This is a genomic window from Pantoea hericii (genome assembly GCF_014155795.1).
In the GTDB taxonomy this organism is placed as follows: domain Bacteria; phylum Pseudomonadota; class Gammaproteobacteria; order Enterobacterales; family Enterobacteriaceae; genus Pantoea; species Pantoea eucalypti.
Genome location: NZ_SCKV01000005.1, coordinates 1 through 57173, shown reverse-complemented (window position 1 = coordinate 57173; position 57173 = coordinate 1). Strand labels below are relative to the sequence as shown.

General features: G+C 55.3%; 53 protein-coding genes, 4 tRNA genes and 2 pseudogenes (1 of these 59 running past the window's edge). 42 read left to right on the top strand and 17 right to left on the bottom strand.

Annotation, left to right across the window (positions count from 1 at the left end; genetic code table 11):
- Window positions 1–323, bottom strand: the 5' portion of a protein-coding gene (gene queD, locus H7K52_RS12145; RefSeq protein ID WP_004571212.1) for a 6-carboxytetrahydropterin synthase QueD. The gene continues 37 nt to the left of window position 1, outside the view; only the first 323 of its 360 coding nucleotides appear in the window; the start codon lies at window positions 321–323; its stop codon lies off the left edge, out of view.
- A gap of 298 nt (window positions 324–621) precedes the next feature.
- On the opposite strand from queD, the gene cysJ reads away from it, so the two are divergent.
- From cysJ to H7K52_RS12130, 3 genes are read left to right on the top strand one after another with little or no spacing between them, the layout of a single operon-like run.
- Window positions 622–2427, top strand: coding sequence for an NADPH-dependent assimilatory sulfite reductase flavoprotein subunit (gene cysJ / locus H7K52_RS12140; RefSeq protein WP_182630091.1), 1806 nt, complete (start codon window positions 622–624; stop codon window positions 2425–2427).
- The gene (gene cysI, locus H7K52_RS12135; protein ID WP_182630090.1) at window positions 2427–4148 is read left to right on the top strand and encodes an assimilatory sulfite reductase (NADPH) hemoprotein subunit; all 1722 of its coding nucleotides are present in this window, start codon (window positions 2427–2429) and stop codon (window positions 4146–4148) included. The genes cysJ and cysI overlap by 1 nt, the downstream gene beginning before the upstream one ends.
- Complete coding sequence (locus tag H7K52_RS12130) at window positions 4145–4879, top strand: phosphoadenylyl-sulfate reductase (RefSeq protein WP_004571209.1); 735 nt, start codon at window positions 4145–4147, stop codon at window positions 4877–4879. Before cysI ends, H7K52_RS12130 begins: the two co-directional genes overlap by 4 nt.
- 60 nt (window positions 4880–4939) lie before the next feature.
- On the opposite strand, the gene H7K52_RS12125 is transcribed toward H7K52_RS12130, so the two are convergent.
- Entirely contained in the window at window positions 4940–5224 is a 285-nt protein-coding gene (locus H7K52_RS12125; protein WP_182630089.1) for a YciI family protein, read from the bottom strand.
- A gap of 9 nt (window positions 5225–5233) precedes the next feature.
- A complete protein-coding gene (locus H7K52_RS12120; protein ID WP_033761585.1) occupies window positions 5234–6247 on the bottom strand; it encodes an aminopeptidase in 1014 nt (337 codons plus the stop codon).
- Window positions 6248–6611: 364 nt separating this feature from the next.
- Between H7K52_RS12120 and cysG the strand changes: the two genes are divergently transcribed.
- From cysG to rpoS, 13 genes and pseudogenes are all read left to right on the top strand, one after another.
- Complete coding sequence (cysG, locus tag H7K52_RS12115) at window positions 6612–8027, top strand: siroheme synthase CysG (protein WP_039660773.1); 1416 nt, start codon at window positions 6612–6614, stop codon at window positions 8025–8027.
- A gap of 9 nt (window positions 8028–8036) precedes the next feature.
- Window positions 8037–8945: a sulfate adenylyltransferase subunit CysD gene (cysD, locus tag H7K52_RS12110; RefSeq protein WP_004571204.1), complete on the top strand. Its 909-nt coding sequence runs from the start codon at window positions 8037–8039 to the stop codon at window positions 8943–8945.
- 11 nt (window positions 8946–8956) lie between these two features.
- Complete coding sequence (gene cysN, locus H7K52_RS12105) at window positions 8957–10384, top strand: sulfate adenylyltransferase subunit CysN (protein ID WP_004571203.1); 1428 nt, start codon at window positions 8957–8959, stop codon at window positions 10382–10384.
- Window positions 10384–10989 carry an adenylyl-sulfate kinase gene (cysC, locus tag H7K52_RS12100; protein WP_004571202.1) on the top strand — a complete coding sequence of 202 codons (606 nt, stop codon included), beginning with the start codon at window positions 10384–10386 and terminating at the stop codon, window positions 10987–10989. Before cysN ends, cysC begins: the two co-directional genes overlap by 1 nt.
- A 54-nt stretch (window positions 10990–11043) precedes the next feature.
- On the top strand, window positions 11044–11364 hold the full coding sequence (locus H7K52_RS12095) for a DUF3561 family protein (RefSeq protein ID WP_140916649.1): 321 nt from the start codon (window positions 11044–11046) through the stop codon (window positions 11362–11364).
- Window positions 11365–11533: 169 nt separating this feature from the next.
- Window positions 11534–11851, top strand: a complete 318-nt coding sequence (gene ftsB, locus H7K52_RS12090) for a cell division protein FtsB (RefSeq protein ID WP_003849108.1) — start codon at window positions 11534–11536, stop codon at window positions 11849–11851.
- 3 nt (window positions 11852–11854) lie between these two features.
- A complete protein-coding gene (gene ispD, locus H7K52_RS12085) occupies window positions 11855–12571 on the top strand; it encodes a 2-C-methyl-D-erythritol 4-phosphate cytidylyltransferase (protein WP_003849105.1) in 717 nt (238 codons plus the stop codon).
- Window positions 12571–13053, top strand: coding sequence for a 2-C-methyl-D-erythritol 2,4-cyclodiphosphate synthase (gene ispF, locus H7K52_RS12080; protein WP_008927107.1), 483 nt, complete (start codon window positions 12571–12573; stop codon window positions 13051–13053). The genes ispD and ispF overlap by 1 nt, the downstream gene beginning before the upstream one ends.
- Window positions 13050–14090, top strand: a complete 1041-nt coding sequence (gene truD / locus H7K52_RS12075) for a tRNA pseudouridine(13) synthase TruD (protein ID WP_008927106.1) — start codon at window positions 13050–13052, stop codon at window positions 14088–14090. The genes ispF and truD overlap by 4 nt, the downstream gene beginning before the upstream one ends.
- A gap of 191 nt (window positions 14091–14281) precedes the next feature.
- Window positions 14282–15043 carry a 5'/3'-nucleotidase SurE gene (gene surE, locus H7K52_RS12070; RefSeq protein WP_182630088.1) on the top strand — a complete coding sequence of 254 codons (762 nt, stop codon included), beginning with the start codon at window positions 14282–14284 and terminating at the stop codon, window positions 15041–15043.
- Window positions 15037–15663: a protein-L-isoaspartate(D-aspartate) O-methyltransferase gene (locus H7K52_RS12065; protein ID WP_003849097.1), complete on the top strand. Its 627-nt coding sequence runs from the start codon at window positions 15037–15039 to the stop codon at window positions 15661–15663. Before surE ends, H7K52_RS12065 begins: the two co-directional genes overlap by 7 nt.
- Window positions 15664–15825: 162 nt before the next feature.
- Entirely contained in the window at window positions 15826–16926 is a 1101-nt protein-coding gene (gene nlpD / locus H7K52_RS12060) for a murein hydrolase activator NlpD (RefSeq protein WP_033743626.1), read from the top strand.
- Between the two features lie 57 nt (window positions 16927–16983).
- Window positions 16984–17976: pseudogene (gene rpoS / locus H7K52_RS12055) on the top strand (RNA polymerase sigma factor RpoS).
- A 128-nt stretch (window positions 17977–18104) separates the two neighbouring features.
- On the opposite strand, the gene mutS reads toward rpoS, so the two are convergent.
- Both mutS and narL read right to left on the bottom strand, forming a co-directional pair.
- The gene (gene mutS, locus H7K52_RS12050) at window positions 18105–20666 is read right to left on the bottom strand and encodes a DNA mismatch repair protein MutS (protein ID WP_182630087.1); all 2562 of its coding nucleotides are present in this window, start codon (window positions 20664–20666) and stop codon (window positions 18105–18107) included.
- 304 nt (window positions 20667–20970) lie between these two features.
- Window positions 20971–21639, bottom strand: coding sequence for a two-component system response regulator NarL (gene narL / locus H7K52_RS12045; protein WP_182630086.1), 669 nt, complete (start codon window positions 21637–21639; stop codon window positions 20971–20973).
- A 295-nt stretch (window positions 21640–21934) separates the two neighbouring features.
- On the opposite strand from narL, the gene H7K52_RS12040 reads away from it, so the two are divergent.
- The 7 genes and pseudogenes from H7K52_RS12040 to H7K52_RS12010 all read left to right on the top strand — a co-directional run bounded on the left by H7K52_RS12040 (window position 21935) and on the right by H7K52_RS12010 (window position 31784).
- Window positions 21935–23332, top strand: a complete 1398-nt coding sequence (locus H7K52_RS12040; protein ID WP_182630085.1) for a NarK family nitrate/nitrite MFS transporter — start codon at window positions 21935–21937, stop codon at window positions 23330–23332.
- 101 nt (window positions 23333–23433) lie between these two features.
- Window positions 23434–27195: pseudogene (locus H7K52_RS12035) on the top strand (nitrate reductase subunit alpha).
- Window positions 27192–28736 carry a nitrate reductase subunit beta gene (narH, locus tag H7K52_RS12030; protein WP_039660777.1) on the top strand — a complete coding sequence of 515 codons (1545 nt, stop codon included), beginning with the start codon at window positions 27192–27194 and terminating at the stop codon, window positions 28734–28736. Before H7K52_RS12035 ends, narH begins: the two are co-directional and overlap by 4 nt.
- Entirely contained in the window at window positions 28733–29461 is a 729-nt protein-coding gene (gene narJ / locus H7K52_RS12025) for a nitrate reductase molybdenum cofactor assembly chaperone (RefSeq protein WP_039660779.1), read from the top strand. The genes narH and narJ overlap by 4 nt, the downstream gene beginning before the upstream one ends.
- Complete coding sequence (gene narI, locus H7K52_RS12020; RefSeq protein ID WP_008927097.1) at window positions 29458–30135, top strand: respiratory nitrate reductase subunit gamma; 678 nt, start codon at window positions 29458–29460, stop codon at window positions 30133–30135. Before narJ ends, narI begins: the two co-directional genes overlap by 4 nt.
- A 150-nt stretch (window positions 30136–30285) precedes the next feature.
- The gene (gene mltB, locus H7K52_RS12015; protein WP_182630084.1) at window positions 30286–31368 is read left to right on the top strand and encodes a lytic murein transglycosylase B; all 1083 of its coding nucleotides are present in this window, start codon (window positions 30286–30288) and stop codon (window positions 31366–31368) included.
- Window positions 31369–31448: 80 nt separating this feature from the next.
- Complete coding sequence (locus H7K52_RS12010) at window positions 31449–31784, top strand: zinc ribbon domain-containing protein YjdM (protein WP_003849071.1); 336 nt, start codon at window positions 31449–31451, stop codon at window positions 31782–31784.
- Window positions 31785–31817: 33 nt separating this feature from the next.
- On the opposite strand, the gene H7K52_RS12005 is transcribed toward H7K52_RS12010, so the two are convergent.
- Entirely contained in the window at window positions 31818–32705 is an 888-nt protein-coding gene (locus tag H7K52_RS12005) for a dihydrodipicolinate synthase family protein (RefSeq protein ID WP_078804911.1), read from the bottom strand.
- A 166-nt stretch (window positions 32706–32871) separates the two neighbouring features.
- On the opposite strand from H7K52_RS12005, the gene tam reads away from it, so the two are divergent.
- The 14 genes from tam to luxS all read left to right on the top strand — a co-directional run bounded on the left by tam (window position 32872) and on the right by luxS (window position 43774).
- The gene (gene tam / locus H7K52_RS12000) at window positions 32872–33648 is read left to right on the top strand and encodes a trans-aconitate 2-methyltransferase (RefSeq protein WP_110411057.1); all 777 of its coding nucleotides are present in this window, start codon (window positions 32872–32874) and stop codon (window positions 33646–33648) included.
- Between the two features lie 105 nt (window positions 33649–33753).
- Window positions 33754–34248, top strand: a complete 495-nt coding sequence (pncC, locus tag H7K52_RS11995) for a nicotinamide-nucleotide amidase (RefSeq protein WP_182630147.1) — start codon at window positions 33754–33756, stop codon at window positions 34246–34248.
- A 95-nt stretch (window positions 34249–34343) separates the two neighbouring features.
- Window positions 34344–35414 carry a recombinase RecA gene (gene recA / locus H7K52_RS11990; RefSeq protein WP_003849064.1) on the top strand — a complete coding sequence of 357 codons (1071 nt, stop codon included), beginning with the start codon at window positions 34344–34346 and terminating at the stop codon, window positions 35412–35414.
- Between the two features lie 124 nt (window positions 35415–35538).
- A complete protein-coding gene (locus H7K52_RS11985) occupies window positions 35539–36057 on the top strand; it encodes a regulatory protein RecX (RefSeq protein ID WP_182630083.1) in 519 nt (172 codons plus the stop codon).
- Between the two features lie 133 nt (window positions 36058–36190).
- A complete protein-coding gene (gene alaS, locus H7K52_RS11980) occupies window positions 36191–38818 on the top strand; it encodes an alanine--tRNA ligase (protein ID WP_105099838.1) in 2628 nt (875 codons plus the stop codon).
- A gap of 249 nt (window positions 38819–39067) precedes the next feature.
- Complete coding sequence (csrA, locus tag H7K52_RS11975; protein WP_008927091.1) at window positions 39068–39253, top strand: carbon storage regulator CsrA; 186 nt, start codon at window positions 39068–39070, stop codon at window positions 39251–39253.
- 282 nt (window positions 39254–39535) lie between these two features.
- Window positions 39536–39628, top strand: a tRNA-Ser gene (locus H7K52_RS11970).
- A gap of 8 nt (window positions 39629–39636) precedes the next feature.
- Window positions 39637–39713, top strand: a tRNA-Arg gene (locus H7K52_RS11965).
- 84 nt (window positions 39714–39797) lie between these two features.
- Window positions 39798–39874 (top strand) — tRNA-Arg (locus H7K52_RS11960).
- 71 nt (window positions 39875–39945) lie between these two features.
- Window positions 39946–40022 (top strand) — tRNA-Arg (locus H7K52_RS11955).
- A gap of 452 nt (window positions 40023–40474) precedes the next feature.
- On the top strand, window positions 40475–41041 hold the full coding sequence (gene yqaB, locus H7K52_RS11950; protein ID WP_003849054.1) for a fructose-1-phosphate/6-phosphogluconate phosphatase: 567 nt from the start codon (window positions 40475–40477) through the stop codon (window positions 41039–41041).
- Entirely contained in the window at window positions 41038–41466 is a 429-nt protein-coding gene (locus tag H7K52_RS11945) for a YqaA family protein (protein WP_182630082.1), read from the top strand. Before yqaB ends, H7K52_RS11945 begins: the two co-directional genes overlap by 4 nt.
- Window positions 41467–41497: 31 nt before the next feature.
- The gene (gene gshA / locus H7K52_RS11940; protein WP_003849050.1) at window positions 41498–43105 is read left to right on the top strand and encodes a glutamate--cysteine ligase; all 1608 of its coding nucleotides are present in this window, start codon (window positions 41498–41500) and stop codon (window positions 43103–43105) included.
- A gap of 153 nt (window positions 43106–43258) precedes the next feature.
- A complete protein-coding gene (luxS, locus tag H7K52_RS11935; RefSeq protein ID WP_003849049.1) occupies window positions 43259–43774 on the top strand; it encodes an S-ribosylhomocysteine lyase in 516 nt (171 codons plus the stop codon).
- 61 nt (window positions 43775–43835) lie between these two features.
- On the opposite strand, the gene H7K52_RS11930 is transcribed toward luxS, so the two are convergent.
- Both H7K52_RS11930 and H7K52_RS11925 read right to left on the bottom strand, forming a co-directional pair.
- Window positions 43836–45122, bottom strand: coding sequence for an HlyC/CorC family transporter (locus H7K52_RS11930; RefSeq protein ID WP_003849047.1), 1287 nt, complete (start codon window positions 45120–45122; stop codon window positions 43836–43838).
- A gap of 15 nt (window positions 45123–45137) precedes the next feature.
- Complete coding sequence (locus H7K52_RS11925; RefSeq protein WP_003849045.1) at window positions 45138–45938, bottom strand: cytochrome C assembly family protein; 801 nt, start codon at window positions 45936–45938, stop codon at window positions 45138–45140.
- Window positions 45939–46105: 167 nt separating this feature from the next.
- On the opposite strand from H7K52_RS11925, the gene ffh reads away from it, so the two are divergent.
- From ffh to rplS, 5 genes are all read left to right on the top strand, one after another.
- Window positions 46106–47467 (top strand): signal recognition particle protein, encoded by a 1362-nt coding sequence (gene ffh / locus H7K52_RS11920; protein ID WP_003849043.1) that lies wholly within the window; start codon window positions 46106–46108, stop codon window positions 47465–47467.
- Between the two features lie 142 nt (window positions 47468–47609).
- Window positions 47610–47858 (top strand): 30S ribosomal protein S16, encoded by a 249-nt coding sequence (rpsP, locus tag H7K52_RS11915; protein ID WP_003849041.1) that lies wholly within the window; start codon window positions 47610–47612, stop codon window positions 47856–47858.
- Between the two features lie 18 nt (window positions 47859–47876).
- Window positions 47877–48425 (top strand): ribosome maturation factor RimM, encoded by a 549-nt coding sequence (rimM, locus tag H7K52_RS11910; RefSeq protein ID WP_003849039.1) that lies wholly within the window; start codon window positions 47877–47879, stop codon window positions 48423–48425.
- Window positions 48426–48460: 35 nt separating this feature from the next.
- Window positions 48461–49225 carry a tRNA (guanosine(37)-N1)-methyltransferase TrmD gene (gene trmD, locus H7K52_RS11905; RefSeq protein ID WP_003849037.1) on the top strand — a complete coding sequence of 255 codons (765 nt, stop codon included), beginning with the start codon at window positions 48461–48463 and terminating at the stop codon, window positions 49223–49225.
- 44 nt (window positions 49226–49269) lie between these two features.
- On the top strand, window positions 49270–49617 hold the full coding sequence (gene rplS, locus H7K52_RS11900) for a 50S ribosomal protein L19 (protein WP_003849035.1): 348 nt from the start codon (window positions 49270–49272) through the stop codon (window positions 49615–49617).
- A 159-nt stretch (window positions 49618–49776) separates the two neighbouring features.
- Here the strand turns inward: rplS and H7K52_RS11895 are convergent, their stop codons facing one another.
- From H7K52_RS11895 to H7K52_RS11855, 9 genes are all read right to left on the bottom strand, one after another.
- On the bottom strand, window positions 49777–49995 hold the full coding sequence (locus tag H7K52_RS11895) for an ogr/Delta-like zinc finger family protein (protein ID WP_163640339.1): 219 nt from the start codon (window positions 49993–49995) through the stop codon (window positions 49777–49779).
- 93 nt (window positions 49996–50088) lie between these two features.
- Window positions 50089–51267: a phage late control D family protein gene (locus tag H7K52_RS11890; RefSeq protein ID WP_182630081.1), complete on the bottom strand. Its 1179-nt coding sequence runs from the start codon at window positions 51265–51267 to the stop codon at window positions 50089–50091.
- Window positions 51264–51791, bottom strand: coding sequence for a phage tail protein (locus tag H7K52_RS11885; RefSeq protein WP_182630080.1), 528 nt, complete (start codon window positions 51789–51791; stop codon window positions 51264–51266). The genes H7K52_RS11890 and H7K52_RS11885 overlap by 4 nt, the downstream gene beginning before the upstream one ends.
- Before the next feature lie 3 nt (window positions 51792–51794).
- On the bottom strand, window positions 51795–54257 hold the full coding sequence (locus tag H7K52_RS11880) for a phage tail tape measure protein (RefSeq protein ID WP_182630079.1): 2463 nt from the start codon (window positions 54255–54257) through the stop codon (window positions 51795–51797).
- Window positions 54247–54372, bottom strand: a complete 126-nt coding sequence (locus H7K52_RS11875) for a GpE family phage tail protein (RefSeq protein ID WP_111207766.1) — start codon at window positions 54370–54372, stop codon at window positions 54247–54249. The genes H7K52_RS11880 and H7K52_RS11875 overlap by 11 nt, the downstream gene beginning before the upstream one ends.
- Window positions 54373–54404: 32 nt before the next feature.
- A complete protein-coding gene (locus H7K52_RS11870) occupies window positions 54405–54683 on the bottom strand; it encodes a phage tail assembly protein (protein ID WP_182630078.1) in 279 nt (92 codons plus the stop codon).
- A gap of 58 nt (window positions 54684–54741) precedes the next feature.
- Window positions 54742–55251: a phage major tail tube protein gene (locus H7K52_RS11865; protein WP_182630077.1), complete on the bottom strand. Its 510-nt coding sequence runs from the start codon at window positions 55249–55251 to the stop codon at window positions 54742–54744.
- A gap of 12 nt (window positions 55252–55263) precedes the next feature.
- Entirely contained in the window at window positions 55264–56433 is a 1170-nt protein-coding gene (locus tag H7K52_RS11860; protein WP_182630076.1) for a phage tail sheath protein, read from the bottom strand.
- An 80-nt stretch (window positions 56434–56513) separates the two neighbouring features.
- Window positions 56514–57092, bottom strand: coding sequence for a recombinase family protein (locus tag H7K52_RS11855; protein ID WP_031594562.1), 579 nt, complete (start codon window positions 57090–57092; stop codon window positions 56514–56516).
- Between the last annotated feature and the right edge of the window lie 81 nt (window positions 57093–57173).

Sequence of the window (57173 nt, the reverse complement as noted above, 5' to 3'; positions counted from 1 at the left end):
TTGATCATCACCGCGCTTAACAGCGGCAGTTCTGGCTTCATCTGATCCCAGATCCATTTTGCCAGCACTTCGCTGGTGGGATTTTCCAGGCCAGGAATATCATTCAGATAGTAGTGATCCAGCCGATTATAGAGGGGCTTAAACGCCGCCTTCAGTTCAGCAAAATCCATAACCCAGCCGGTATGCGCATCCACTTCGCCGGTAATCTCCAGACGAACCAGGAACGAATGACCGTGCAGACGGCCACATTTGTGTCCGGCCGGCACATTCGGTAGATGGTGCGCGGCTTCGAACTGGAACTCTTTAAACAAGGTGGTAGACATAGTGGTTCTCAGACATTAAAAAACCGCTGAATTCTACCTGATTACCGCTTTTTTCGCACCCGCACCGCACAAACCGATACGTTTCCCGCGGCGTTAATTCCCGGTAACCAGCTAATCAACTGATATATCACCGCTTTGCTTACCACTTTTAACGATTATGCCTACCTGGAAAACCCTTTAGTCATTTTGGTTATTTGATATGTCGAAGGTGTATTTAATCGTTAATATACAGACCGGTAACCTACGCACTCTTCCGCCATTTACGGTCCGGACTTCTGATACTGGAATTTTTAACGCGATGACGACTCAGGCACCTGGTTCTATGCTTCCGCTCTCACCGGAACAACTCGCCCGCTTACAGGCGGCGACGACAGATTATTCCCCGACTCAACTGGCGTGGCTGTCCGGCTATTTCTGGGGTCGGGTAGAACAGACGCCAGGTAGCGCCGTCGCAGGCAGTACACCCGCTTCGGTAGACGTGCCCGCCATTACGCTGCTTTCTGCCTCCCAGACTGGCAATGCCCGTCGTCTGGCTGAGCAGTTGCGTGATGACCTGCTGGCCGCGAAGCTCAACGTAAACCTGGTGAACGCCGGTGATTACAAGTTCAAACAGATTGGCCAGGAAAAAATGCTGGTCGTGGTGACCTCCACCCAGGGCGAAGGTGAGCCGCCGGAAGAGGCGGTGGCACTGCATAAATTCCTGATGTCGAAAAAGGCACCGAAAATGGCCGGTGCAGCCTTTGCGGTGTTTGGCCTGGGCGACACCTCGTACGAATTTTTCAGTCAGGCGGGCAAAGATTTTGACAACCGTCTGGCAGAGCTGGGTGGCGAGCGTCTGCTGGATCGCGTCGATGCGGATGTTGAGTATGCTGAGCAGGCTTCCGCCTGGCGCAGTGCGCTGACGGAAATTCTGAAAAAGCGCGTGCCGACCGAATCCCCGGCGCAGGCTGCGGCGACAGCGGCAGGCAGCGTCAACGAAGTCACCACCAGTCCCTACAGCAAAGAGTCTCCGCTCAGCGCCAGTCTGGCGGTAAATCAGAAAATCACCGGACGTGACTCAGACAAAGATGTGCGCCATATCGAAATCGATCTGGGCGACTCGGGTCTCCGCTACCAGCCTGGCGATGCGCTGGGCGTCTGGTATGAAAATGACGCGGCGCTGGTCAGCGAGCTGCTGGAGCTGGTCTGGCTGAAAGGCGATGAGTCAGTAGAGGTTCAGGGCAAAACCCTGCCGCTGGCGGAGGCGCTGCAGAAACATTTCGAGCTGACGGTGAATACTGCGCAGATCGTGGCGCAGTATGCCCAGCTGTCCCGCAACGCCGAGCTGCTGTCACTGGTGGATGATAAAGCCAGGCTGCAGCAGTATGCGCAGCACTATCCGATTGTGGATATGGTGCGTCTGGCCCCGGCTGAACTCACCGCAGAACAGCTGACCGGCCTGCTGCGACCGCTGACGCCGCGACTCTACTCTATTGCCTCCTCGCAGGCCGAAACCGAGTCCGAAGTACACATCACCGTAGGTGCGGTGCGCTTTGATATTGAAGGTCGCCAGCGCGGCGGCGGGGCTTCGACCTGGCTGGCCGATCGCATCGAAGAAGAGGGCGAGGTCCGGGTCTTCATCGAACACAACGACAATTTCCGCCTGCCGGCTAATCCGGACGCACCTGTGATCATGATTGGTCCGGGCACCGGCATCGCGCCGTTCCGCGCCTTTATGCAGCAGCGCGACAACGACGGTGCCAGCGGTAAAAACTGGCTATTCTTTGGTAATCCGCACTTCACCGACGATTTCCTCTACCAGGTGGAGTGGCAGAAATATGTGAAGGATGGCCTGCTGACGAATATCGACCTCGCCTGGTCACGCGATCAGGCAGAGAAGATTTACGTACAGGATAAGATCCGTGCGAAAGGGGCCGAAGTCTGGCGCTGGATTGAAGAGGGCGCGCATCTTTATGTCTGTGGCGATGCGAACCGTATGGCAAAAGACGTCGAGCAGGCACTGCTGGATGTGGTGGTCGAACACGGCGGAATGGATCGTGAAACGGCCGACGAATTTTTAAGTGAGCTGCGCATTGAGCGCCGTTATCAGCGAGACGTTTACTAATGAGCGATAAACACCCTGGACCGCTGGTTGTCGAAGGCAAATTAACAGACGCTGAGCGTCTGAAGAAGCAGAGCAACTATCTGCGCGGCACCATCAAAGAAGATCTGGAAGAAGGTCTGACCGGCGGTTTCACCGGCGACAACTTCCTGCTGATCCGCTTTCACGGCATGTACCAGCAGGATGACCGCGACATTCGCGCCGAACGTGCCGAGCAGAAGCTGGAGCCGCGTCACGCAATGATGCTGCGCTGCCGACTGCCAGGCGGCATCATTACGCCGACCCAGTGGCTGGCTATCGACAAATTTGCTACCGATAAAACCATTTACGGCAGCATCCGTCTGACCAACCGTCAGACCTTCCAGTTTCACGGCATTCTGAAGAAGAACGTCAAGCCAACGCATCAGATGCTGCATGAAGTGGGACTGGATGCGCTGGCGACCGCCAACGACGTAAACCGTAACGTGCTCTGTACCTCGAACCCGGTAGAGTCTGAGCTGCATCAGGAAGCCTATGAGTGGGCGAAGAAGCTCTCTGAGCATCTGCTGCCGCGCACCCGTGCCTATGCAGAGATCTGGTGGGATAAAGAAAAAGTCGCAACCACTGATGAAGAGCCGATTCTCGGTGAAACCTATCTGCCGCGTAAATTCAAAACCACAGTCGTGATTCCGCCGCACAACGATGTGGATCTGCACGCCAACGATCTGAACTTTGTTGCGGTCGCTGAGAATGGCAAGCTGGTGGGCTTCAACCTGCTGGTGGGCGGCGGCCTGTCGATCGAGCACGGTAACAAAGCGACTTACGCGCGCACCGCCAGCGAGTTTGGGTACTTCCCGGTAGAGAAGATCCTTGATGTGGCCGAGGCGGTTGTGACGACTCAGCGCGACTGGGGCAACCGTACCGATCGTAAAAACGCCAAAACCAAGTACACCCTGGAACGCGTTGGCGTCGAGACGTTTAAAGCGGAAGTTGAAAAACGTGCTGGTGTGACGTTTGAGCCGATCCGTCCGTATGAGTTCACCACCCGTGGCGATCGTATTGGCTGGATCAAAGGCATCGACAACAAATGGCACCTGACGCTGTTTATTGAAAATGGCCGTCTGCTCGATTATCCGGGCCGACCGCTGAAAAGCGGCATCGCTGAAATTGCGAAAATTCATCAGGGTGATTTCCGTCTGACCGCTAACCAGAATCTGATTGTGGCAGGCGTGCCGGAAAGTGAGAAAGCGCAGATCGAAGCGATCGCCCGTGAGCATGGTCTGATGGATCAGGTTACGCCTCAGCGCGAAAACTCGATGGCCTGCGTCGCGTTCCCGACCTGTCCGCTGGCGATGGCAGAAGCCGAACGTTTCCTGCCAGCGTTTGTGACCAAAGTAGAAGGCATCATGCACGCGCATGGCGTCGGCGATGAGCACATAGTGTTACGCGTTACCGGTTGTCCGAACGGTTGCGGCCGTGCCATGCTGGCTGAGCTGGGTCTGGTGGGTAAAGCGCCAGGCCGCTACAACCTGCATCTGGGCGGAAACCGCAGCGGAACGCGTATTCCCCGTATGTACCGTGAAAACATTAACGAAAGCGAAATTCTCGCCATGATTGATGAGCTGGTGGGACGCTGGGCCACCGAGCGCCAGGCCGCAGAAGGCTTTGGTGACTTCACCATCCGCGCGGGCATTGTTGCGCCGGTGCTGGACCCGGCACGCGATTTTTGGGAGGAAGCAAAATGAGTCAGCCCGACCTCGCAGCACTGAATGAGATGTCCAAAGTCCAGCGTGCTATGGCGCTGGCCGCGACCAATGCGCAGCTGGAGAAGTCTTCAGCGGAAGAGCGGGTCAGCTGGGCGCTGGAGAATCTGCCGGGTGCTTATGTGCTCTCCTCCAGTTTCGGTATTCAGGCCGCGGTGTCGCTGCACCTGGTGACGCGCCAGCAGCCCGATATTCCGGTGATCCTGACCGACACCGGCTATCTGTTCCCGGAGACCTATCGTTTTATTGATGAGCTGGCGGACCAGCTCAATCTCAACCTCAAAGTGTTTCGCGCCGAGACCTCACCGGCCTGGCAGGAAGCGCGTTACGGCAAACTGTGGGAGCAGGGCGTCGAGGGGATTGAGAAATATAACGAGATTAACAAAGTCGAGCCGATGAACCGCGCCATCGAAACCCTGGGCGCGCAGACCTGGTTTGCTGGCCTCCGCCGCGACCAGTCAGGCAGCCGGGCGAATCTGCCGGTGCTGGGTGTACAGCGTGGCGTCTTTAAGCTGCTGCCGATTATCGACTGGGATAACCGCCAGATTCATCAGTACCTGGAGCAGCACAAGCTTAAGTACCATCCGCTGTGGGATGAAGGCTATCTTTCAGTGGGCGATACCCACACCACCCGCAAGTGGGAGCCAGGTATGGCAGAAGAAGAGACACGCTTCTTCGGTCTCAAGCGCGAGTGTGGTCTGCACGAAGGGTAATACCGAGCTTCTCTCCCTGAAATCAGGGAGAGAAGGGCTTTGTGATCCTAAGGCGGAAAGTTAAACGCCTTTTAATCCGGCAAACGCCTCCGCTGCACGGGTCACATTCACTTTCGTCACCTCATACTCTGCCACCGTCGCAAACGGATCTTCCGCTAAGATCGCATCCAGCGCTTCACGCGCCATCTCCCTGACCAGCAGCATGCCACCTGTGCGTGGATCTTTACGTCCTGCGGCAATAAAACTGCCTGCCTCAAAATAGCGGTCAAGCCATTCAATATGGCCTGCCAGCAGCGCCTCAACCTCTTCTATCGGACGAACGTAATTCAGAAAGACCACGTACATGTCAGATCCTCACACTTTAGGATTGGTCAGTTCGCTGATCAGCGGCAGCAGCACGCGGACACTGTCGCGGGTGCGCAGGGCTATCTGGCCCGGCAGCCAGCGGTCGAGATAGTTCAGATTATCCAGGTCAGTCTGATGACGGGTCACGCCATCAGGAAAGTGCGGGCTACGATGACGCTGTAGTGCGCCATCTTTGTTACCCAGCGACCAGTTACTGGCAGTAACATTCAGCAGCGGAAAGCCTGCCTTGTCAAAGGCATTGAGGCCATTGAAGTCCTTGCGATTCAGCTGATGACTGGCAGCGGGAATGCCTTGCTGACGTGCCAGTAGCAGGGCGCGATCGCTGGTCTGTTTGCGCACCGCCCGGGGCGTGTTCATGCCACTGTTGAAATAGAGATGATCGCCGGTTATCAGGCTATTCAGATTGATGACCAGCAGCGTGTTCTTCTTCTCACGGGTGCTCATTCGCTCAACATAATCATCCAGGCCGTGCAGATCCGCTTCTCCGGCGCTCAGCGCCACAAAGCGAATGCCATAGTGAAGCGGTTTGCGACTCAGTTGCTGCGCCAGTTCCAGCATCACGCCAAGACCTGACGCATTGTCATCAACACCCTGCAGGCGTAAGCCGCCCAGATTGTGATGGACCTGGTTGCTGTTTTGCGGCGTCCAGGTATCCAGGTGCGCCACGATCAGAATCTCCTGTGGCACGCTGCCTGCGCGCGCAGCAATGACGGAGGTTGCCGTCAGTTTATGCCAGCGCTGCGTGCCGTCATCTTCCTGCCATTTGTAGCCCGTGTTGAACTGGCGGGTATCGGTTTTATAACCCAGCGCGGTAAATTGTTGCTGCAGATAGTCCGTGGCCATCAATTCAGCCGGACTGCCGCTCATGCGGCCAGGAAAATAAGTGGCGATGTGCCGGACCTGCTGTTCGGCAAACTGACCTGTCGGCGTGGCTAAAACCAGCGGGGAAATGAGTGCGCTAAACAAAACTGTCGCTACCCTCAGGCGGAGGGAACAAAACATAATGCGTCCTTTTTTCATTATTCGATAGGCATTCAACATGCGGACCTGAGTCAGTCATGCCGCGCGTATTATACCCTCTTTGTTCTGCGACCTGGTTAACGGAATAAGTTGCTGCCTTAACATAATGGGGTAACGCGTGTTTATTGCTGGCACTTATCTGCTTTTACAGTTACAAGCACAGAGGCGAATCTGTGAACCTGTTCACGAAAAAGCCATTATATTTCATCTGCTAAGACCAAATTGTTCTGTGCTTTGCGAAGTCTTTATTCCATTCGGTAACTACTCATTCCAATTCGTAATTTCAACTGCATAAACCCGGCGACGTATAGTCGCGTTAATACAAAGTTAAAACATCAGGGTTAACGTGGACTATTTGCCTCTTTTTGCCGATCTTTCTGGCCGCCCGGTTCTGGTTGTCGGCGGTGGAGATATTGCGGCGCGAAAAATTGAACTACTGCGCCGTGCGCGTGCGCGCGTTCTGATCGCCTCGCGTGAACTCTGCCCTGAACTGCAGGCACTGCTGGAAAAGCAGGAGCTGGAGTGGCTGGCGACTGAATTTGACCCGGCCCAGCTGGATGGGGTTTTCCTGGTGATCGCCGCGACCGACGACAACCATCTCAACACCCAGGTCTTTGATGCTGCAAACGCGCGGCAGAAGCTGGTTAACGTGGTTGATGACCAGCCAAAATGCACCTTTATCTTCCCCTCGATTGTTGACCGCTCACCTCTGGTGGTGGCGATCTCCTCCAGCGGCACCGCACCGGTGCTGGCACGTATGCTGCGCGAAAAAATCGAAACGCTGTTGCCTGCCAGTCTCGGCCAGATGGCTGAGGTGGCCGGGCTCTGGCGCGATAAAGTTAAAGCACGCTTCAGCCGCATGTCTGACCGTCGACGCTTCTGGGAACGCGCTTTCGATGGCCGGTTCGCCAGTGAGATGTCAGCCGGTAACGTCGAAGAGGCGAAACGTACGCTGGACCGTGAGCTGCAGGAAGAGCCAACCCGTCAGGGCGAGATTTTCCTGGTGGGTGCCGGACCGGGCGACAGCGGCCTGCTGACGCTACGTGGCCTGCAGGTGATGCAGTTAGCGGATGTGGTGCTCTACGACCATCTGGTCAGTGAAGAGGTGCTGGATCTGGTGCGACGCGACGCCGACCGCATCTGCGTCGGCAAACGAGCCAGCGCGCATACGTTACCGCAGGAAGAGATTAATCAGTTGCTGGTTTCACTGGCGCTGAAAGGTAAGCGCGTCGTCCGCCTCAAGGGCGGCGATCCCTTTATCTTTGGCCGTGGCGGCGAAGAGCTGCAGGCGGCTCAGCAGGCGGGCATTCCGTTCCAGGTGGTGCCGGGCGTCACCGCGGCTGCCGGTGCGACGGCCTATGCCGGGATTCCGCTGACCCACCGCGATTACGCGCAGAGCGTAATGTTTATTACCGGTCACTGCCGTCCCGATGGGGATGACATTGACTGGCCATCACTGGCGCGTGCGCGTCAGACGCTGGCGATCTACATGGGAACGGTTAAAGCGGCTGCCATCAGCGCGGCGCTGATTCAGCATGGTCGCGCGCCATCAACGCCGGTGGCGGTGATCAGTCGCGGCACCCGTCAGGATCAACAGGTGCTGACCGGCACCTTAGAACAACTTGAGGCGCTGGCCGCCTCGGCACCTACTCCGGCGCTACTGGTGATCGGAGAGGTGGTTAATCTGCACGGGCAACTCGCCTGGTTTAAACATTCGGCACAGCAGGGGGCTCGCGAGTCCGCCGTTGTCAATCTGGCTTGAGGGAAAATCATGGACCAAAAACGACTCACTCATCTGCGTCAGCTGGAGGCGGAGAGTATCCACATCATTCGCGAAGTCGCGGCCGAGTTCAGCAATCCGGTGATGATGTACTCCATCGGTAAAGACTCCTCGGTAATGCTGCATCTGGCGCGTAAAGCCTTTTATCCTGGCACGCTGCCGTTCCCGTTGCTGCATGTGGATACCGGCTGGAAATTCCGTGAAATGTACGAGTTTCGCGACCGCACCGTGAAAGCGATGGGCGCAGAGTTGCTGGTTCACCGCAACCCGGAAGGCGTGGCGATGGGGATTAACCCGTTTGTCCACGGCAGTGCCAAACACACTGACATCATGAAAACTGAAGGGCTGAAGCAGGCGCTGAATAAATATGGTTTTGATGCGGCCTTTGGCGGCGCACGTCGTGATGAAGAGAAGTCTCGCGCCAAAGAGCGTATCTACTCTTTCCGCGACCGCTTCCATCGCTGGGACCCGAAAAACCAGCGTCCTGAGCTGTGGCACAACTACAACGGCCAGATCAACAAGGGCGAGAGCATCCGCGTCTTCCCGCTGTCGAACTGGACTGAACTGGATATCTGGCAGTACATCTTCCTGGAAAACATCGAGATCGTGCCGCTCTACCTCGCCGCGCCGCGTCCGGTGCTGGAGCGTGATGGCATGCTGATGATGATCGATGACGATCGCATCAACCTGCAGCCGGGTGAAGAGATCACCCAACGGATGGTTCGCTTCCGCACGCTCGGCTGCTGGCCGCTGACCGGTGCGGTAGAGTCCGACGCGCAGACGCTGCCTGAGATCATCGAAGAGATGCTGGTCTCTACAACCAGTGAGCGTCAGGGCCGCATGATCGACCGCGATCAGTCCGGTTCGATGGAACTGAAAAAACGTCAGGGTTATTTCTAAGGAGACGCCAGATGAATACCGTAATTGCACAACAGATTGCCGACCAGGGCGGCGTTGAAGCCTGGCTGACCGCGCAACAGCATAAGAGCCTGCTGCGTTTTCTGACCTGCGGCAGCGTTGACGACGGAAAAAGTACCCTGATTGGGCGTCTGCTACATGACACCCGTCAGATCTATGAAGATCAGCTTTCATCGCTGCATAACGACAGCAAACGTCATGGCACCCAGGGCGAGAAACTCGATCTGGCGCTGCTGGTGGATGGTCTGCAGGCTGAGCGTGAGCAGGGCATTACCATTGATGTGGCCTACCGCTATTTCTCGACTGAAAAGCGTAAATTTATCATCGCCGATACGCCGGGCCATGAGCAGTACACCCGCAATATGGCGACCGGTGCATCAACCTGTGACCTGGCGATTCTGCTGATCGATGCCCGTAAAGGCGTGCTGGATCAGACCCGCCGTCACAGCTTTATTTCGACGCTGCTGGGGATCAAACATCTGGTGGTGGCGATTAATAAGATGGATCTGGTTGAGTACGATCAGGCGCGCTACGAGCAGATCAAACAGGATTACCTGGACTTTGCAGGCCAGTTACCGGATGACCTCGATATCCGCTTTGTGCCGATGTCGGCGCTGGAGGGGGATAACGTGGCATCCGCCAGTCAGACCATGCCATGGTACAGCGGCCCGACGCTGCTGGATGTCCTGGAAACAGTGGAACTGAACCGCGTGGTGGATCACCAGCCGATGCGTTTCCCGGTGCAGTATGTTAACCGTCCTAACCTGGATTTCCGTGGCTATGCCGGTACCCTGGCGTCAGGCAGCGTGCAGGTGGGCCAGCGCGTTAAAGTGCTGCCGTCTGGCGTAGAGTCGACTATTGCCCGCATAGTGACCTTTGATGGCGATCTGCAGGAAGCGGGCGCAGGTGAAGCGATCACCCTGGTGCTGCAGGATGAGATTGATATCAGTCGTGGCGATCTGCTGGTTGATGCCAGCGAAACGCTGGCTGCGGTTCAGTCTGCCAGCGTTGACGTGGTCTGGATGGCAGAACAGCCTCTGCAGGCCGGTCAGAGCTATGATCTGAAAATCGCCGGTAAGAAAACCCGTGGACGGGTAGAGAAAGTCCTGCATCAGGTGGAGATTAACTCGCTGGAGACACGTCAGGTCGATGCGCTGCCGCTGAACGGTATTGGTCGCATTGAATTAACCTTTGACGAACCGATGGTGCTCGACAGCTATCAGCAGAATCCGGTGACCGGCGGCATGATCTTTATCGATCGACTGACCAACGTGACCGTGGGTGCCGGCATGATCCATCAGCCAAACCATGACGCTCCGGTTAATACCGGCGAGTTCAGCGCGTTTGAGCTGGAACTGAATGCACTGGTGCGCCGTCACTTCCCACACTGGAACGCGCGCGACCTGCTGGGCGGTCAATAATGGCTCAGCACGATGATAACGTGGTGTGGCATGACCATCCGGTAACTCGTGCTTCACGCGAACAGCAGCATGGCCATCAGGGCGTGGTGCTGTGGTTCACCGGGCTTTCGGGCTCGGGGAAATCCACAGTCGCAGGCGCGCTGGAGCAGGCGCTGCACCGTATTGGCGTCAGTACCTATCTGCTGGATGGTGACAATGTGCGTCACGGCCTCTGTCGTGACCTCGGCTTCAGCGACGATGACCGCAAAGAGAATATCCGCCGGGTCGGAGAAGTGGCGAAACTGATGGTGGATGCCGGGCTCGTGGTGCTCACTGCCTTTATTTCACCGCATCGCGCCGAGCGCCAGATGGTGCGCGACCTGCTGGAGCCGGGTCAGTTTATCGAAGTGTTTGTCGATACGCCGCTGGCGGTGTGTGAAGCACGCGATCCGAAAGGGTTATACCGCAAAGCACGTGCCGGTGAACTGCGTAATTTCACCGGTATCGACAGCGTCTATGAAGCGCCCGACAGCCCGGAAATCCAGCTGGATGGCGAACAATTGGTTACAAAACTGGCCGCCCAATTGTTAGACGTGCTGCGCGACCGCGATATCATCAGATCCTGAAGAGACAGCGGCAAATCGCTTCGGGTTTGCCGCCCTCGCAACAACAGGATGCCTATGCAGAACGTCACACCCATGCTCGCTCGTAAAGATGACTCCTCCCAGGATGAGCCACGCTCATTGCTGCCGGGCGGTGTTATCGGCTTACTCGCTTACTGGTGTGCGCTGGCGCTTCCTTTCCTGCTGTTCGGCTCTAACACGCTGTTCTTCTTTCTCTATACCTGGCCATTCTTTCTGGCGCTGCTGCCGGTTGCCGTGGTCACGGGCATCGCACTGAATACGCTGCTGAGCGGACACTGGATTTGGGCTGCCCTCGCCACAGTCATTATGGTGGTGACTCTCTTCTGGTTAATGTTCTCCTTTCTCTCCGGCTGGTAAGCCTTAACGGCGTCCGTGCTGATGTGCAAACGCATCGGCAGGTTACAAAACTTTTCCCGTCAGAATCGGTACTGATTGCGCAGAGGCGCAGCAAAGCGCGCCATTTTCGCTGCTGGTGTGGAGTCCTGTGCAAAGTTATGGGATGATTGGGCCGTTTTTAGGGGGCGGGATGGGAAAACTGACGTTACTGTTATTGGTGCTGCTTGGCTGGCTGCAATATTCATTGTGGCTGGGGAAAAATGGCATCCATGACTATACGCGCGTCAATGATGATGTCGCGGTACAACAGGCAAACAATGCCAAACTTAAATCGCGAAACGATCAGCTGTTTGCCGAAATTGACGATCTCAATGGCGGCTCGGAAGCGATCGAGGAGCGTGCACGCAATGAACTGGGCATGATTAAGCCCGGTGAGACCTTCTATCGTCTGGTGCCTGACCAGAACAAACGTAACGCGCAACAATCAGCGCAAAACCTACAACGATAAAACATGAACACTCTGGCCTCCCTTGCGGATGTGATTGCCGTGGTGCCCGCTGCCGGAATCGGCAGCCGCATGCAGGCAACCTGTCCGAAGCAGTATCTGACGATTGGTCAGCACACCCTTCTGGAACACAGCATTGCACGTCTGTTTTCCCATCCCGCGATCAGACAGGTGATTGTCGCCCTCAGTCCCGATGACCAGCACTTCGCTTCACTGCCGCTGGCACGCGATCCGCGTGTGCTCAGGGTCACAGGCGGCGAGACCCGCGCTGAATCGGTGCTGGCCGGATTACAGGCCGCACAGGGTTCCGCCTGGGTGCTGGTCCATGATGCTGCGCGTCCCTGTCTGCATCCCGACGATCTTCAGAAACTGCTTAACGTGCGTGAACAGAGCCACGTGGGCGGAATTCTGGCTGCGCCAGTGCGCGACACTATGAAACGGGGCGAGCCGGGCAAAGCCGCAGTGGCCCATACCGTGGAACGCGACGATCTCTGGCACGCCTTAACGCCGCAATTTTTCCCGCATGCGCTGCTCACTGCCTGCCTGACGCGGGCGCTGACAGAAGGCGCAACCATCACCGATGAAGCATCGGCGCTGGAGTATTGCGGCTATCATCCGCTGCTGGTCAGCGGACGCAGTGATAACATCAAAGTCACCCGGCCAGAAGATCTGGCGCTGGCGGCTTTTTATCTGAGTCAGATTCAATTAAAGGAGAGCGCATGATGCGTATCGGTCACGGTTTTGACGTTCACGCCTTTGGCGGAGAGGGTCCGTTAGTGATTGGCGGTGTGCGGATCCCATTTGAACACGGTTTTATCGCCCATTCGGATGGCGATGTGGCGCTGCATGCGCTGACTGATGCGCTGCTGGGCGCTGTGGCGATGGGCGATATCGGCAAGTTATTCCCCGACACCGATCCGGCTTTTAAAGGGGCGGACAGCCGCGGCCTGCTGCGTGAGGCCTGGCGTCGTATCGAAGCCAAAGGCTATCGCATCGGTAATGTCGACGTCACAATTATTGCTCAGGCTCCGAAAATGCTGCCGCACGTGCCACAGATGCGCATCAACATTGCAGAAGATCTGGGCTGCCATATGGATGCGGTCAACGTCAAAGCGACCACCACCGAGAAACTCGGCTTTACCGGGCGCGGTGAAGGCATTGCCTGTGAAGCGGTCGCGTTAGTCCTGAAAGCTGACAGCCAATGAGTCTGAATTACCTGCACGGCACTCCTGTGGCCTCTGGCGTGATCAAAGCCAGTCCCGAAGATTTCGTGGTGGTTGAAGATCTCGGCTATGGCGCGGATGGTGAAGGTGAGCATCTGCTGGTGCGGATCCGTAAAACAGGTGCGAATACCCGTTTTGTGGCAGAAGCGCTGGCTAAGTACCTGGGTATTCATCCGCGCGACATGAGTTATGCCGGAATGAAAGATCGCCATGCGGTGACGGAACAGACCCTCTGTTTTCGCCTGCCGGGCAATGCGATGCCCGACCTGCGCGGTTTTACGCTGGAAGGGGTTGAGATTCTGCAGGCGGTGCGCCACAAGCGTAAGCTGCGCATCGGCGCACTGGCCGGAAATGCGTTCCGGCTGGTCATCCGTCAGATCAGCGATCGTGATGCGGTTGAAGCGCGTCTGGCGCAGATCCGCGATGCGGGCGCGCCCAACTATTTTGGTGAGCAGCGTTTTGGGCGCGGCGGCAATAACCTGGTGATGGCAGAAAAGTGGGCGCGCAATGAGATCATTGTCCGTGACCGCAACAAGCGCAGCCTGATGCTCTCTGCCGCGCGCAGTGCGCTGTTTAATCAGGTGACCAGTGCACGTCTGCAGCAGCAGGGCAGTCTGACTCAGGTGCTCAACGGCGATGCATTGCAGCTGACCGGTCGAGGCAGCTGGTTTGTGGCACAGCCTGAAGAACTGGCCGACTCACAACGGCGGGTTGATCACCATGAGCTGCGGATTACCGCGCCGCTGCCGGGACGCGGGGACGCTGGCACGCAGGCTGATGCGCTGGCGTTTGAACAGCAGACGCTGGCTAATGATACGCCGCTGCTGAGCCTCATTGAACGTGAGAAGGTCGATGCAGCCCGCCGCGCCATGCTGGTGGTGCCACGGGATATGCAGTGGCGCTGGTGGGATGACGTCACGCTGGAACTGACATTCTGGCTGCCCGCGGGGAGCTTTGCGACCAGCGTGGTCCGGGAGCTGCTGACCTCCGCAGACTCGCTCGATCAGATTGATGAGTAATCTTCGCTGCAACATTACCCGCAGTGTGGGTAATGTTGCGGCAAACCCCCACCGCTGTGTGATTTACGCCTACCACTTCCTTGCGCGCCTCGTTAGAATGCAAAAATCGCTGTCCATTCCTCACCTGTTGCCATGCCGTTAAAACAGGTTCAGTCACGGCGACCAGTCGAATAAAAAAAGGTCAGAACGAAATGCGGATATTGCTCAGCAACGATGACGGCATTCATGCACCGGGTATTCAGACTCTGGCGAAAGCCCTGCGGCAGATTGCTGACGTGCAGGTTGTTGCCCCCGATCGTAACCGAAGCGGTGCCTCTAACTCATTAACGCTGGAAACACCTCTGCGTACCTTTACCCATGAAAACGGCGATATCGCGGTTCAGATGGGAACGCCGACCGATTGCGTCTATCTGGGGGTGAATGCGCTGATGCAGCCACGCCCTGACATTGTGGTGTCAGGCATTAATGCCGGTCCCAATCTGGGCGATGATGTGATCTATTCCGGTACGGTGGCAGCAGCGATGGAAGGGCGGCATCTTGGCCTGCCTGCAATCGCTGTGTCGCTCAATGGCCATCAGCACTACGCGACCGCAGCGGCAGTGACCTGCGCGCTTCTCCGGGCGCTGACGCATGAACCCCTGCGCACTGGCCGCATTCTCAATATCAATGTCCCCGATCTGCCACTCTCCGAGCTGAAAGGTATCCGCGTGACGCGCTGTGGCAGTCGCCATCCGGCTGATCAGGTGATCGCGCAACAGGATCCACGCGGCAATACCCTCTACTGGATAGGTCCACCGGGCGAAAAACTCGATGCAGGCCCGGATACAGATTTCGCTGCCGTTGATCAGGGCTACGTTTCTGTCACCGCGCTGCATGTTGATTTAACGGCGCACAGCGCGCAGAACATGCTCAGCGACTGGCTGGCAAAAGCTGAGGTGAACCTGGCATGGTGAATCGGCGTATTGAGACATTGCTGTCACAACTGCGTCAGCAGGGCATTGATGATGAAAACCTGCTGAAAGCCATTAGCGAGGTGCCGCGTGAACGCTTTATCGACGAGGCGTTTGAGCATAAAGCCTGGGACAATGTTGCCTTACCTATCGGCTCCGGTCAGACGATATCACAGCCTTACATGGTCGCGCGGATGACCGCGCTGCTCGGGCTTAATCCGCATTCGCGTGTGCTGGAGATTGGCACAGGTTCTGGTTACCAGACGGCGATTCTTGCCCATCTGGTGGACCATGTTTATTCAGTTGAACGCATCAAAGGCCTGCAATGGCAGGCTAAACGCCGCCTGAAGCAGCTGGATCTGCACAATGTCTCTACCCGTCATGGCGATGGCTGGGAGGGCTGGCCTTCACGGGGGCCGTTCGACGCCATTATTGTCACTGCCGCACCTCCGGAAATTCCGATTGCGCTGATAGCACAACTGGCAGAAGGCGGCATTATGGTGCTGCCGGTTGGCGAAGAGCAGCAGGTACTCAAGCGGCTGCGTCGTCAGGGCGAGGAGGTTATCGAGGAGATCATCGAGCCGGTGCGTTTTGTTCCGCTGGTACAGGGCGATCTGGCCTGACGCTCTTCGTATTTCTTCACAACTGTTTCATGGCACCACGTACCTGATGTTGTTACTATCCAGTTTATTCAACAAAAATGCAGAAATTATCGCGCCACGCAGAGCATTCTGCTGACAGGTACAGTGAAGCAGATAGATCAGAGTTGCCATCACGGGGGATTAATGAGCACGGGAAGCACACTTTTTCAGTTACGCCGTCTGGCGGCGCTTTCACTGGTAGGTTTTTGGCTGGCAGGCTGCAGCTCCAGCGACAATTCTCAGGCACCTATCAGTCGCGTTGGCGATGAGGGCGGCATGATGAACAGTCAGGCGGGAGGAGGCCAGGTTTCTGGTGGCATTCCAGCCGCGCCGTCTCAGGGACAAATGTTAAGCAGAAATTCATCATCTACCCCCAGCAATGGTGGAATGATTAGTACCAGCAGTAATGTTGAGACGCAGAATGGCCGGATAGTGTACAACCGCAGTTACCAGAATATTCCTAAGGGTAGCTATTCCGGTGAAACATATACCGTTAAGCGTGGCGACACGTTGTTTTATATTGCCTGGATTACCGGCAATGATTTCCGTGACTTAGCCCAGCGCAACAACGTTCCCGCGCCTTATAGCCTGAATGTCGGCCAGACTTTACAGATTGGAAATGGGTCGGGTCAGCCGATTACCGGTGGCAATCCCATTACCGTTGCTGATGCAACGCAGGGCGGGGTCCCTGTGGCACCACAAATTAAATCGCCTGTTGTTGCACAGCAACCTGTTATTACGTATTCTGATGATTCGGGTAATTCGGGTGGCAGCAAATTGTTGCCTTCGAAAGGAGCAAATGTTGCAACGACAACAGCTCCAGTAGTTACCGCACCCCCAACGGTTAGCAGTACAACTAACAGTTCAACGCCGGTCGGAAGCTGGCGCTGGCCGACTGACGGGAAGATTATCGATAACTTCTCTGCCGCCGAAGGTGGCAATAAAGGTATCGATATCGCCGGGACGCGCGGACAATCTGTTGTCGCCACTGCTTCAGGACGAGTGGTTTACGCAGGTAACGCACTCCGGGGTTACGGTAATTTAATCATCATCAAACACAATGATGATTACCTGAGCGCCTACGCCCACAACGATACAATGCTGGTTCGGGAACAACAGGAAGTTAAGGCGGGGCAAAAAATCGCTACCATGGGTAGCACCGGAACCAGTTCAGTCAGATTACACTTTGAAATTCGTTACAAGGGGAAATCCGTAAACCCGTTGCGTTATTTGCCGCAGCGATAATCCGGCAGAACAAAACAGATGTATGTTCTGCCCTGGAATCACGGGTAGGAGCCGCTTATGAGCCAGAATACGCTGAAAGTAAACGAGTTACATGAGAACGCGGAATTCGATGAGAACGGAGCTGAAATTTTTGACGAGAAGGCACTCGTTGAAAACGAAGCCAGTGATAGCGACGTAGCGGAAGAAGAGTTGCTTTCACAGGGTGCGACGCAGCGTGTATTAGATGCGACGCAGCTCTATCTCGGGGAGATTGGCTATTCTCCGTAGTTAACGGCAGAGGAAGAAGTTTTCTTCGCTCGCCGTGCATTGCGGGGTGATATCCCTTCCCGTCGCCGTATGATCGAAAGTAACTTACGTTTGGTGGTGAAAATCGCCCGTCGTTACAGCAATCGTGGTTTAGCTCTGCTGGACCTGATTGAAGAAGGTAACCTCGGCCTGATTCGCGCCGTAGAGAAATTTGACCCGGAGCGCGGGTTCCGTTTCTCAACGTACGCCACCTGGTGGATTCGTCAGACAATTGAACGGGCGATCATGAATCAAACCCGTACCATCCGTCTGCCGATTCACATTGTAAAAGAACTGAATGTTTATCTGCGTACAGCGCGTGAACTTTCCCACAAGCTCGACCATGAGCCAAGTGCGGAAGAGATCGCCGAACAGCTGGATAAGCCGGTTGATGACGTAAGCCGCATGTTACGTCTTAACGAACGCATTACCTCGGTTGATACGCCATTAGGCGGTGACTCTGAAAAAGCGCTGCTGGACATTCTGGCCGATGAAAAAGACAACGGCCCGGAAGACACCACGCAGGACGATGATATGAAACAAAGCATCGTCAAATGGCTGTTCGAACTGAACGCCAAGCAGCGTGAAGTGCTGGCGCGTCGTTTCGGCCTGTTGGGCTATGAAGCGGCAACACTTGAGGATGTAGGTCGTGAAATCGGCTTAACCCGCGAGCGTGTACGCCAGATTCAGGTTGAAGGTTTGCGCCGTCTGCGCGAAATCCTGCAGGCGCAGGGCCTCAGCATTGAAGCACTGTTTCGTGAATAATCGTATTTAAGATGGTCTGAGTAAGAATGCAAAAAGCGATGGTGAAAACCATCGCTTTTTTTATGTCTGCAGAAAATTTTTGCTGTTGATTAACGGCGCACCGCGCAATAACGCGGTGCGCCACACTGTCAGACCAGCGATTTAAGACGATAAATCCAGTCGAGCGCCTGGCGCGGTGTCAGCGTATCCGGATCCAGCGCCTCAAGCGCCTCCACGGCAGGCGAGGTCTCTTCAACCAGCAGCGGCAACTGAGAACCATCGACCGTCGATGAAGCCGAATGGTTTGAAACGTTCTCAAGTTCTTTGAGCTTATTGCGCGCCCGCTTAATCACCTCTTTAGGCACGCCCGCCAGCGCTGCTACCGCCAGACCGTAACTCTTACTCGCGGCTCCTTCCTGCACGCTGTGCATAAAGGCGATAGTGTCACCGTGCTCAACCGCATCCAGATGGACGTTGACCACGCCTTCCATTTTTTCCGGCAGGGTGGTCAGCTCAAAGTAATGGGTAGCAAACAGCGTCATTGCCTTGATGCGATTCGCCAGGTTTTCGGCGCAGGCCCAGGCCAGCGATAAACCGTCGTAGGTGGAGGTTCCGCGTCCAATCTCATCCATCAGCACCAGGCTGTTTTCGGTGGCGTTGTGCAGGATGTTGGCGGTTTCGGTCATTTCAACCATAAAGGTCGAGCGCCCGGAGGCGAGATCGTCTGCGGCACCGACACGGGTAAAGATGCGATCCAGCGGACCAATCAGCGTCTCATCAGCGGGAACAAAACTGCCGATCCATGCCATCAGCGCAATCAGTGCTGCCTGCCGCATATAGGTACTCTTACCGCCCATGTTTGGGCCGGTAATGATTAACATCCTGCGCTGGGGTGCCAGCGACAGCGGGTTGGCAATAAACGGCTCTTTCAGAACCTGTTCCACCACCGGATGGCGACCCCCGCTGATTTTAATCCCGGCTTTTTCCTGCAAGACCGGACGGCAATAGTTCAGTGACCAGGCCCGTTCCGCCAGGTTGCTCAACACATCCAGCTCTGCCAGCGCGGCAGCACTCAGCTGCAGTGCTTCAAGGTGCGGCAGCAACTGGTCGAACAGTGCCTCATACAGGCTTTTCTCAAGCGACAGCGCTTTGCCCTTCGAGGTGAGGACCTTGTCTTCGTACTCTTTCAGTTCCGGAATGATGTAGCGTTCAGCGTTTTTCAGCGTCTGACGACGGACATAGTGCATCGGAACCTGATGACTCTGTCCTCGGCTGACCTGGATGTAGTAGCCATGCACACCGTTAAAGCCGACTTTAAGGGTATCCAGTCCCAGCTTTTCGCGTTCGCGAATTTCAAGCCGGTCGAGATAGTCGGTTGCGCCATCGGCCAGCGCGCGCCACTCATCCAGCTCTGCGTTATAACCGGGCGCAATTACTCCGCCGTCACGGATCAGCACAGGCGGTGACTCAATCACCGCCTGCTCCAGCAGCTCACGTAACTCGGTGAACTCGCCCATCTGCACGCGCAGTTTCTGCAGCTGCGGTGCTTCAACATCGGCCAGCAGCTGGTTCAGTTCTGGCAGTTGCTGAAACGCATGACGCATGCGGGCCAGATCGCGCGGACGGGCTGTACGCAGCGCCAGGCGGGCCAGGATTCGCTCAAGATCGCCGACCTGACGCAGCACTGGCTGCAATACGTCGCTGAGATTTTGCAGCTCAGCAATCGACTCCTGACGCTGGTTGATGATGCGCGCATCGCGCAGCGGCATATGCAGCCAGCGCTTCAGCATCCGGCTGCCCATCGGCGTGACGGTTTTATCCAGCACGGCCGCTAAAGTGTTGTCGGTGCCACCTGCCAGGTTCTGGGTGATCTCCAGATTACGGCGGGTGGCGGCATCCATGATGATGCTGTCCTGCTGCCGCTCCATGCTCAGCGAGCGGATATGGGGCAGCGTAGTGCGCTGGGTATCTTTGACATATTGCAGCAGGCAGCCCGCCGCACTCAGTCCGAGGTGCGCATTCTCCACGCCGAAGCCATTGAGATCGCGGGTGCCAAATTGCAGGTTCAGCTGCTGACGCGCGGTGTCGATTTCAAACTCCCACAGCGGACGGCGGCGCAGGCCACGTCGCTGATCAATCAGCGACATCGCCTGAAAATCTTCGGGGTAGAGCAGTTCAGCGGGATTGGTGCGTTGCAGCTCCGCCGCCATGGTTTCTGCATCAGCTGGTTCACTTAAGCGAAAACGGCCTGAACTGATATCCAGCGTGGCGTAGCCAAAACCGCGCGGGCTTTGCACGATCGCAGCCAGCAGGTTGTCGTGCCGCTCCTGCAGCAGCGCCTCGTCACTGATGGTGCCTGGCGTGACGATTCGCACCACTTTGCGCTCAACCGGGCCTTTGCTTAGTGCCGGATCGCCTATCTGCTCACAGATGGCCACGGACTCGCCCAACTGCACCAGTTTTGCCAGATAACCTTCAACCGCATGATAGGGCACGCCAGCCATCGGGATCGGTTCACCCGCTGACGCACCGCGTTTGGTGAGTGAAATCTCCAGCAGCTGAGAGGCGCGCTTTGCGTCGTCATAAAACAGCTCGTAGAAGTCACCCATACGGTAAAACAGCAGAATGTCAGGATGCTCTGCCTTGAGGCGCAGGTACTGCTGCATCATGGGTGTGTGAGAAGGAAAGTCCTTTTCGGTTGGCTCTTGCATAAGGTTTTAGCTCATCTTTAATGCGGTAAATTTCTGGCGATCAACGCCCATGAAACCGAAAGGATTCCAGGCGCGCTGGATGATCAGATGATAACGAATAGGGCAGTGCATATGCCAGCCTGATAATCACCCCGATCCTGACCGGGTATAACCTGGCTGGCATCCTGACAAATGTGGCGGCCGCTGGCGACAGAAAAGTACCTGGTTTCCTGATTCTGATGTGGGGCTGCGAGACAGCTCGCGGTTTCTGCGACAGCTTTCGGCGGGCAGAGCGGCAACACGCCGCATCAGGGCGTGTTGCAGATCAATGCAGTCCGTTTTGCAGCGCCCAGACGGCGGCTTCAAGTCGCGACTTGAGATTCATTTTCTTCAACAGATATTTGACGTGGACCTTGACCGTACTTTCACTGATGTCCAGTTTGCGGGCGATGGCTTTGTTGGTCATGCCGTCGCTGATCAGTTGCAGGATCTCGCGTTCGCGCCGGGTCAGCTGATTAATGTCGCGCCTCGGACCAGGCTGCGCTTCGCGTAATCGGGCAACCAGAATCGGTGTCAACGCTTCGCTCAGCACGATCTGTCCGGCAGCCGCCTGATGCAGCGCTTTCAGCAGGTCTTCCGGTTCCATATCTTTCAGCAGATAACCATCAGCACCGCGTTTCAGCGCGCTGATCACATCCTCTTCATTATCTGAAACGCTGAATACTACCACCCGGCCAGAGAGGGCGATTTCACGCAGCTGGGTTAGCGTATCCAGTCCGTTCAGGCCTGGCATATTGAGATCAAGCAGGATCAGATCGGGATCGTGCAGCTGTGCCAGCGTCAGGCCATCAATGCCATTACCTGCTTCGGCAACGACCTGCAGTCGCTCATCCAGCGCAATCAGCTGCTTAAGTCCGCTACGCAGCATGGGATGGTCATCGATCAATAAAAGCGTAAATTTCCCGTCCGTCACTATGGCTCCTGTTCCCGTCATCTGCGTCAGCCCCGGCGGGCGACAATGCCTATCTTAACGGGGAAGTCCGGTCGCTATATACCCCTTATGGACTACTCCTTTATTTCCATTCAGACATCCCTTTGCTGACGGCGCTTGCGGCTGCCATTAAACCGCATGATTTATAAGGGTTATAAGCAGCCAGCTAACTACTTAACCGGGATGGTCAGGGATTGCCGCGCCTTTGTAACCTGCCTTGCCGTTGATTTGTATCAAGCAAGCCGCCAGGCCGGATACGCAGGATATGCACAATTATTATTCTGCTGATGAGAAATTTATGACCCAATCCGCTAATTTGCAAACTCCGATGCGCGGCGCATTAATTCAGGACTGGCAGCCGGAAAACGAGGCGTTCTGGCAGGCGCGCGGTAAGCGTATCGCCAGCCGTAACCTGTGGATTTCTGTTTTCTGCCTGTTGCAGGGTTTCTGTGTCTGGATGTTGTTCAGCACCGTCGCGGTTAACCTCAATAAAGTGGGCTTTAACTTCAGCACCGAACAGCTCTTTTTACTGACCGCACTGCCGTCGGTTTCTGGCGCCTTGCTGCGTGTTCCTTACTCTTTTGTTATTCCCATCTTTGGCGGACGCCGCTGGACAGCCTTCAGCACTGGCATCCTGATCATTCCCTGTCTGTGGCTTGGTTTTGCTGTACAGGACAGCCAGACTTCATTCACCACTTTTATGGTGATTGCTCTGCTGTGCGGTTTTGGCGGTGCTAACTTCGCTTCAAGCATGGGCAACATCAGCTTCTTCTTCCCCAAAGCCCGTCAGGGCGGCGCGCTGGGCATCAACGGCGGTCTGGGTAATCTTGGCGTCAGCGTGATGCAGTTTGTTGCACCGCTGGCCATCTCCTGCGCCATTTTTGGTTTTGCGGATACAGGCCATACCACCGTCACCGGCGACAGCATCTGGCTGGAAAATGCGGCCTGGATATGGGTGCCGTTTCTGGCACTCGGCACGCTGGCGGCCTGGTTCGGCATGAACGACCTGGCAGCGGCGAAATCCTCGCTGCGTGAACAGTTGCCGGTGCTGAAACGCCCACACCTGTGGGTTATGGCATTGCTCTATCTGGCGACCTTCGGTTCATTTATTGGGTTCTCGGCCGGTTTTGCCATGCTGGCGAAGACTCAATTCCCTGATGTTGTGATCATGCATTACGCCTTTTTCGGCCCGCTGATTGGCGCGCTGGCCCGTTCAGCAGGTGGCATCATCTCTGACCGTCTCGGCGGCACCCGCGTCACGCTGGTCAACTACATCCTGATGGCGCTGTTTACCGCGCTGCTGTTCCTCACCCTGCCGGGTGACGGACATGACGGCTCATTTATCGCCTTCTTCGCCGTATTTATGGGCCTGTTCCTGACCTCCGGTCTGGGCAGCGGCTCTACCTACCAGATGATTGCGGTGCTCTTCCGCAAGCTGACGCTGGAACGTATCAAAGCTGAAGGCGGCGACGATGCGCATGCGCATGCGCAGCGTGAAGCTGGAACGGAAACCTCGGCTGCGCTCGGCTTTATCTCCGCCATTGGCGCCCTGGGCGGCTTCTTTATTCCGCAGACCTTTGGCCTGTCGCTCGCGATGACCGGTTCACCCGCTGGCGCGATGAAAATCTTCCTGGTCTTTTACCTCTGCTGTATCGCAGTGACCTGGCTGGTTTACGGACGAAAAGCCCGCGCCTGATAACGATAAAGCCGGTGTGGCACACCGGCAAAATTTTCCTTTCTGTGTCACGACAGATGCAGAGTCAGCAATGTCATACAACGCCTTCAGGAGTATTCCGGATGAGCAAGTTTCTTGATCGATTTCGTTATTTTAAACAGCTGGCCGAGCCGTTTTCCGGCCAGCATGGCCAGACCTTAAACAGCAACCGCGACTGGGAAGATGGCTATCGCAGCCGCTGGCAGCACGATAAAATCGTGCGCTCCACCCACGGTGTTAACTGTACCGGCTCATGCAGCTGGAAAATCTACGTGAAAAACGGTCTGGTCACCTGGGAGACCCAGCAGGCCGACTATCCACGTACCCGTCCCGATCTGCCCAACCATGAGCCGCGCGGTTGTCCACGCGGTGCAAGCTACTCCTGGTATCTCTACAGCGCTAATCGCCTGAAATATCCGCTGATGCGCAAGAAGCTGATTCAGTTGTGGCGCGACGCGAAAGCGCAGCACAGCGATCCGGTGGAGGCCTGGGCATCCATCATCAGCAATCCGGAAAAAGCAAAAAGTTATAAGCAGGCGCGTGGCCGCGGGGGCTTTGTTCGTTCCAGCTGGCAGGAAGTCAATGAGATGATCGCCGCTGCGAACATCTGCACCGCGAAAACTTACGGCCCTGACCGCATTGTCGGATTCTCGCCGATTCCGGCAATGTCGATGGTCTCTTATGCGGCAGGCGCACGTTACCTGTCGCTGATTGGTGGCACCTGCCTGAGCTTTTACGACTGGTATTGTGACCTGCCGCCAGCGTCACCGATGACCTGGGGCGAGCAGACCGACGTGCCGGAATCGGCTGACTGGTACAACTCCTCTTACATCATCGCCTGGGGCTCTAACGTGCCGCAGACCCGCACCCCGGACGCCCACTTCTTTACCGAAGTCCGTTATAAGGGAACGAAAACCGTGGCGATCACCCCGGACTACGCTGAAGTCGCGAAGCTGTGCGATCAGTGGCTGAGTCCGAAGCAGGGCACCGACAGCGCGATGGCGCTGGCAATGGGCCATGTGATGCTGAAAGAGTTTCATCTTGATCGCGAGGTTGGCTATTTCCGCGACTACGTGCGACGTTATACCGATATGCCGATGCTGGTCATGCTGGAACCGCGCGAGGGCGGCTACTTCGCAGCAGGCCGTCAGCTGCGCGCCAGCGATCTGGTGGCTGGTCTGGGTCAGGAAAATAACCCGGAATGGAAAACCGTCGCAATCAACGAGGCGACCGGCGAGCTTACCGCGCCGCAGGGATCTATCGGCTTCCGCTGGGGCGAAAAAGGCAAATGGAACCTGGAGCAGCGCGACGGTCTGTCACAAAAAGAAGTGGAACTGCAGCTTAGCCTGCTCGGCAGCCACGATGAGGTGGTTGAGGTCGGTTTCCCTTACTTTGGCGGCATCACCAGTGAGCATTTCAACAGCGTCGCGCTGGATGAGATCCTGCTGCACAAACTGCCGGTGAAACGCCTGCAGCTGGCCGATGGCAGCGAAGCGCTGGTCACCAGCGTTTACGACCTGACCCTGGCAAACTATGGTCTGGATCGCGGTCTGGACGATGCCAACTTCGCGCAAAACTATGATGAGATCAAGGCCTATAGCCCGGCCTGGGCAGAGCAGATTACGGGCGTTTCCCGTCAGAACATCATCCGCATTGCCCGCGAGTTTGCCGAAAACGCCGAGAAAACCCGTGGCCGTTCAATGATCATCGTCGGTGCCGGTATGAACCACTGGTATCACATGGACATGAACTACCGTGGCCTGATGAACATGCTGATTTTCTGCGGCTGCGTGGGTCAGAGCGGAGGTGGCTGGGCGCACTATGTCGGCCAGGAAAAACTCCGTCCGCAGACCGGCTGGGCCCCGCTGGCCTTTGGACTCGACTGGCAGCGTCCGCCACGTCAGATGAACAGCACCTCCTTCTTCTACAACCACTCCAGTCAGTGGCGTTAGGAAACCCTGGCCACCAGCGAACTGCTGTCACCGCTGGCGGACAAAAGCCGCTACAGCGGCAGCCTGATCGACCTTAACGTACGGTCCGAACGTATGGGCTGGCTGCCGTCTGCGCCTCAGCTTAACGTCAACCCGCTGCACATCGCGGCACAGGCGAAAGCCGCCGGTCAGTCACCGCTGGATTATACCGTGGAGAGCCTGAAGCAGGGCACCATGCGGTTCGCCGCTGAACAGCCGGACGACCCGCAGAACTTCCCGCGCAACCTGTTTGTCTGGCGGTCCAATCTGCTTGGCTCTTCCGGTAAAGGGCATGAGTACATGCTGAAATACCTGCTGGGTACCGAAAACGGTATTCAGGGCAAAGATTTGGGCCAGCAGGGCCGCGTGAAGCCTGAAGAAGTTGAATGGCTGGACCAGGGCGCCGAAGGCAAACTGGATCTGGTGGTCACACTCGACTTCCGCATGTCGAGCACCTGTCTCTATTCCGACGTGGTGTTGCCTACCGCCACCTGGTATGAAAAAGACGATATGAATACCTCGGATATGCATCCGTTTATTCATCCGCTTTCGGCCGCTGTCGATCCTGCCTGGGATTCAAAAAGCGACTGGGAGATCTACAAAGGCATTGCCAAAGCTTTCTCCGATCTCTGTCCTGGCCATTTAGGCGTTGAAACTGACGTGGTTACGCTGCCGGTGTTGCATGATTCGCCAGCCGAACTGGCGCAGCCATTTGAGACTAAAGACTGGAAAAAAGGGGAGTGCGACCTGATTCCAGGCAAAACCGCGCCACACATTATGGTGGTGGAACGCGACTATCCGGCGACCTGGGCGCGTTTTACCTCGCTGGGACCGTTGCTGGATAACCTGGGTAACGGTGGCAAAGGCATCAGCTGGAACACCAGCAAAGAAGTCGATTTCCTCAAACAGCTGAACTACGTCAAAGCGGATGGCCCGGCGGCAGGACGGCCGAATATCGACACGGCGATCGATGCAGCAGAAGTGATCCTGGCGCTGGCACCGGAAACCAATGGTCAGGTGGCGGTGAAAGCCTGGCAGGCGCTAGGCACTATTACGGGTCGTGACCACACGCATCTGGCACTCAACAAAGAAGACGAGAAAATCCGCTTCCGCGATATCCAGGCTCAGCCGCGCAAAATTATCTCCAGCCCGACCTGGTCAGGTCTTGAAGATGAACACGTTTCTTACAACGCCTGCTACACCAACGTTCATGAGCTGATCCCGTGGCGCACCCTGAGTGGCCGTCAGCAGCTTTATCAGGATCATGAGTGGATGCGCGCCTTCGGGGAAAGCCTGATGGTCTATCGTCCGCCCATTGATACCCGCGCGGCGAAGCCGTTGCTGAACAGCAAGCCCAACGGTAACCCGGAGAAGGCGCTGAACTTCCTGACGCCACACCAGAAGTGGGGCATTCACTCAACCTACAGCGACAACCTGCTGATGCTGACGCTGTCACGTGGCGGACCCATCGTCTGGATGAGTGAAGATGACGCCCGCGAGCTGGGCATTGTGGATAACGACTGGATCGAAGCGTTCAACGCCAACGGCGCGCTGACTGCGCGTGCGGTCGTGAGCCAGCGCATCCCGGCCGGTATGACCATGATGTACCACGCCCAGGAGCGCATCGTGAATATCCCCGGCTCGGAAATCACCAGCCAGCGTGGCGGTATTCATAACTCGGTGACGCGAACCTGCCCGAAACCGACCCATATGATCGGCGGCTATGCGCAGCTCTCCTGGGGCTTTAACTACTACGGCACTGTCGGCTCCAACCGCGATGAATTCGTGGTGGTGAGAAAAATGAACAACGTTAACTGGTTAGATGGGGAAGGCAACGATGCCTGCCAGGGCAGCCAGCAGGAGGTAAAACCATGAAAATTCGCTCACAGGTTGGCATGGTGCTGAACCTCGACAAATGTATCGGCTGCCACACCTGCTCGGTGACCTGTAAAAATGTCTGGACCAGCCGCGAGGGCATGGAATACGCCTGGTTCAACAACGTCGAAAGCAAACCTGGCGTCGGCTATCCGCACGCCTGGGAAGATCAGCAGAAGTGGAAGGGCGGCTGGATCCGTAAGATCAACGGCAAGCTGGAACCGCGCATGGGCAGTCGCGTCGGCCTGCTGTCGAAGATCTTCGCCAACCCGGATGTGCCGGCGCTGGATGATTATTACGAGCCGTTCGATTTCGATTATCAGCATCTGCACACTGCGCCGGCCGGTAAACATCAGCCGATCGCACGCCCGCGTTCGCTGATCACCGGTCAGCGGATGAAAAAGATCGAAAACGGCCCGAACTGGGAAGAGATCCTCGGCGGCGAGTTTGCCAAACGCGCGCAGGATAAGAACTTCGATAACATCCAGAAGGAGATTTACGGCCAGTTTGAACACACCTTCATGATGTATCTGCCACGCCTGTGTGAGCACTGCCTTAATCCGGCATGTGTGGCGACCTGTCCTAGCGGCGCGATCTACAAGCGCGGCGAAGATGGCATCGTGCTGATCGACCAGGATAAATGTCGCGGCTGGCGCATGTGCCTGACCGGCTGTCCGTACAAGAAGATCTACTTCAACTGGAAAAGCGGCAAGTCAGAAAAATGTATTTTCTGTTATCCACGTATTGAAGCGGGTCAGCCCACCGTCTGCTCAGAAACCTGTGTTGGCCGTATTCGCTACCTCGGCGTGCTGCTCTATGACGCTGACCGCATTGAAGAGGCTGCCGCCGCAGAAAACGAGAAAGATCTCTATCAGAGCCAGCTGGATATCTTCCTTGATCCTAATGATCCCGTGGTGATTGCGCAGGCGCTGAAAGATGGCGTCGCGCAGAGCGTGATCGACGCAGCACAGCGATCCCCGGTTTATAAAATGGCGATGGAGTGGAAGCTGGCGCTGCCGCTTCACCCTGAATACCGCACGTTGCCGATGGTCTGGTATGTGCCGCCGTTGTCACCGATTCAGTCGGTGGTGGATGGTGGGGCGCTGGCGCACACTGGCGTGCTGCCGGATGTGGAAAGCCTGCGCATTCCGGTTGAGTACCTGGCGAACCTGCTGACCGCAGGTGACACCGCACCGGTGTTGCTGGCGCTGAAACGCATGCTGGCGATGCGCCATTACAAGCGCGCAGAAAGTGTGGACGGTGAGCATGATATCCGGGCGCTGGAGCAGGTCGGTCTGACCGAAGCGCAGGCGCAGGAGATGTACCGCTATCTGGCGATCGCAAACTATGAAGATCGCTTTGTGGTGCCCTCCAGCCACCGCGAACTGGCACGTGAAGCCTTCCCGGAAAGCAAAGGCTGCGGTTTTAGCTTTGGCGATGGCTGCCACGGCAGTGACACCAAATTCAATCTGTTCAACAGCCGGCGTATTGATGCCATCGATGTCAGCAAAAAAACCAGCCGTCCCGAGGAGGCCTCATGATGACGCTGCGTGTTCTGTCACGCCTGCTGGACTACCCGGACGAGGCGTTGTTTACGCACTATCCCGACCTGATTGCGGCACTGGAAGAGGCCAGTGAACTTAACCTGCAGCAGAGCGCACGGCTGGTGCGCTTTATCCATGAGCTCTGCGCCCGGCCAATACTGGATGTGCAGGCTGATTACTGCGAGCTGTTTGATCGCGGCCGCGCCACCTCGCTGCTGCTGTTTGAACATGTACACGGGGAATCCCGCGATCGCGGTCAGGCGATGGTCGATCTGCTTGAACAGTACCGGGCCGACGGTCTGGAGCTGGACAGCAAAGAGTTGCCCGATTATCTGCCGCTTTACCTGGAATATCTCGCCTGTAAAAGCGATGAAGCCGCGCGTCAGGGGCTGGATGACATCGTGCCGATCCTGGCTTTGCTGGCTGCGCGGCTGGAAGCGCGTCAGAGTCCTTATGCTGACCTTTTCAGGGTGTTACTGACGCTATCCGGTAGCGCGGTCGATCCTGCGGCCCTCAAGCCCCAGGTGGCGCAGGAAGCGCGGGACGATACCCCGACAGCACTGGATGCGGTCTGGGAAGAGGAGCAGATTAAATTTCTCGGCGAACAAGGTTGCGCCTCGGCGCAGCAGGCGATGCATCAGCGTCGCTTCGCCGATGCGGTTGCGCCGCAGTATCTGGATATTGCCGCGGCGACGGCGCGCAGCACGGGAGAATCAGCATGAATTTTATTAACACTTTTTTCTTCGATATTTACCCCTATCTTGCCGGAACGGTCTTCCTGGTGGGGAGCTGGCTGCGCTATGACTATGGGCAGTACAGCTGGCGGGCCGGCTCCAGTCAGATGCTGGACAAAAAAGGAATGCGTCTTGCCTCTAACCTGTTCCATATCGGCATCATCGGTATCTTCTTCGGCCATATCGTCGGAATGCTGACGCCGCACTGGATGTATGAATCGTTCCTGCCAATCGACGTGAAGCAGAAGCTGGCGATGATAGCCGGAGGCCTGTTTGGTGCATTGACGCTGGCGGGTGGCGCGCTGCTGCTGAAGCGCCGTCTGACCAATCCTCGGGTGCGGGCCACCAGTAGCGTCGGCGACATTCTGATCCTGACACTGCTGGTGGCTCAGGCCACGCTGGGCCTGCTGACCATTCCGTTCTCCGCTCAGCATATGGACGGCAGTGAGATGATGAAGCTGGTGGGCTGGGCTCAGGCAGTGGTGACCTTCCACGGTGGCGCGTCGCAGCATCTGGAAGGCGTGGCGTTTATCTACCGCGTGCACATGGTGCTGGGCATGACGCTGTTCCTGCTGTTCCCGTTCTGCCGACTGGTGCATATCTGGAGCGCGCCGGTTGAGTATCTGACCCGTCGTTATCAGCTGGTGAGAAACCGCCGCTAAACGCCCGATGGCTGCGGGGGAGACACCGCCCCGCAGCCCTGTCTGATCCACTGCGGCGTTGACGTTTTTTTAACATTCCGGACTGTATGTCACTGCGCTGAACGACTACTATTACCGCATCTGAATTTACCCCTCGTTTATGGATAACCGATGCGTCTCAAGTTAGCCCTCCTTGCGTTCATCCCGCTTCTGGCCTCCTGCAGCAGCAAACCTGAAGTTCCGTCCCAGCAGAAGATGCTGGCTGCACCTCAGGGCGGTTTTTTACTGCAGCCGTCCCACAGCGGACAGGCAATGTTCGGCGACTTCGCCGGTAATCCGGCAGCAGAGCATTTTATCGATAAGATGGTGGAGAAGCATGACTTTGATCGTGAACAGTTGCACAACATCATCGGTCAGGCTAAGCGACTGGATTATGTGCTGCGGCTGATGGATCGCCAGGCGCCGAGCTACACGCCTGCGCCGGGGCCTAACGGTGCCTGGATCCGTTATCGCAACAAGTTTATTACGCCCGATAACGTACAAAACGGTGTGGCGTTCTGGAACCAGTATCAGGATGCGCTGCAACGTGCGCAGCAGGTCTATGGTGTGCCGCCAGAAATTATTGTCGGCATCATTGGCGTGGAAACCCGCTGGGGTCGCGTGATGGGGAAAACGCGGATCCTGGATGCGCTTGCAACCTTATCGTTTAACTATCCGCGCCGCGCCGAGTACTTCAGCAGCGAGCTGGAAACCTTCCTTCTGATGTCGCGTAAAGAGCAGGATGACCCGCTGGCGCTGAAAGGGTCTTTCGCCGGGGCGATGGGCTATGGCCAGTTTATGCCGTCGTCTTACAATGATTATGCGGTTGACTTCAACGGCGACGGTCACGCAAACCTGTGGGATCCGGAGGATGCTATCGGCAGCGTGGCGCACTACTTCCAGAAGCACGGCTGGCGCAGCGGCGAAAATGTGGCGGTTCCGGCCAGCGGTCAGGCACCGATGCTGGAAGATGGCTTCAAAACCCGTTACAGCGTGAGCATGCTGGCGGCGTCAGGCCTGTCACCACAGGGCTCGCTGGACGGAAACGATCAGGTCAGTCTGCTGCGCCTCGACTTAGGCACCAGCTACCAGTACTGGTACGGCTTACCGAATTTCTATGTCATTACCCGCTACAACCACAGCACCCATTATGCGATGGCGGTGTGGCAGCTGGGTGAGGCGGTGAGCAAGGCACGGCAGGGTGGCCTGTTATAAAGGCTATCCTTGTTAACTGTAAGGTTATATGATGACGCCCTTTTTCAGGCCACACAGCCACTGATATCTCTGGAGTCGTTATGTCTTTACCTGCCTGCCCAGCTTGTCACGCCGATTACACCTGGCAAGATGGCGATAACCTCAACTGCCCCTCCTGCGGTCATATTTGGACCGAAGGAGAGGGTGACAGCAGCAACGGATCGCTGGAAGTACGTGATGCCAATGGCAATCTGCTGGCAGATGGCGACAGCGTCACGGTGATTAAAGATCTCAAGGTGAAGGGCAGCTCCTCATCGCTGAAGATTGGTACCAAAGTGAAAAGCATCCGTCTGGTGGAAGGGGATCACAACATCGATTGTAAAATTGACGGTTTTGGTCAGATGAAATTGAAATCTGAGTTCGTGAAAAAGAACTGAGATCCGGGGCGCAGGGATGCGCCCGTTATTCAGTTAGCTGAAAAGCCGATCGATCGCGGCGCACTGTTCCGCATTCAGCGCACCACCGTAGTTACGTGAGGCGCTGTTCATTGAGTCATAACGACGTGCCACGGCCGTCTTAATCGTCGTCACAAAATCATCGCCAATACTGTAAATTGCCATCAGCCTGCCGATCTGCTGCTGCAGACGCGTCAGCTCAGACAGATTGCCATTTCGCCACGCGGCCATCATCTGCGCAAAGTACTCTGGTACAAGATTATTCAGACCTGAAATCACCCCGGCGCCGCCCGCCAGAAGATTGGGAAGCAGGTATTCGTCATAGCCTGACAGCACGGCGAAATCACTGCGCACTTTGCTGGTCTCCTCAATCATCGCCCGGTTATGCGACAGGCAATCCACCGTATCTTTGATACCCACAAAGTTAGGTAACTTTGCTGCCAGCGCAGCAATCAGCGCCGGCGTCAAATCGCAGCCGGTGCGTGCTGGAAAATTATAGGCAAACCATTTTCCCCCAAGCTGCGCGTCAAGTGCCTCGAAGTAGTGCATCAGTTGCTGTTGCGTCTGGCCGTAATAGTAGGGCGGCAGCACCATCACTGCGTCAAAGTTATTTTTCCAGGCGGCTTCAGTCAGTTCCAGCATGTCAGGGATACAGGTCGCCGAGACATTTGCCACCATTTTTAGGGGTGACAACGGCCTGGCTTCCCTGATCAGCTGTAAACGCTCCTGCTGTGTCAGTGAGGCGAATTCACCAATGCTGCCCATCACTAACAAGGTATCCAGACCGGAATCATTGAGGCGGGCAAAATGTCGTCCGAGCGCGTCGATATCGAGTTCACCCTGCGCATTGAACGGGGTGACGCTAGGGCACCAGACGCCGGCAAAAGCCGATTTTTCACTCATAGCGAACTCCTGGATGGGGTGTTAAAAAATGAAACAGTGTTTTAACTTAATTATTCCAGTCCGTCTCTGCCACCACATGATTCAAAAGTGAGCAACGTATCGCACTTTTTCGTCTTTCATCCGTCTCAGTAAGCGGATGCATCTGATAACTGAGCGAGAGGTCATGATGAAAGAGTGGGATCCTGTGCTGTATCGTAAATTTGAAGCGGAACGAACCCGTCCAGCCCGCGAATTGCTGGCGCGCATTAGCCTTGAACAGGTTGAGCAGGTAACCGATCTGGGATGCGGGCCAGGCAACAGTACCGAACTGCTCGCCGATACCTGGCCGCTGGCGCAGGTCACCGGACTCGACAGTTCAGCGGCGATGTTATCTCAGGCCAGCGAACGCCTGCCGCACTGCCGTTTTGTTCAGGCAGATATTCGCAGCTGGCAGGCAGAGGTGCCGCAGCAGGTTATTTATGCCAACGCTTCTCTGCAATGGCTCGACAACCACACCATGCTGTTTCCTCATCTTGTCAGCCAGCTGGCAATCGGAGGCGTGCTGGCTATCCAGATGCCTGATAACCTTAATGAGCCCTCGCATCAACTGATGCGCGAGGTGGCGGCAACAGAGCGCTGGCATTCACGCATCAATGCCAGTGCAGTTGAACGTACAGAGCTGCTTTCCACAGGCGAGTACTACAATCTGCTGGTGCAGGCCGGTTGTGAGGTGGATATCTGGCGTACCACCTACTATCACGTAATGGCCGATGCGCAGGCGATTATCAGCTGGCTGCAGGCGACGGGCTTACGGCCTTTCCTGGCGACGCTGGATGCGTCTGAACAGACAGCTTTTCTGTCTGATTATCATCAGCGTCTGTTTACCGCCTATCCGGCTCAGGCCGATGGTCAGGTTCTGCTCGCCTTCCCGCGTCTTTTCATGGTTGCGATGAAAAAAGAGTAAGTACGATGGAAAGCCGGTCGCAAAAACAGTGCAATCGGGATAAGCGTCCTTGAAAAAGCAGACTTTCTGCACCACCTTCAAACCACAGCCCAGGGAGAAATGGCAATGGATGATCAGCAGTTGCAGGCGCTTAGTGCGCAGATAGGTGAGAAGCTGAAGCAACGCAATGCCACCGTAACCTGTGCGGAATCCTGCACGGGTGGATGGATTGCTAAAATCTTTACCGATATCAGCGGCAGTTCCGCCTGGTTCGAACGCGGTTTTGTGACCTACAGCAATGAAGCAAAACAACAGATGGTGGATGTGCAGGCTGACTCGCTGGCGCAGTATGGCGCGGTCAGTGAAGCGGTGGTGCGCGAGATGGCGCAGGGTGCCCGCAAGGCGGCCCATGCTGACTACGCGATCTCTGTCAGCGGTATTGCGGGCCCGGATGGCGGCAATGAAGAAAAACCGGTGGGTACGGTGTGGTTCGGCTTTGCCGGCCCACAGGGCAATGTGTTGGCGTTGAAGCAACATTTTAACGGCGATCGTGAGGCCGTTCGCCGCCAGTCGGTGGCATGGGCCTTACAGACGCTGTATGGCGAATTTCTGACAAATTAAACTTGATACTGTATGACTATACAGTATAATTACTGGCAACAGAAAGAGTACAGGCACCCTGAGTGCGTGTTTACCCGGCTTGATTAGGAGTTGAAATGGCGATTGATGAAAACAAACAGAAGGCTTTAGCTGCCGCGCTTGGCCAGATTGAGAAACAATTTGGTAAAGGCTCCATCATGCGCTTGGGTGAAGACCGCTCAATGGATGTGGAAACCATCTCTACTGGTTCGCTGTCGCTGGATATCGCGTTAGGCGCAGGCGGTCTGCCAATGGGTCGTATCGTTGAGATCTACGGACCGGAGTCTTCAGGTAAAACCACGCTGACCCTGCAGGTTATCGCGTCTGCGCAGCGTAAAGGCAAAACCTGTGCCTTTATCGATGCTGAGCATGCGCTCGATCCGGTTTACGCCAAGAAACTGGGCGTAGACATTGAGAACCTGCTCTGTTCTCAGCCCGATACGGGTGAGCAGGCGCTGGAAATCTGTGATGCGCTGGCGCGCTCTGGTGCGGTTGATGTCATCATCGTCGACTCCGTTGCTGCTCTGACGCCTAAAGCAGAAATTGAAGGTGAAATCGGTGACTCACACATGGGCCTCGCGGCACGTATGATGAGCCAGGCCATGCGTAAGCTGGCCGGTAACCTGAAGCAGTCTAATACCCTGCTGATCTTCATCAACCAGATCCGTATGAAAATTGGTGTGATGTTTGGTAACCCGGAAACCACCACCGGTGGTAACGCGCTGAAGTTCTACGCTTCTGTCCGCCTTGATATCCGTCGTATCGGCGCAATCAAAGAGGGCGATAACGTGGTCGGCAGTGAGACCCGCGTTAAAGTGGTGAAAAACAAAATCGCCGCGCCATTCAAACAGGCTGAGTTCCAAATCATGTATGGCGAAGGTATCAATACCTTTGGTGAGCTGGTCGACCTGGGCGTGAAGCACAAGCTGATTGAAAAAGCGGGTGCGTGGTACAGCTATAACGGCGACAAGATTGGTCAGGGCAAATCGAATGCCGGCAACTTCCTGAAAGAGAATGCTGCTGTGGCAAACGAAATTGATCTGAAGTTGCGTGAGATGTTGCTCAACGGCGCGGATGAAAAACTCGCAGCAGCTGACAAGGCTGCCGAGAAAGAAAACGCAGCAAGTGAAGCGAACGAAGACTTCTAATCACTGATGCGGGAGGGGCGAAAGCCTCTCCCATCGTTGTTTCCCCCCGCCATTACTCTTCTTGCCTTCCCTCTGTCCTGTTCTGTCGCCATAATCTCACTCCTGTTTGTACAAGGTGCGCAGTATGACTGAACCCTCTCAGCCCCAACCTGATGTCGTCTCCTATTCCCGTCTGCTGGACCGTGCGATGCGTATTCTTGGCCAGCGCGATCACAGCCGTGCAGAATTAGCCCGTAAGCTGCAACAGTCAGCGCAGCGTGCCGCATGGGCACAGAAAAAAGAGCCTGAAATTGTCACTGAAGCGCTGCTTGAACAGGTACTGAATTGGTGCCAGGAGAGCGGCTGGCTCAATGACGGACGTTTTACCGAGCGTTTTATTCAGAGTCGAAGCCGCAAAGGTTTTGGGTCGCAACGTGTGCGCCTCGAACTGGCCCAGAAAGGCATTGACCGTGAATCCATTGATCTTGCGATGGAAGAGACGGAAGTCGACTGGGCGGTGTGCGCGGCTCAGCTGGCGGAACGAAAATTCGGACACCCATTGCCCACAGAGTGGAAAGAGAAAGCGAAAGTACTACGCTATCTGCAGTCAAAGGGCTTTATGACCGAAGATATCCAATCCGTTTTCAGAAATTTTGATGGCTAAAAGCCGATGTAATTTTACTTCCCACTGAAGAAAATTTATCTTATTCCCACTTTTTGTTCCACTAATCAGGCACCACGAAAATGTGGTCGCGCCGATCAGAGGGAACGTTCGTTAGCGTGATTCCAGGACATATATGAGCAAGAGCACTGCTGAGATCCGTCAAGCGTTTCTCGACTTTTTTCATAGCAAGGGACATGAGGTTGTAACCAGCAGCTCCCTCGTACCGAATAACGATCCAACCTTGTTGTTTACCAACGCCGGGATGAACCAGTTTAAAGATGTGTTCCTCGGGCAGGACAAACGTGATTACACACGTGCGACCACGTCACAGCGCTGCGTACGCGCAGGCGGTAAACACAACGATCTTGAAAATGTCGGTTACACCGCACGTCATCACACCTTCTTTGAAATGCTGGGTAACTTCAGCTTTGGTGACTACTTCAAGAGAGAGGCGATTGGTTTTGCCTGGGAACTGCTGACGAGCGAGCAGTGGTTCAGCCTGCCAAAAGAGCGTCTGTGGGTGACGGTCTATGAAACCGACGATGAAGCCTTTGATATCTGGGCGAATGAAATCGGTGTGCCGCGCGAGCGCATTATTCGCATCGGTGACAACAAGGGCAGCGCATACGCGTCTGATAACTTCTGGCAGATGGGCGATACCGGTCCTTGTGGTCCATGTAGCGAGATTTTCTACGATCACGGCGATCACATCTGGGGTGGCCCACCAGGCAGCCCGGAAGAAGATGGCGATCGTTACATTGAAATCTGGAACATCGTCTTTATGCAGTTCAACCGTCAGGCGGATGGCACCATGCTGCCGCTGCCAAAACCGTCGGTTGATACCGGAATGGGCCTTGAGCGCATTTCCGCCGTTCTGCAACATGTTAACTCCAACTATGAAATCGACCTGTTCCAGAAACTGATTCAGGCCGTTGCACAGGTTACCGGTGCAACTGACCTCAGCAACAAATCGCTGCGCGTTATTGCCGACCACATCCGTTCCTGTGCTTTCCTGATTGCCGATGGTGTGATCCCGTCGAATGAGAACCGTGGCTATGTGCTGCGTCGTATCATTCGTCGTGCCGTGCGTCATGGCAACATGCTGGGCGCCAAAGAAGCCTTCTTCTATAAGCTGGTTGCACCACTGATTGAGGTCATGGGCGCGGCAGGCGAAGAGTTGCAGCGTCAGCAGGCTCAGGTTGAGCAGGTGCTGAAAAGCGAAGAAGACCAGTTTGCCAGAACGCTGGAGCGCGGACTGGCGCTGCTGGATGAAGAGCTGGAAAAACTGCAGGGCGACACGCTGGATGGCGAAATCGTCTTCCGTCTTTACGATACCTTTGGCTTCCCGGCTGACTTAACGGCTGACGTCTGCCGCGAACGCAATCTGAAAATCGACGAAGCGGGCTTTGAGCAGGCGATGGAGCAGCAGCGTCAGCGCGCACGTGAAGCGAGTGGCTTCGGTGCTGACTACAGCAATGTTATTCGCATTGATGCCGCCTCATCATTCAAAGGTTATGACCAGCTCGATTTAGCCGCCACGGTAAAAGCGCTCTATGTTGCGGGCGAAGCGGTAGATGAAGTGACCGCAGGTCAGGATGCCGTGGTCGTGCTGGATGAAACGCCATTCTATGGCGAATCAGGTGGTCAGGTAGGCGATACCGGTCTGCTGAAAGGGAAGAATGCTGAATTTAGCGTCCAGGATACACAAAAATATGGTCAGGCAATCGGTCATGTCGGTAAGCTGACCGCAGGGCAGTTGCGTATCGGTGATCGCCTTGAGGCGCAGGTTGATGCGGCACGTCGTGCGCGCATCCGTCTGAACCACTCTGCTACCCACTTATTGCATGCCGCATTGCGTCAGGTTTTAGGTGAGCATGTGGCGCAAAAAGGCTCGCTGGTTAACGACAAATACCTGCGTTTTGACTTCTCGCATTTCGAAGCGATGAAACCTCAGGAGATTCGTCAGGTCGAAGATATCGTCAATGCGCAGATTCGTCGCAACCTGCCGGTTGAAACGGAAGTGATGGATCTGGATGCGGCGAAGTCTAAAGGTGCAATGGCACTGTTTGGCGAGAAATATGATCAGCGCGTGCGCGTTCTGACCATGGGTGATTTCTCAGTCGAATTGTGTGGTGGTACTCACGCTGCACGCACCGGTGATATCGGCCTGTTCCGTATTCAGGCTGAGTCAGGTACGGCAGCAGGTATCCGTCGTATCGAAGCTATTACGGGTGAAGGCGCGCTGGCACAGGTTAATGCGCAAAGCAGTCAGCTGCAGGATCTTGCGCAACTGGTTAAAGCGAACAGCAGCAACCTGAACGAGAAAGTGCGTGGTCTCGTTGACCATGTGCGGGCTCTGGAGAAAGAGTTGCAGCAACTGCGCGACCAGCAAGCTGCCCAGGAGAGCGCTTCACTGAGTAGCAATGCCATCGATGTTAAGGGCGTGAAACTGCTGGTCAGCGAGCTCAACAATGTCGAGCCTAAGATGTTGCGTACCATGGTTGATGACCTCAAGAATCAACTCGGGTCTGCGATTATCGTGCTGGCGACGGTTGCCGAAGGTAAGGTGTCGCTGATTGCCGGGGTGACCAAAGATCTGACTGACCGTGTTAAAGCGGGCGAGTTGATCGCCGGTCTGGCACAGCAGGTAGGCGGGAAGGGCGGTGGCCGTCCTGATATGGCACAAGCGGGTGGTACGGATGCTAAAGGGCTGAAAGGCGCTCTGGCAGGCGTTGAGAGCTGGGTTAACAGCCGCCTTTAATGACTTAGAACAAGGCATTGTAAAAAGCGTCAGAACTCTGGTTCCGGCGCTTTTTAATACGATGCTAAAGCAGCAAATGACAAAGTCAGGCTGATGTAGTGTATTTCGGCTAAACTAACTATCAGCAGAATGTATTGGCGCATCGATGTGCATTGGTGTATCTCTCATAGTCAATGTGCAGCGTTAAATGATGGATAATGCCGGGAGCCTGTACAAGCCCGACTCTTTTAATCTTTCAAGGAGCAAAGAATGCTTATTCTAACTCGTCGAGTTGGTGAAACCCTCATGATCGGTGATGAGGTAACTGTAACGGTGCTGGGTGTTAAAGGTAACCAGGTACGTATTGGGGTTAACGCACCGAAAGAAGTGTCTGTGCATCGCGAAGAGATCTATCAACGCATCCAGGCTGAAAAAACGCAACAAACCAGCGTTTAACGGATTCAGCGTCTCGCACCTGTGCGAGGCGCTACCGCTTTGTCTAAAAATCCTCTCTTTTCTTCTCTCCCGCTTTCTCCCTGTTTAGTTAACGTCATCCTCTCTCATTGTTGATAATTCACTCTTTTTGTCTTCATTTTGCCCCAATTGTGTGTGATTTGCTCAATCAAACAAAGTTTCGGAAAAATTGTTTGACTTAAAAGTCCGGGAAAGTAATATGTGCGCCACGCAGTGCCGATGAGCAGAAACAAGTTCAGACGCACGGTTCGAAAGAAAGCGTAAGGTGAGGTGGCCGAGAGGCTGAAGGCGCTCCCCTGCTAAGGGAGTATACGGTCAAAAGCTGTATCGAGGGTTCGAATCCCTCCCTCACCGCCATTTTCGATGCATCCATAGCTCAGCTGGATAGAGTACTCGGCTACGAACCGAGCGGTCGGAGGTTCGAATCCTCCTGGATGCACCATCGAAAATAAAGAAATAAAGCGAATTAGCAATTCCTTTCATGGTGAGTAGTTAGCACCCTGCGTTGTACAAGAATTAGATTTATGCATCCATAGCTCAGCTGGATAGAGTACTCGGCTACGAACCGAGCGGTCGGAGGTTCGAATCCTCCTGGATGCACCATTCTTTGTAACATCCTCAGGTTGGTTTCTGTTAGTCCATAAAAAGTTGTACCCCAAAAGATAGACCCCAATGCATCCATAGCTCAGCTGGATAGAGTACTCGGCTACGAACCGAGCGGTCGGAGGTTCGAATCCTCCTGGATGCACCATCTTCTTCAGTTTTAAGTTCCCTCAATGAATTTGGCGTAATCATCGCTAAGACCTCAAAAGAGACATACTTTTTTATACCCTGTACAGCAAGCGCTGAACGAGCATCCTGAACTGCTCCCCTGCAGTTACCCTCTGGCTTTACCCACACTGTTTTCCTGCCTGATCTGCCCCATTGATTCATCATCCTGACTTAAGCGACACGTAACACATTTTCTCCGCCTCAGAGATCGCCATTTTACTGCCCACGCCCGTCCGCCACCGCTTGCCTGCCAGAGTAATGTTAAAAAATCGCTGAAAATTCGTACGGTTATCGCTGGCCGCGCACGATCACCTTTATCTGAAAACAAAAATTGCTAATGCTTTCAAAGCATTTGCTGTTCATCCCCCCTGGCGACAACCTGTCCACATTAGGCTAAAGTAATGTCTCATTTGGTGAATGTCCGGAGTGACAATGTACGATCAATATGACGGCCTGATTTTTGATATGGACGGCACGATTCTTGATACTGAGCCGACACATCGAAAAGCGTGGCGTCAGGTGCTCCAGCGTTACGGATTAACGCTGGATGAAGCACGTATTATCGACTTTAATGGCGCACCCGCCTGGCGGCTTGCGCAATTCATCATTGAATCCAATCAGTCGTCACACGACCCTCATCTTCTTGCTGCAGAAAAAACCGCTGCTGTGAAAGCGATGCTGCTGGAAAACGTTAAGCCGCTGCCTTTACTGGAGGTGGCGAAGGCGTATCACGGGCGTCGTCCTATGGCTGTGGGGACCGGAAGTGAACATAGCATGGCAGAGGCGTTACTGACGCAGCTTGGCGTGCGTGAGCTCTTTACGGCAGTCGTCGGCGCTGACGACGTACAGCATCATAAACCTGAGCCTGAGACCTTCTTGCGCTGCGCTGAGTTGATGGGTGTGGCGCCGGCACGTTGTGTGGTGTTCGAAGATGCAGACTTTGGTATTCAGGCCGCTAAAGCGGCAGGCATGGCAGTGGTGGATGTTCGTTTACTGTGAGTGACGTACTTACCTATGCCTCGATGTTTGGCAGCAGTTTTCTGAGTGCGACGCTCCTGCCGGGAAGTTCTGAAGCATTACTGATAGCACTATTGATAGCAAAAAAGACATCAGTTTACGGGTTGCTTGTAGCCGCATCACTGGGAAACACCTTGGGCGGTTTAACCAACATTCTTATTGGTCGCCTGCTGCCGTTAAAACGTCAGGGGCGATGGCATGGCACAGCAATGACGTGGTTGCACCGACTGGGACCAGCAGCACTTTTATTCAGCTGGCTACCGGTGATAGGTGATCTGCTCTGCGTTCTCGCGGGCTGGTTACGTTTCGCCTGGCTGCCAGCGATACTGTTTCTCGCTGTCGGCAAAACACTGCGTTATATCGTTATCGCGACTGCCACATTACAGGGTATGCAATGGTGGCATTGATTCGCACAGATTCGGGGCTACGGTTAACATTATGCTGAACAAAAATAAATTATTATCACAGCGGGGGGGTAATGTGATCCCGGACGTATCTAAAGCGCTATCCTGGCTGGAAGCGCATCCCAATGCCCTTAAAGGGATTGGTCGTGGCATCGAGCGTGAAACGCTGCGTGTACAGGAAAATGGCGATCTGGCAAAAAGCGGCCACCCGGAATCTCTGGGCTCGGCGCTGAAACATGACTGGATCACTACTGATTTTGCCGAAACGTTACTGGAATTCATCACGCCAGTGGATCACAGCATTGATCATATGCTGGCGTTCCTGCGCGATATCCACCGTCACGTTGCCCGTGAACTCGGTGATGAACGCATGTGGCCATTCAGTATGCCGTGCGTCATTGACGATGCTGACAATATTGAGCTGGCGCAATATGGCACATCCAATATCGGTAAGATGAAGACCCTTTACCGCGAAGGTCTGAAAAACCGCTACGGCGCGTTAATGCAGACGATCTCTGGCATTCACTATAACTTCTCGCTGCCACTTTCTTTCTGGCAGGAGTGGGCTGACGTGAAAGATCAGGAAAGCGGAAAAGAGACTATCTCCGCAGGTTATCTGCGGTTGATTCGTAACTACTATCGCTTCGGCTGGGTGATACCTTATCTGTTTGGCGCATCACCGGCTATCAGCTCCAGTTTCCTGCAGGGTCGTGAGAGTGCGCTGCCATTTGAAACCAATGACAAAGATACGATGTGGCTGCCGTATGCCACCTCGCTGCGTCTGAGCGATTTAGGCTACACCAATAAATCGCAGAGCGCTCTGGGCATCACGTTTAACTCGCTGGAAGGCTATGTCACTGCGCTGAAAAAAGCGATCAAGACGCCGTCAGATGAGTATGCAGCGATGGGCACCAAAGATGCTGACGGTAACTGGCTGCAGCTCAACACTAACGTGCTGCAGATTGAGAACGAGCTCTATGCGCCCATCCGGCCTAAGCGTGTTACACGCTCGGGTGAAGCGCCTTCTGATGCGCTGCTGCGCGGTGGCATCGAATACATTGAAGTACGTTCACTGGATATCAATCCGTTCTCTGCCATCGGCGTCGATGAGAATCAGGTTCGCTTCCTCGATCTGTTCCTGATCTGGTGTACCCTGGCGGATGCACCGGAAATGAGTGCAGATGAGTTGCAATGCACCCGCAAAAACTGGAATCGGGTGGTGCTCGAAGGGCGTAAACCGGATCAGAAAATTGCGGTGGGTTGTGGAGAAGCGGAACATTCGCTGGTTGAAGTGGGCAAAACCCTGTTTGCCGACCTGCGCCGGGTTGCTGAAGTCTTAGACAGTCACAATCAGGACAGCACGGAATATCAGCAGGTTTGTGATCAACTGGTAGCATCCTTTGATGATCCTGAGCTAACCTACTCGGCGCGCATCCTTCAGGCAATGAAGGATAATGGTGTAACCGGCACCGGCGTGGCACTGGCTGAACAGTATCGCCATATGCTCTGTGAAGAACCGCTGGAAGTGCTGACAGAAGAAGATTTCACGCGTCAGGCGCAGGAATCTGTTGCTGCACAGCAGCAGCTGGAAGCAAATGATAAGCTGGATTTTGAAGCGTATCTGGCGAGCCGGGAAGGGTAGAAAAGAAAAAGGCCACATCAATGTGGCCAAATTAACATCTCTGTTGTCAGGGATGATGATGATAACAAATGCGCGTCTTTCATATATTCAGACGTTGGGCGAACAGAAAAGTTTCATCGTTTTAAAAAAAATTCTCAGAACAGGAGGTGACGTATGCCACTACTGGACAGTTTTACCGTTGATCACACCATCATGGGCGCACCGGCAGTCCGCGTTGCGAAAACCATGAAGACTCCGCATGGCGATACGATTACCGTTTTTGACCTGCGTTTTTGCCGTCCGAACATTGATATCCTCACTGAGCGTGGCATTCATACGCTGGAGCATCTCTTTGCCGGCTTCATGCGTGATCACCTGAATGGTGACGGTGTGGAAATCGTCGATATCTCGCCAATGGGCTGCCGTACCGGCTTCTACATGAGCCTGATTGGTACGCCAGACGAGCAGCGCGTTGCGAAAGCGTGGAAAGGGGCGATGGAAGATGTTCTGAAAGTGAAAGATCAGAACCAGATCCCTGAGCTGAATGAATATCAGTGTGGCAGCTACAAGCTGCACTCACTGGATGAAGCGCAGCAGATTGCCCGCAATGTGCTGGCGCATGAGATCGGCGTAAACCGTAATGACGATCTGAAACTGCCTGCTGAAAAGCTGAAAGAACTGCACATCTAGTCAGGGCTTCTCTGCTAAAAAAAACGCCGCATCATCTCGATTGCGGCGTTTTTTTATGGCTTCAGGAACCGACCGATTTTTTCAGCGGCGTCTTCGGCGTGATGCGCACCTGTTTAATCATATTATCCTGCACGTCCAGAATATCGACGTTGTAGTTACCAATCTGAACACGTGTGGCAATAGAAGGGATCTCCTCCAGCGCTTCCAGCAACATGCCGTTGATGGTACGCGCTTCCTGCTCTGGCAGATCCCAGTTAAAGGCCTTATTGATTTCGCGCACGCTGGCACTGCCTTCAATCAGCACGGAGCCATCATTCTGCGGCATCACTTCTTCCGCCAGCGACGGTGACATGGAGGTAGTGAAGTCACCGACAATCTCTTCCAGAATGTCCTCTATCGTCACCAGCCCTTTGATGTCGCCATATTCATCCACCACCACGCCCGCTTTCTCTTTGTTGCGCTGGAACTTCACCAGTTGGGTGTTCAGCGGCGTTCCTTCGGGAATGTAGTAGATTTCATCGGCAGCGCGCAGCAGCGTTTCTTTAGTGAACTCTTTTTTCTCCGTCATCATGCGCCAGGCTTCACGCACACGAAGCATGCCGACGCAGTCATCCAGTGAATCTCTGAACAGCACAATGCGCCCATGAGGTGAATGGCTTAGCTGGCGCACGACTGACTTCCAGTCATCGTTGATGTTGATACCAACAATCTCATTACGCGGCACCATAATGTCGTCAACGCTGACTTTCTCCAGGTCGAGCACGGAGAGCAGCATGTCCTGGTTACGGCGTGACATCAGGCTACGCGACTCATAGACAATGGTGCGTAACTCCTCTTTGCTCAGCGCTGAGTTAACAGAGCCGTCAGAGCGAATACCTGCCAGGCGCATCAGCAGCCGGGTAATGGTGTTCAGCAGCCAGACCAGCGGTAGCATGATGTATTGCAGCGGAGTAAGTAAAAAGCTGCTCGGATAGGCCACTTTTTCCGGATAAAGGGCCGCCACGGTTTTGGGTAACACTTCAGCGAAGACCAGCACCACGAAGGTCAGCACGCCGGTTGCAATGGCGACACCCGCATCACCATACAGACGCATTCCGACAATAGTGCCTAACGCGGAAGCAAGGATGTTGACCAGGTTATTACCAATCAGCACCAGACTGATCAGACGATCCGGGCGGCGCAGCAGTTTTTCGACACGTCGAGCTGCGCGATCACCATTTTTAGCCTGATGGCGCAGTTTATAGCGATTCAGTGTCATCATGCCGGTTTCAGAGCCTGAGAAATAAGCTGAAACCAGTACCATGATGCAGAGAATAATAATCAGCGTGGTAGTTGAAACATTCTCCAACGCAAAACTTCCTTTTTAACGAGAACCAGGGACAAGTAGATGCTGCAGGATGCGGCTGCCGAAGTAAGCCATGGTCAACAGCACCGCACCGCTGCAGTTAAACCAGACGACGCGGCGACCACGCCAGCCTTCATGATAGTGCCCCCAGAGCAAAACGATATAAACAAACCACGCGATGATCGAGAGCACGGCTTTATCGACGTTTTCTGCGCTGAAGAGATCCTGCATATAAAACAGACCGGTGCAGAGCACCAGCGTTAACAGCACGACGCCAACCTGGGTGATGTGAAACATCTTACGTTCGATGGTCAGCAGCGGCGGCATATCCTGGGTGAACGCCAGTCGCTTGTTTTTTAACTGATAATCGATCCACGCCAGCTGCAGCGCATAAAGCGCGGCGATGATCAGCGTTGCATAGGCGAACAGCGACAGGCCGATGTGGATCATCATGCCTGGCGTAGTTTCCAGATGCGTGATGAACGCATTGGGGACAAAGGTGGCAAAGGCCAGATTGATCAGCGCGAAGCTATAAACAATCGGCAGCAGTAGCCAGCCACGGTTGCGTGACGCCACAATGGTCATGATGGCGCAAATCAACAGGCTGACCAGTGAACCAATGTTAAGCAGGCTTAAGTTCTGTCCGCTATCAATAGCAAATATGCGTTGCTGCAAGGCCACCGCGTGTGTCACCAGCGCCACACAGGCAGAGAGCATCGCCATTCGCCGCCAGCCGCCGTTACGTTTCAACAGGCTGGGAATGATCAGGGCAAGACTTAAGGAGTAGGCGAATAGCGCCACTATCGCGAAAACGAACATAGATCCTTTCAGGTTCAGTCAGATAAGGAAAAAGGCAGTATAGCGCCAGCCGAAGCAGGCTCCAAACGATCTGAGGGGCAATTGCAGAGATCGCCGAGGCTTCGTGTTATAATCCGCCGCATTCTGCCGATCAGGCGCCTCGCGATCTTTTTTTTTAGTGAGAGACCATGTTTGATAATTTAACCGATCGTTTGTCGCAAACCCTGCGAAATATCAGCGGCCGCGGAAGGCTGACTGAAGAGAACATCAAAGAGACCCTGCGTGAAGTGCGCATGGCACTGCTTGAGGCTGACGTTGCGTTGCCGGTGGTGCGTGACTTCATCAACCGTGTGAAAGAGAGCGCGGTCGGTCATGATGTGAATAAAAGTCTGACGCCAGGTCAGGAGTTTATCAAAATCGTACGTAACGAACTCGTTGCGGCGATGGGTGCAGAGAACAACGCACTCGACCTGGCAGCACAGCCACCAGCCGTGGTGCTGATGGCGGGCCTGCAGGGTGCCGGTAAAACCACCAGTGTTGCTAAGCTGGGTAAATTCCTGCGCGAGAAGCACAAGAAGAAAGTTTTAGTGGTTTCTGCCGACGTCTATCGTCCGGCGGCAATTAAACAGCTGGAAACGCTGGCACAGCAGGTTGGCGTGGATTTCTGTCCGTCCGATCTCAGCCAGAAGCCGGTCGATATCGTCAACAATGCGCTGCGTGAAGCTCGTCTGAAGTTCTACGATGTGCTGCTGGTGGATACCGCCGGCCGTCTGCACGTTGACGAAGCAATGATGGACGAAATCAAACAGGTTCATGCGGCGATCAAGCCGGTAGAAACCCTGTTTGTGGTCGATGCCATGACCGGTCAGGATGCCGCAAACACGGCAAAAGCCTTTAATGAAGCGCTGCCGCTGACCGGTGTTATTCTGACCAAGGTTGACGGTGATGCACGCGGTGGTGCGGCGCTGTCAATTCGCCATATCACCGGCAAACCGATCAAATTCATGGGCGTCGGTGAAAAGACCGAAGCGCTTGAGCCATTCTACCCGGAGCGTATTGCTTCGCGTATCCTGGGCATGGGTGACGTACTCTCCCTGATTGAAGATATCGAAAGCAAAGTTGACCGCGATCAGGCGGAGAAACTGGCTAAAAAGCTGAAAACCGGCGACGGTTTTGATCTCAATGACTTCCTTGAGCAGCTAAAGCAGATGCGCAACATGGGCGGTATGGCCAGCCTGATGGGTAAACTGCCGGGTATGGGACAGCTGCCAGATAACGTAAAGTCGCAGATGGATGACAAAGTGCTGGTGCGCATGGAAGCCATCATCAACTCGATGACGCGCAAAGAGCGTGAGAAACCAGAAATCATCAAAGGCTCGCGCAAGCGCCGTATTGCTACCGGTTCCGGTATGCAGGTGCAGGACGTTAACCGCTTATTAAAGCAGTTTGACGACATGCAGCGTATGATGAAGAAAATGAAGAAGGGCGGTATGGCGAAAATGATGCGCGGCATGAAGGGTATGATGCCGCCAGGTTTCCCTGGCCGCTAAAGCGTTCCACAAAAAAGCCCGAAAAGGCACGGTTTGGGTTGCTTTTTTCGCCAAAATGAGTAAAATTTTCGGGCTTTTTATACAGCACCCGGACCCCGTTCCTCGATGGGGGCCGGGTGTTTTATTAACTGAAGAGGATGTTATGGTAACAATTCGTTTGGCACGTCACGGCGCTAAAAAGCGTCCGTTCTATCAGGTCGTCGTCACTGACAGCCGCAATGCACGCAACGGTCGTTTCATTGAGCGCGTTGGTTTCTTCAACCCGATCGCATCTGGTCAGGCTGAAGGTCTGCGTCTTGATCTGGATCGTATCGAGCACTGGGTTGGCCAGGGCGCAACGCTTTCTGACCGCGTTAACGCGCTGGTCAAAGAAGCTAAGAAAGCAGCTTAATCTGTCACGGTGGTGAGCATGAGCAGACAACTTGCCGCACAGCCTCCTGTTAACCCAATTGTGTTGGGTAAGATGGGAGCCGCCTACGGTATTCGCGGCTGGCTCAAAGTGTTTTCCTCCACTGAAGACGCTGAAAGCATCTTCAACTACCAACCCTGGTTCATCCAGCGCGCCGGTAAATGGCAGCAGGTCGAACTGGAAGGTTGGAAGCACCACAATCAGGACCTGATCATCAAAGTCAAAGGCATTGAAGATCGGGATGCGGCGGCTCAGTTAACCAATTGCGAAATTCAGGTTGACTCGACGCAGTTGCCATCGCTGGAAGAGGGTGACTACTACTGGAAAGACCTTATGGGCTGCCAGGTCGTTAACCTTGAAGGCTACGAGATGGGTAAAGTCATCGATATGATGGAAACCGGCTCGAACGACGTTCTCGTCGTTAAGGCAAACCTGAAGGATGCGTTCGGTGCTCAGGAGCGGTTAATTCCGTTTCTTGATGAACAGGTTATCAGGAAAGTCGATCTCTCTACTGGCGTCATTGAGGTAGATTGGGATCCTGGTTTTTGATCTCCGAATCGAACGGTAACGTAACGGCGAATACAATGTGGATTGGTGTTATTAGCCTGTTTCCAGAAATGTTTCGCGCTATTACCGATTACGGGGTAACTGGCCGGGCTGTAAAAAACGGTCTGCTCAGCATTCAGAGCTGGAGTCCTCGTGATTTCACTCACGACCGGCACCGTACCGTGGATGATCGTCCTTACGGCGGCGGACCGGGAATGCTGATGATGGTACAACCCTTACGGGATGCCATCTCCGCAGCGAAAGCAGCGGCAGGTGAAGGGGCCAGGGTGATATATCTTTCACCTCAGGGTCGCAAACTGGACCAACAGGGCGTTTGCGAACTGGCGGCACGGGACAAGTTAATTCTGGTCTGTGGCCGTTATGAAGGGATTGATGAGCGCGTAATCCAGACCGAAATTGATGAAGAATGGTCAATCGGTGATTACGTTCTCAGTGGCGGGGAACTGCCAGCGATGACGATGATTGACGCAGTCGCCCGGTTTATTCCCGGCGTACTCGGCAAGCAGGCGTCAGCCGATGAGGATTCGTTCTCTGAAGGTTTGCTGGATTGTCCGCACTATACCCGACCTGAAGTGTTAGACGGCGTGGAAGTCCCGGCAGTATTACTGTCAGGTAACCATGCTGATATTCGCCGCTGGCGTCTGAAGCAGTCGCTAGGCCGTACCTGGCTGAGAAGACCTGAACTTCTGGAAAACCTGGCTCTGACTGAAGAGCAAGCAAGGTTGTTGAATGAGTTCCAGCGGGAATCTCAGCAGCAACAAAACGATGATGTGGAAGAGTAAGCTCTTCCCCGACTATCAGTTTACCCAGGATATGAGATTTAATTATGAGCAACATTATCAAGCAAATTGAACAAGAGCAGATGAAACAGGACGTACCTTCCTTCCGCCCGGGTGATTCCGTGGAAGTGAAAGTATGGGTCGTTGAAGGTTCTAAAAAACGTCTGCAGGCATTCGAGGGCGTGGTTATCGCTATTCGTAACCGCGGTCTGCACTCTGCATTCACTGTTCGCAAAATTTCTAACGGCGAAGGCGTTGAGCGTGTATTCCAGACTCATTCACCTGTAATTGACAGCATCGCTGTTAAACGTCGTGGCGCTGTGCGTAAAGCCAAACTGTACTACCTGCGTGAGCGTACTGGTAAGTCTGCTCGTATTAAAGAGCGTCTTAACTAAGGTATCGCTAACGCGACATCTAAAAGTTAATATATATCAGGGGGTTAGCGATAAGCTAACCCCCTTTTTTTGCTCATTGTCCACGCATTGCCTACATGGAATTATTATTGTGGGCATTCCTGACTACGGCCATAAAAAAACCCGCTTTCGCGGGCTTCATTAGTGGAGCAGAGAGGGTTGCTGCTCATGGCTAGTATGTAATGGCACTCTGTTGATTTGACCTGGCTCTACAATTATTCCGGCTACGCTTTCGTGTGTCTTGAATGTGCAGCTGCAATTAATATTCTGACACTGGTGATAGCGCTCTTTTGTAACGCGGGAGATGTACCGACTACTTTTAGCGTGGGCGGCGGTCTGGCACTTTGGGCAATGCATCATTTATGGCTTTCCTTGAGCAAACGAAGCGAGCAGCTTTTAGGCTATTCTGCATTTGTAAGATTAATAATGCAAATTTAAGTTTCGTCCTATTTCTTAATTTTCATCATCATCTACGTCATTGTCATCGGCGGTGTATTCAACATCTGAAAGCAGCACTTCAAACTCAAGCATGGTTGTGTATCCACTGCCGCTCAGGCTATGTGTAACCTTGCTAATAATCCACGGCTGCGCATCGATCACGGATTTAAAGCCGCTCACCCTGACCGGCGTTTCCGGGTACAGATCAGCGCGCCCCATTGCAAGCGTAAGCGAGAACTCAGCGACGCCGCGCTGCAGCTTATCCCACTTTGCTTTTGCTGCCCGCATCGCGGCTGCTTTCGATGCATACACGGTCGTCAGCGTGAATATGTTGTCTTCCGTGCCAGCCAGATAATCCCCCTCGCTGGCCTCCGGCGTTTTGGTCGCGGTCGTCTTTTTCTTTTTAGCAGCCGGGTGCTCCAGCGCGCGCAGATGCTTTTCTTTCGGCTTGCGCTTTACCTTAACTTTCTTAGGCTTAGGGTCTTTGGTATGCAGCCAGCTTGCCGAGACGCCAGTGTATGCGCCACGGTCGGCAATGCTGAAGCTGTGCCGGTCACCATCCTGCCGCGTGATCGTCATCTGCGGGATTGGCTTTCCGCTGGCGGTGACGCCGTTACCGGGCTTTATAAACAGAAGCCGCCCGGCCTTCACAGCTGCAACCGCGCCGTACAGCGTGGCGAGCCGCGTCAGAAATTTAGCGTCAGTCTCCTGCGTCTGGTCGATGTGAGCCACGGCAATTCCGGCGAATCCATCGGCCAGCATGGGCTTTAGGTTATTGCGCGCGGCTATCTGCGTGACGACTTCCCCCAGGGTCGTGTCGTGATAGGACACCTCCCGGCGGGAATTGAGCGAGCCACGAAAATCGGCACTGCGGGCGCGGATTGTCATGGTGTCCGGCGCGCCGTGGTGCTCTACCTCGTCAACGGTGAAATTGCCTTTTCCGAAAAGCGTCTGGCCTTTCCAGCCGAGAAACAGCGTTATCACTGCGCCGCGTACCGGCATCGCCAGCTGCCCGTCGGCGTCGTCCAGCTCAATATCCAGCTGGTCAGCCTCAAAGCCGCGATTGTCGGTCAGCGTCATCGAGATAAGACGATCCCGGATGTTGGTTGTGACGTCATTAGAATTAACCTTCAGCATGAAATCCGGCGTCAGCCGCGCCCCGGCCAGCACCGGCAGGCTGCTAATCCCGATCATCCGAGCAGCCCCCCTGCAGTTGAAATCAGGCTACCGGCCGCCGACTTCACGCCGTTAATTGCTGACGTGAGCTGCCCTGGCAGACTGGCGGAGCCGCTGATAAGCCCGTCAGCCTGTTTCTTCAGGTCGCCAAACATCGAGGTAAGCGACTCGTCAACGCGCTTCAGGCTCAGGGTAAACATGATTTTGCTGGCCGTGCCGTTGGGGTAAAACTCGCTGAAGGTGTTAGAAATACTCTCGATCACGTACATGCCGTAAATCATGCCGCTGCCGCCAATCAGCGGCCACGCTGCCCCCTCGTCGGCCATCAGGCGGATTGTCATCAGCGACAGCGAGCCGCCCGTGATTTCCGGGCGCAGCTCCCCGGATAGCGTAATTTTTTCATCGCCCGGCCCGATAAACTGCGCCGCCGGACGCTGCCCGAACCGGCTGTTAGTGGGCCAGCGATAGTCGATATTCTGCTGCATATCCCCGTAAGGCAGGGTCTGTCGCATAAACGGCATCATGCCGTAAATCATCATCATCGTTTAATCCTCCCAGCCCATTTTGCTGCGGTTCTGTGCCTGCCGGTTGCGCTGCTCTTTAGCCTGGTGCTGCGCCATCAGCGCCATTGCATCGTCTTTGGTCATGCCCTCGTGCATGTTGATTTCATACTGATAGGTATTCTGGCTGCGGTCGGTGAATCCGCCCCCGGCTGACGGTGAGGAAACCGGGCGGTAAGGCGCGCCACCATAGGCGATGTTGTACTGCAGCCCGCCGGTATCTGCGCCCGCGCCGCCGGTTGCTACCGGATCAGGCGACGGCACCTTGTCTTTCAGGCCATCGGATTTCGTATCGATAATGCCGAGCTTTTCCAGCACCCAGTCAATGCCGCCCATCAGCTGATCGAGTGCGTGACTTGGAATTTTCAGCGCCTCGGCCAGCATGTTGCCGAACTTCTTACCCATGTCTCCGGCGGCGGCGAGTTCGGTCTGCGTGGATTTCACCGGCTCCAGCAGTTTGCCGAACCAGTCCCAAAGCTCTTTGACCTTGCCGCCCACCCAATCAAACACCGGCTTTAACGAACCGAAGGAATCACTGATCGGCCCCATCGCAGCGGTGAAGCCTTCGGCCATGCCTGCAATAAAGGCGCTGATGGGTTCCCAGTATTTGCGCACCAGTAGCGCCCCGGCCACGATTGCTGCCGCGACGGCCACAACCGGCAGCGTGATAGCGCCGAGCGCGGCCGTAATCGCTCCGCCCGCGATGCTGAATGCCGTGCCGAGGAAGCCCGCCCCGGCAATCAGGGTATTCACGCCCGCAATCACCGGCCAGGCTACCAGCCCGATTGCGCCCAGCGCCCCGGCTAACATCAGCCCGCCCATTACCACTTTTGCGATACCGCCCGCCAGCTCCGGGTTAGCCTTAATCCAGCCATCCACCTTGAGCAGCAGCGCCGCCGTGTCCTGGGTAAGCGTGCGCAGGCTGCCGTCATTCTGATCAAACAGGTCGGTGCCGATAGCCTCATAAGCAGACTGCAGCTCTTTCAGATCGCCGCCGAGATTATCCTGCATGACCTGGACCAGTTCGGCGGTTTTGCCATCAGAGGCTTTAAACGTGGCGGTCAGCTGATCAAGCTTTCCAGATGAGGCGGCGGTCATCAGTACGGCGGCCGATGAGCTGGCCTCCTCGCCGAAGATGGTTTTCATGTACTCGGCGCGCTGGCCCGTTCCCAGCTTGTTACGATCAAAGCTCGCCTGCATTTCTTTCAGGATGGTGAAGATCGGGCGGGTATTTCCTTTGCCGTCTGCCGTTTTAATTCCCAGCTCTTTGATAGCCTTGAAAGATTCGCCGGTAGGAGCCTGCAGCCTGCTCAGCACGGCGCGGCTTCCCGTACCGGCCATTGAGCCGGTTATTTTGGCATCGTGCAGAGCGCCGACCATCGCCGCCGCCTGCTCGATGCTGACGCCCGCGTTTTTCGCTACCGGGGCGACGTAGGTCAGCGCGTCACTCAGCCCGTCAAAGTCAGCGGCCGTTTTATTCATTGTCATCGACAGCACGTCGCCGATGTGTGCCACCTTATCGTTTGAAAGCTGGAAGGCTGACTTCATCCCCATCAGCAGCCCGGCGTTTTCCTCCATCGTGCGCTTGTTTGCCAGCGCCATGTTGAGCGTAACCGGCGTAACGGCCTGAACGGCATCGGCATCACCGCCGCCTTTGGCGATAACGATTTGCGCGCCTGCGGCATCATCGGCAGAGGCGGCCGTTGTATCGCCGAGCTGACGCGCCTGCGCACGCAGGGCTTTCATTTCCGGCGATTCTTTTCCCACGCCGAGCACGGCCTGCAGCTCGGAATTTTTCTGTGCAAAATCAAACCCCGGCATCAGGAGCGAGGTTGCTGCCATGCCGCCAACCGTGGCAGCACCGATACCGGCCGCGCCCATGTTGCGCACCTTACCCGACAGCTCCTGCCCTTTACGGTAGCGTTCGCTGGTCTGGTTCAGCCGCTCCTGCTGTGCATTAAGCCGCTGCAGCTCCATTTTCTGCCGACTTAGACTGACGGTTGCCTGCGCCGAGGCGGATTTCAGGCGCTGCTGCTCGCTGCTCAGGGCTTTGGTTGAAATCCCCGCCGCATTAAGTGCCTCGCGCTGCTGCTGCACCGAAAGGCGCAGGCTGTTGGTTTTGGTCTGCAGCTCTGCCGCCGCCTGCCGGGCCTTTTCCAGTGCGCGGGCCTGCTGCGTGGTGGGGCGCTCCGTGTTTTTAAACTGCACGGCCAGCGCGGCCGCCTCCTGCTTCGCGTCCTTCAGGCTCTGCTGCGTGACGGCCAGCTGCGCGCTGGCCTTGCGGAAGCCGTCAATTTTTCCGGCCTGCGCGTCCAGCTCCTTAATCGTCGTCTGCGTCTGGCGAATGTCTGAAGACAGATTTTTAGCGGCGGTCTGCACGGCTTTGAAGGGGCGCGAGGCTTTGTCTACCGCGTTCAGCAGCACCTGCACCTTGAGGTTATTGCTCATCCGGGGTTGCTCCGCTGCGGATAAAGGCTTTATGCCGCCAGTCCATCAGCTCGGCCAGCGGCATGTCGTACATCTCGGAGGGTTGCCAGTGAAATATCGTGGCAATGTCGGCCATCAGGTCGTTAACCGTCAGGCCGTGCGGCCAGTCTATTCGTCCGACTTCGACTGCAAAAAACCGATCACCTTTCCGCCCAGCGCAATCAGGTCTACCGGATCAAGGGCATTACACTCGGCCTTTGTCAGCGCTGGCAGGGTAATGCGGGGCAGCACGGTCAGCAGGGCGTCAACGTCCGACTGGCACAGATCGGCCAGGCGCACGCCGCGCAGGCTTCCGGCCGTTGGCTTAATCAGCTCCACGCTTTTGATTTCGGTTTCGCCGCGCTGCAGCGGGCTTTCAAACTCAACAACGTTATCTTTCTTTTCCATGATTGTTCTCTGTTCACTGTAGTCAGGTAAAGCCAGCGGCGGGCGCTGGCGTCAGGGTTTATACCAGGCCGAGGTTTTTACGGCGCTGCTCAAGCCGGTCAACGCCGTTGACATTCTCCACCATGTTGATGGTGTCGATTTCGATCAGCTCTTTGCCGTTAAAGGTCAGCTTGTAATAGGTATTTTTACTGGTGATTTTGGTTTCGGTGTCTTCGCCCTGTTTGGCTTCGCCGAAATCAAACGACTGATGCTTACCGCGCACTTCAATCTCTACCGCGATTTCCTCGCCGGTATCGTCGCGCTGGTAAGAGCCGGTAAAGCGCAGGGGAATGTCAGACGCACCCCACTGCGTGAGTACCAGCTCATCAATGCCGCCGATGCTCCACTCAACATCGAGCGCGTCATCTTCCAGACCGTTATCAATGAAGGCCGCGCCGCTCATGCCGCCCGCGCGGAACGGGTCGAGCTTGCGCGCCAGCTTCGGCAGGGTCACGGCGGTGACGACGCCCTGATAGCTGTTGGCGTTGTTGAAAAGGTTCATGCCCTTCAGTTTGCGTGGCAGTGCCATTTATCCGGCTCCTCAGCTGTTCACGGATGCGGCGAAGTTCGCCAGATAGGTGTCGGTAATGCGCTGGCGCAGGGTTAAATCTTCCAGCGGCGGAACCGGCGTATAGTCGTAATCGATAAAGAGCTTGCCCGCCTTCAGGGTGTCTTTATCGTTGGCGCTTTCGTCATACCAGGCCGATGCACCCAGCAGATAACCGGCGTTAACCAGCTCGCGGAATTTCGCATTGATGCCCGCGATAATCTCGCGCACCAGAACCGGCGTCAGCGGCTTATCAACCGCCCACATGTGCGCCTCAGCCATCGTGTCGGCCAGCACCTGCGCGGTGCGGGTGTAGTTTTCAAACTGAAACAGCGGGTCATCGCTGCAGGTGCGGTTGCCCCAGAAGCGGAAACCGTCTTTACGGATCAGCGTCGTAACGTCGGCCTCGTTGAGCAGGTCGGCGTCTGTGCCGGTCTGCTGCAGATCCCAGAACACTGATGCGGAAATGCCGGTCACGCCATTAACGCCGACGTTAGACAGAGTTTTATGCCAGCCTGTGTCATTGTCGATTTTGGCGCGCAGGCCCAGCGCGCGGGCAGTGGCATAGGCCGTGTCGGATTTGCTGGTCGCGGTGTTCCACGAAAGGAAATCAGGCCAGATAACCATCAGCTCACGCTGGCTGAAGTTCTGGCGATACAGGCGGGCTTCGGAAATGGTTTTACATTCCCACGCTGAAACATAGGCGAAGGCGCGCAGCTGCTGCGCAATGCCGGCAAGCGCGGTTGCCACCGCCAGTGAATCCAGCCCCGGCACGCCGAGAATCCGCGGCTTGACGTCGAGCTGGGTCTGCGCGGCGAGCAGCGCTTTCATGCCGGTATACTGGCCGTTTTCATCCGTGCCGCCGATGATATTTGACGTAGTTTCGGCTTCGTCAGCTCCTTCAGCGACGCGCACGACGACGGTCACGGGTTTTGACTGGTCGGCAATAGCCTGCAGCGCAGCGGCGAGCGTGCCTTTTTTACCTGCTTTGCCGACAGCACCCTGCACGTTGGTGATAAGGACTGGCGTATTAAGCGGGAAGGTTGCCGCGTCCGCATCCTGCGCTGTGCAGACCATGCCCACGATTGCGGTTGATACGGTTGTAATGGTGCGCGTGCCGTCGTTGAGTTCGACGACGCGGACACCATGATGATAATCAGACATCTGATGCACTCCGTTTTGAGGGTGTGCTCAGGGTGTCAGGTCAGGTTTTGCAGTGCATCTGATGGGGGTTTGCTGGTCTGTCAGCAGACAGAATTAATAATCTGGCGCTGCCTGTCGGCCGGAATGTACCGGTAAAGGGTTTTTACTGATACCTCCAGCACAAGGGCAATCTGCTGCAGTGTTGCGCCGTTCGCCAGCATTCTTTCAGCGCGGCCGATAACGTCCGGCGTCATTACGCGACGCCTGCCGCCGATGCGCCCTTTATCCCGTGCAGCAGCCAGCCCGGCGCGCGTGCGCTCTATTATCAGCTCGCGCTCCATCTCAGCCAGCGCCCCCATGACGTGAAAGAAAAACCGGCCCATCGGCGTGCTGGTATCAATGCTGTCGGTCAGGCTGCGGAAGTTAACGCCACGTTCTCGCAGCTCCTCCGTCAGCATGACCAGATGGCGCATACTCCTGCCGAGCCGGTCGAGCTTCCACACAATCAGCGTATCGCCAGGCTGCAGGCAGCGCAGCGCCTTTTTCAGTCCCGGCCTTTCACTCGTTTTACCGCTTATCCTGTCCTCGAAAATCAGCTCACATTCTGCGCTTTGTAGCGCAACCCGCTGTAAATCCGTGTTCTGGTCATTTGTTGATACCCGAATGTAACCAATCAGCACCCTGATTTCTCCGCAAATGGCCGCAAGTGTGCCAGCGCGGCACGGCGCAGGGCCAGGCGTTTGTTTCTCAGAAACCTCGGT

Excerpts from the sequence above, each read along its gene's own strand:
- narI (WP_008927097.1), top strand. The coding sequence starts at position 29,458 with ATGAATTTTATTAACACTTTTTTCTTCGATATTTACCCCTATCTTGCC.
- H7K52_RS11870 (WP_182630078.1), bottom strand. The coding sequence starts at position 54,683 with ATGGAAAAGAAAGATAACGTTGTTGAGTTTGAAAGCCCGCTGCAGCGC.
- H7K52_RS12040 (WP_182630085.1), top strand. The coding sequence starts at position 21,935 with ATGACCCAATCCGCTAATTTGCAAACTCCGATGCGCGGCGCATTAATT.
- H7K52_RS11895 (WP_163640339.1), bottom strand. The coding sequence starts at position 49,995 with ATGATGCATTGCCCAAAGTGCCAGACCGCCGCCCACGCTAAAAGTAGT.
- H7K52_RS12125 (WP_182630089.1), bottom strand. The coding sequence starts at position 5,224 with ATGTACGTGGTCTTTCTGAATTACGTTCGTCCGATAGAAGAGGTTGAG.
- cysD (WP_004571204.1), top strand. The coding sequence starts at position 8,037 with ATGGACCAAAAACGACTCACTCATCTGCGTCAGCTGGAGGCGGAGAGT.
- H7K52_RS11865 (WP_182630077.1), bottom strand. The coding sequence starts at position 55,251 with ATGGCACTGCCACGCAAACTGAAGGGCATGAACCTTTTCAACAACGCC.
- luxS (WP_003849049.1), top strand. The coding sequence starts at position 43,259 with ATGCCACTACTGGACAGTTTTACCGTTGATCACACCATCATGGGCGCA.
- narH (WP_039660777.1), top strand. The coding sequence starts at position 27,192 with ATGAAAATTCGCTCACAGGTTGGCATGGTGCTGAACCTCGACAAATGT.
- nlpD (WP_033743626.1), top strand. The coding sequence starts at position 15,826 with ATGAGCACGGGAAGCACACTTTTTCAGTTACGCCGTCTGGCGGCGCTT.
- yqaB (WP_003849054.1), top strand. The coding sequence starts at position 40,475 with ATGTACGATCAATATGACGGCCTGATTTTTGATATGGACGGCACGATT.
- H7K52_RS12065 (WP_003849097.1), top strand. The coding sequence starts at position 15,037 with ATGGTGAATCGGCGTATTGAGACATTGCTGTCACAACTGCGTCAGCAG.
- H7K52_RS11860 (WP_182630076.1), bottom strand. The coding sequence starts at position 56,433 with ATGTCTGATTATCATCATGGTGTCCGCGTCGTCGAACTCAACGACGGC.
- cysJ (WP_182630091.1), top strand. The coding sequence starts at position 622 with ATGACGACTCAGGCACCTGGTTCTATGCTTCCGCTCTCACCGGAACAA.
- H7K52_RS12130 (WP_004571209.1), top strand. The coding sequence starts at position 4,145 with ATGAGTCAGCCCGACCTCGCAGCACTGAATGAGATGTCCAAAGTCCAG.
- ispF (WP_008927107.1), top strand. The coding sequence starts at position 12,571 with ATGCGTATCGGTCACGGTTTTGACGTTCACGCCTTTGGCGGAGAGGGT.
- pncC (WP_182630147.1), top strand. The coding sequence starts at position 33,754 with ATGGATGATCAGCAGTTGCAGGCGCTTAGTGCGCAGATAGGTGAGAAG.
- H7K52_RS11880 (WP_182630079.1), bottom strand. The coding sequence starts at position 54,257 with ATGAGCAATAACCTCAAGGTGCAGGTGCTGCTGAACGCGGTAGACAAA.
- H7K52_RS12010 (WP_003849071.1), top strand. The coding sequence starts at position 31,449 with ATGTCTTTACCTGCCTGCCCAGCTTGTCACGCCGATTACACCTGGCAA.
- tam (WP_110411057.1), top strand. The coding sequence starts at position 32,872 with ATGAAAGAGTGGGATCCTGTGCTGTATCGTAAATTTGAAGCGGAACGA.
- H7K52_RS12095 (WP_140916649.1), top strand. The coding sequence starts at position 11,044 with ATGCAGAACGTCACACCCATGCTCGCTCGTAAAGATGACTCCTCCCAG.
- rpsP (WP_003849041.1), top strand. The coding sequence starts at position 47,610 with ATGGTAACAATTCGTTTGGCACGTCACGGCGCTAAAAAGCGTCCGTTC.
- gshA (WP_003849050.1), top strand. The coding sequence starts at position 41,498 with ATGCTGAACAAAAATAAATTATTATCACAGCGGGGGGGTAATGTGATC.
- cysN (WP_004571203.1), top strand. The coding sequence starts at position 8,957 with ATGAATACCGTAATTGCACAACAGATTGCCGACCAGGGCGGCGTTGAA.
- narL (WP_182630086.1), bottom strand. The coding sequence starts at position 21,639 with ATGACGGGAACAGGAGCCATAGTGACGGACGGGAAATTTACGCTTTTA.
- rplS (WP_003849035.1), top strand. The coding sequence starts at position 49,270 with ATGAGCAACATTATCAAGCAAATTGAACAAGAGCAGATGAAACAGGAC.
- H7K52_RS12005 (WP_078804911.1), bottom strand. The coding sequence starts at position 32,705 with ATGAGTGAAAAATCGGCTTTTGCCGGCGTCTGGTGCCCTAGCGTCACC.
- narJ (WP_039660779.1), top strand. The coding sequence starts at position 28,733 with ATGATGACGCTGCGTGTTCTGTCACGCCTGCTGGACTACCCGGACGAG.
- csrA (WP_008927091.1), top strand. The coding sequence starts at position 39,068 with ATGCTTATTCTAACTCGTCGAGTTGGTGAAACCCTCATGATCGGTGAT.
- cysC (WP_004571202.1), top strand. The coding sequence starts at position 10,384 with ATGGCTCAGCACGATGATAACGTGGTGTGGCATGACCATCCGGTAACT.
- mltB (WP_182630084.1), top strand. The coding sequence starts at position 30,286 with ATGCGTCTCAAGTTAGCCCTCCTTGCGTTCATCCCGCTTCTGGCCTCC.
- alaS (WP_105099838.1), top strand. The coding sequence starts at position 36,191 with ATGAGCAAGAGCACTGCTGAGATCCGTCAAGCGTTTCTCGACTTTTTT.
- H7K52_RS11985 (WP_182630083.1), top strand. The coding sequence starts at position 35,539 with ATGACTGAACCCTCTCAGCCCCAACCTGATGTCGTCTCCTATTCCCGT.
- H7K52_RS12120 (WP_033761585.1), bottom strand. The coding sequence starts at position 6,247 with ATGTTTTGTTCCCTCCGCCTGAGGGTAGCGACAGTTTTGTTTAGCGCA.
- truD (WP_008927106.1), top strand. The coding sequence starts at position 13,050 with ATGAGTCTGAATTACCTGCACGGCACTCCTGTGGCCTCTGGCGTGATC.
- ftsB (WP_003849108.1), top strand. The coding sequence starts at position 11,534 with ATGGGAAAACTGACGTTACTGTTATTGGTGCTGCTTGGCTGGCTGCAA.
- H7K52_RS11885 (WP_182630080.1), bottom strand. The coding sequence starts at position 51,791 with ATGATGATGATTTACGGCATGATGCCGTTTATGCGACAGACCCTGCCT.
- H7K52_RS11875 (WP_111207766.1), bottom strand. The coding sequence starts at position 54,372 with ATGGCCGACATTGCCACGATATTTCACTGGCAACCCTCCGAGATGTAC.
- mutS (WP_182630087.1), bottom strand. The coding sequence starts at position 20,666 with ATGCAAGAGCCAACCGAAAAGGACTTTCCTTCTCACACACCCATGATG.
- H7K52_RS11925 (WP_003849045.1), bottom strand. The coding sequence starts at position 45,938 with ATGTTCGTTTTCGCGATAGTGGCGCTATTCGCCTACTCCTTAAGTCTT.
- ispD (WP_003849105.1), top strand. The coding sequence starts at position 11,855 with ATGAACACTCTGGCCTCCCTTGCGGATGTGATTGCCGTGGTGCCCGCT.
- trmD (WP_003849037.1), top strand. The coding sequence starts at position 48,461 with ATGTGGATTGGTGTTATTAGCCTGTTTCCAGAAATGTTTCGCGCTATT.
- H7K52_RS11890 (WP_182630081.1), bottom strand. The coding sequence starts at position 51,267 with ATGATCGGGATTAGCAGCCTGCCGGTGCTGGCCGGGGCGCGGCTGACG.
- rimM (WP_003849039.1), top strand. The coding sequence starts at position 47,877 with ATGAGCAGACAACTTGCCGCACAGCCTCCTGTTAACCCAATTGTGTTG.
- recA (WP_003849064.1), top strand. The coding sequence starts at position 34,344 with ATGGCGATTGATGAAAACAAACAGAAGGCTTTAGCTGCCGCGCTTGGC.
- surE (WP_182630088.1), top strand. The coding sequence starts at position 14,282 with ATGCGGATATTGCTCAGCAACGATGACGGCATTCATGCACCGGGTATT.
- cysI (WP_182630090.1), top strand. The coding sequence starts at position 2,427 with ATGAGCGATAAACACCCTGGACCGCTGGTTGTCGAAGGCAAATTAACA.
- ffh (WP_003849043.1), top strand. The coding sequence starts at position 46,106 with ATGTTTGATAATTTAACCGATCGTTTGTCGCAAACCCTGCGAAATATC.